General features: G+C 69.7%; 49 protein-coding genes and 1 riboswitch (1 of these 50 only partly in view). Of the genes, 20 read left to right on the top strand and 29 right to left on the bottom strand.

What is annotated here, in order from left to right; genetic code table 11:
* Window positions 1-454: the 3' portion of a succinate dehydrogenase/fumarate reductase iron-sulfur subunit gene (locus G5C66_RS15190; protein ID WP_165111806.1), read on the top strand. 287 nt of this gene lie to the left of the window's left edge; the window shows 454 of its 741 coding nt (coding positions 288-741); its start codon lies beyond the left edge, outside the window; it ends in the stop codon at window positions 452-454.
* Between the two features lie 118 nt (window positions 455-572).
* On the opposite strand, the gene G5C66_RS15185 is transcribed toward G5C66_RS15190, so the two are convergent.
* Window positions 573-989, bottom strand: coding sequence for an organic hydroperoxide resistance protein (locus G5C66_RS15185; protein ID WP_165111805.1), 417 nt, complete (start codon window positions 987-989; stop codon window positions 573-575).
* A 48-nt stretch (window positions 990-1,037) separates the two neighbouring features.
* On the opposite strand from G5C66_RS15185, the gene G5C66_RS15180 reads away from it, so the two are divergent.
* Window positions 1,038-1,499, top strand: coding sequence for a MarR family winged helix-turn-helix transcriptional regulator (locus G5C66_RS15180; protein WP_165111804.1), 462 nt, complete (start codon window positions 1,038-1,040; stop codon window positions 1,497-1,499).
* A gap of 4 nt (window positions 1,500-1,503) precedes the next feature.
* Here the strand turns inward: G5C66_RS15180 and G5C66_RS15175 are convergent, their stop codons facing one another.
* Genes G5C66_RS15175 through trpS form a run of 4 tightly spaced genes read right to left on the bottom strand, consistent with a single transcriptional unit; the run spans window position 1,504 to window position 4,274 of the window.
* Window positions 1,504-1,728: an SCO4848 family membrane protein gene (locus tag G5C66_RS15175; protein WP_045549997.1), complete on the bottom strand. Its 225-nt coding sequence runs from the start codon at window positions 1,726-1,728 to the stop codon at window positions 1,504-1,506.
* 13 nt (window positions 1,729-1,741) lie between these two features.
* Complete coding sequence (locus G5C66_RS15170) at window positions 1,742-2,656, bottom strand: YihY/virulence factor BrkB family protein (RefSeq protein ID WP_165111803.1); 915 nt, start codon at window positions 2,654-2,656, stop codon at window positions 1,742-1,744.
* 43 nt (window positions 2,657-2,699) lie between these two features.
* Window positions 2,700-3,224 (bottom strand): 2'-5' RNA ligase family protein, encoded by a 525-nt coding sequence (locus G5C66_RS15165; RefSeq protein WP_165111802.1) that lies wholly within the window; start codon window positions 3,222-3,224, stop codon window positions 2,700-2,702.
* A gap of 12 nt (window positions 3,225-3,236) precedes the next feature.
* Window positions 3,237-4,274, bottom strand: coding sequence for a tryptophan--tRNA ligase (trpS, locus tag G5C66_RS15160; RefSeq protein WP_165111801.1), 1,038 nt, complete (start codon window positions 4,272-4,274; stop codon window positions 3,237-3,239).
* Between the two features lie 403 nt (window positions 4,275-4,677).
* Here trpS and ggpS point away from each other — a divergent pair, with 403 nt between their 5' ends.
* Window positions 4,678-6,963, top strand: coding sequence for a glucosylglycerol-phosphate synthase (gene ggpS, locus G5C66_RS15155; RefSeq protein WP_338144185.1), 2,286 nt, complete (start codon window positions 4,678-4,680; stop codon window positions 6,961-6,963).
* Between the two features lie 78 nt (window positions 6,964-7,041).
* Here the strand turns inward: ggpS and G5C66_RS15150 are convergent, their stop codons facing one another.
* Window positions 7,042-8,244, bottom strand: coding sequence for an MFS transporter (locus G5C66_RS15150; protein ID WP_165111800.1), 1,203 nt, complete (start codon window positions 8,242-8,244; stop codon window positions 7,042-7,044).
* Window positions 8,245-8,366: 122 nt separating this feature from the next.
* Here G5C66_RS15150 and G5C66_RS15145 point away from each other — a divergent pair, with 122 nt between their 5' ends.
* Together G5C66_RS15145 and G5C66_RS15140 are read left to right on the top strand one after the other, a co-directional pair.
* Entirely contained in the window at window positions 8,367-8,579 is a 213-nt protein-coding gene (locus tag G5C66_RS15145) for a helix-turn-helix domain-containing protein (protein WP_141802873.1), read from the top strand.
* The gene (locus G5C66_RS15140; protein ID WP_165111799.1) at window positions 8,579-9,118 is read left to right on the top strand and encodes a Clp protease N-terminal domain-containing protein; all 540 of its coding nucleotides are present in this window, start codon (window positions 8,579-8,581) and stop codon (window positions 9,116-9,118) included. Before G5C66_RS15145 ends, G5C66_RS15140 begins: the two co-directional genes overlap by 1 nt.
* Window positions 9,119-9,151: 33 nt before the next feature.
* Here G5C66_RS15140 and G5C66_RS15135 read toward each other — a convergent pair whose 3' ends face one another.
* The 4 genes from G5C66_RS15135 to G5C66_RS15120 form a co-directional block, all read right to left on the bottom strand.
* A complete protein-coding gene (locus G5C66_RS15135; RefSeq protein WP_165111798.1) occupies window positions 9,152-12,712 on the bottom strand; it encodes an ATP-binding cassette domain-containing protein in 3,561 nt (1,186 codons plus the stop codon).
* A gap of 244 nt (window positions 12,713-12,956) precedes the next feature.
* Window positions 12,957-13,841: a hypothetical protein gene (locus tag G5C66_RS15130; protein WP_165111797.1), complete on the bottom strand. Its 885-nt coding sequence runs from the start codon at window positions 13,839-13,841 to the stop codon at window positions 12,957-12,959.
* Complete coding sequence (locus G5C66_RS15125) at window positions 13,838-14,404, bottom strand: RNA polymerase sigma factor (RefSeq protein WP_165111796.1); 567 nt, start codon at window positions 14,402-14,404, stop codon at window positions 13,838-13,840. The genes G5C66_RS15130 and G5C66_RS15125 overlap by 4 nt, the downstream gene beginning before the upstream one ends.
* 180 nt (window positions 14,405-14,584) lie before the next feature.
* Window positions 14,585-16,777 (bottom strand): NADP-dependent isocitrate dehydrogenase, encoded by a 2,193-nt coding sequence (locus tag G5C66_RS15120; protein ID WP_165111795.1) that lies wholly within the window; start codon window positions 16,775-16,777, stop codon window positions 14,585-14,587.
* 224 nt (window positions 16,778-17,001) lie between these two features.
* On the opposite strand from G5C66_RS15120, the gene G5C66_RS15115 reads away from it, so the two are divergent.
* Window positions 17,002-18,078: an MIP/aquaporin family protein gene (locus tag G5C66_RS15115; protein WP_206444150.1), complete on the top strand. Its 1,077-nt coding sequence runs from the start codon at window positions 17,002-17,004 to the stop codon at window positions 18,076-18,078.
* Window positions 18,079-18,155: 77 nt separating this feature from the next.
* On the opposite strand, the gene G5C66_RS26855 is transcribed toward G5C66_RS15115, so the two are convergent.
* The 6 genes from G5C66_RS26855 to G5C66_RS15085 all read right to left on the bottom strand — a co-directional run bounded on the left by G5C66_RS26855 (window position 18,156) and on the right by G5C66_RS15085 (window position 23,661).
* Window positions 18,156-18,524: a DUF3017 domain-containing protein gene (locus G5C66_RS26855; protein ID WP_338144184.1), complete on the bottom strand. Its 369-nt coding sequence runs from the start codon at window positions 18,522-18,524 to the stop codon at window positions 18,156-18,158.
* A gap of 3 nt (window positions 18,525-18,527) precedes the next feature.
* The gene (locus G5C66_RS15105) at window positions 18,528-19,379 is read right to left on the bottom strand and encodes a bifunctional methylenetetrahydrofolate dehydrogenase/methenyltetrahydrofolate cyclohydrolase (protein WP_165111794.1); all 852 of its coding nucleotides are present in this window, start codon (window positions 19,377-19,379) and stop codon (window positions 18,528-18,530) included.
* Between the two features lie 151 nt (window positions 19,380-19,530).
* On the bottom strand, window positions 19,531-21,111 hold the full coding sequence (gene purH / locus G5C66_RS15100) for a bifunctional phosphoribosylaminoimidazolecarboxamide formyltransferase/IMP cyclohydrolase (RefSeq protein WP_165111793.1): 1,581 nt from the start codon (window positions 21,109-21,111) through the stop codon (window positions 19,531-19,533).
* 52 nt (window positions 21,112-21,163) lie between these two features.
* Window positions 21,164-21,241: riboswitch (ZMP/ZTP riboswitch) on the bottom strand.
* Between the two features lie 10 nt (window positions 21,242-21,251).
* A complete protein-coding gene (purN, locus tag G5C66_RS15095; protein WP_165111792.1) occupies window positions 21,252-21,863 on the bottom strand; it encodes a phosphoribosylglycinamide formyltransferase in 612 nt (203 codons plus the stop codon).
* Window positions 21,864-22,026: 163 nt separating this feature from the next.
* Window positions 22,027-22,338, bottom strand: coding sequence for a hypothetical protein (locus tag G5C66_RS15090; RefSeq protein ID WP_165111791.1), 312 nt, complete (start codon window positions 22,336-22,338; stop codon window positions 22,027-22,029).
* 66 nt (window positions 22,339-22,404) lie between these two features.
* Window positions 22,405-23,661, bottom strand: a complete 1,257-nt coding sequence (locus tag G5C66_RS15085) for a cell division protein PerM (RefSeq protein WP_165111790.1) — start codon at window positions 23,659-23,661, stop codon at window positions 22,405-22,407.
* 150 nt (window positions 23,662-23,811) lie between these two features.
* Here G5C66_RS15085 and G5C66_RS15080 point away from each other — a divergent pair, with 150 nt between their 5' ends.
* The 6 genes from G5C66_RS15080 to G5C66_RS15055 all read left to right on the top strand — a co-directional run bounded on the left by G5C66_RS15080 (window position 23,812) and on the right by G5C66_RS15055 (window position 30,922).
* A complete protein-coding gene (locus G5C66_RS15080; protein WP_165111789.1) occupies window positions 23,812-25,650 on the top strand; it encodes a SigE family RNA polymerase sigma factor in 1,839 nt (612 codons plus the stop codon).
* 110 nt (window positions 25,651-25,760) lie between these two features.
* The gene (locus G5C66_RS15075) at window positions 25,761-26,264 is read left to right on the top strand and encodes a SigE family RNA polymerase sigma factor (protein ID WP_165111788.1); all 504 of its coding nucleotides are present in this window, start codon (window positions 25,761-25,763) and stop codon (window positions 26,262-26,264) included.
* Window position 26,265: 1 nt separating this feature from the next.
* Entirely contained in the window at window positions 26,266-27,792 is a 1,527-nt protein-coding gene (locus G5C66_RS15070; protein ID WP_165111787.1) for a hypothetical protein, read from the top strand.
* A 112-nt stretch (window positions 27,793-27,904) separates the two neighbouring features.
* The gene (locus G5C66_RS15065) at window positions 27,905-28,414 is read left to right on the top strand and encodes a SigE family RNA polymerase sigma factor (protein ID WP_165111786.1); all 510 of its coding nucleotides are present in this window, start codon (window positions 27,905-27,907) and stop codon (window positions 28,412-28,414) included.
* A gap of 1 nt (window position 28,415) precedes the next feature.
* On the top strand, window positions 28,416-29,387 hold the full coding sequence (locus tag G5C66_RS15060) for a hypothetical protein (protein WP_165111785.1): 972 nt from the start codon (window positions 28,416-28,418) through the stop codon (window positions 29,385-29,387).
* A gap of 155 nt (window positions 29,388-29,542) precedes the next feature.
* On the top strand, window positions 29,543-30,922 hold the full coding sequence (locus G5C66_RS15055; protein WP_165111784.1) for a cation:dicarboxylate symporter family transporter: 1,380 nt from the start codon (window positions 29,543-29,545) through the stop codon (window positions 30,920-30,922).
* Window positions 30,923-30,976: 54 nt separating this feature from the next.
* Here the strand turns inward: G5C66_RS15055 and G5C66_RS15050 are convergent, their stop codons facing one another.
* Window positions 30,977-31,573: an NADPH-dependent FMN reductase gene (locus G5C66_RS15050; RefSeq protein ID WP_165111783.1), complete on the bottom strand. Its 597-nt coding sequence runs from the start codon at window positions 31,571-31,573 to the stop codon at window positions 30,977-30,979.
* Between the two features lie 102 nt (window positions 31,574-31,675).
* On the opposite strand from G5C66_RS15050, the gene G5C66_RS15045 reads away from it, so the two are divergent.
* The gene (locus G5C66_RS15045; protein ID WP_165111782.1) at window positions 31,676-32,512 is read left to right on the top strand and encodes a helix-turn-helix domain-containing protein; all 837 of its coding nucleotides are present in this window, start codon (window positions 31,676-31,678) and stop codon (window positions 32,510-32,512) included.
* A 283-nt stretch (window positions 32,513-32,795) separates the two neighbouring features.
* Here the strand turns inward: G5C66_RS15045 and sucD are convergent, their stop codons facing one another.
* Complete coding sequence (gene sucD, locus G5C66_RS15040) at window positions 32,796-33,692, bottom strand: succinate--CoA ligase subunit alpha (protein ID WP_165111781.1); 897 nt, start codon at window positions 33,690-33,692, stop codon at window positions 32,796-32,798.
* A gap of 17 nt (window positions 33,693-33,709) precedes the next feature.
* On the bottom strand, window positions 33,710-34,873 hold the full coding sequence (sucC, locus tag G5C66_RS15035; RefSeq protein WP_165111780.1) for an ADP-forming succinate--CoA ligase subunit beta: 1,164 nt from the start codon (window positions 34,871-34,873) through the stop codon (window positions 33,710-33,712).
* A 514-nt stretch (window positions 34,874-35,387) separates the two neighbouring features.
* Between sucC and G5C66_RS25585 the strand changes: the two genes are divergently transcribed.
* Entirely contained in the window at window positions 35,388-37,451 is a 2,064-nt protein-coding gene (locus tag G5C66_RS25585; protein ID WP_206444149.1) for a M23 family metallopeptidase, read from the top strand.
* A gap of 51 nt (window positions 37,452-37,502) precedes the next feature.
* Here G5C66_RS25585 and pcrA read toward each other — a convergent pair whose 3' ends face one another.
* Window positions 37,503-39,962, bottom strand: coding sequence for a DNA helicase PcrA (gene pcrA, locus G5C66_RS15025; RefSeq protein WP_165111779.1), 2,460 nt, complete (start codon window positions 39,960-39,962; stop codon window positions 37,503-37,505).
* Window positions 39,963-40,022: 60 nt separating this feature from the next.
* On the bottom strand, window positions 40,023-40,385 hold the full coding sequence (locus tag G5C66_RS15020; RefSeq protein ID WP_008364067.1) for a hypothetical protein: 363 nt from the start codon (window positions 40,383-40,385) through the stop codon (window positions 40,023-40,025).
* Between the two features lie 171 nt (window positions 40,386-40,556).
* Between G5C66_RS15020 and G5C66_RS15015 the strand changes: the two genes are divergently transcribed.
* On the top strand, window positions 40,557-42,827 hold the full coding sequence (locus G5C66_RS15015; RefSeq protein WP_165111778.1) for a SulP family inorganic anion transporter: 2,271 nt from the start codon (window positions 40,557-40,559) through the stop codon (window positions 42,825-42,827).
* A gap of 2 nt (window positions 42,828-42,829) precedes the next feature.
* Here G5C66_RS15015 and G5C66_RS15010 read toward each other — a convergent pair whose 3' ends face one another.
* Entirely contained in the window at window positions 42,830-43,477 is a 648-nt protein-coding gene (locus G5C66_RS15010; protein ID WP_165111777.1) for a LuxR C-terminal-related transcriptional regulator, read from the bottom strand.
* Window positions 43,474-44,784, bottom strand: coding sequence for an ATP-binding protein (locus G5C66_RS15005; RefSeq protein WP_165111776.1), 1,311 nt, complete (start codon window positions 44,782-44,784; stop codon window positions 43,474-43,476). The genes G5C66_RS15010 and G5C66_RS15005 overlap by 4 nt, the downstream gene beginning before the upstream one ends.
* Window positions 44,785-44,908: 124 nt before the next feature.
* Between G5C66_RS15005 and G5C66_RS15000 the strand changes: the two genes are divergently transcribed.
* From G5C66_RS15000 to G5C66_RS14990, 3 genes are all read left to right on the top strand, one after another.
* Entirely contained in the window at window positions 44,909-46,243 is a 1,335-nt protein-coding gene (locus G5C66_RS15000; protein WP_165111775.1) for a PspC domain-containing protein, read from the top strand.
* A complete protein-coding gene (locus G5C66_RS14995; RefSeq protein WP_165111774.1) occupies window positions 46,240-46,485 on the top strand; it encodes a hypothetical protein in 246 nt (81 codons plus the stop codon). The genes G5C66_RS15000 and G5C66_RS14995 overlap by 4 nt, the downstream gene beginning before the upstream one ends.
* 321 nt (window positions 46,486-46,806) lie before the next feature.
* Window positions 46,807-48,069 carry an HNH endonuclease signature motif containing protein gene (locus G5C66_RS14990; RefSeq protein WP_165111773.1) on the top strand — a complete coding sequence of 421 codons (1,263 nt, stop codon included), beginning with the start codon at window positions 46,807-46,809 and terminating at the stop codon, window positions 48,067-48,069.
* A 219-nt stretch (window positions 48,070-48,288) separates the two neighbouring features.
* On the opposite strand, the gene G5C66_RS14985 is transcribed toward G5C66_RS14990, so the two are convergent.
* The 6 genes from G5C66_RS14985 to fgd form a co-directional block, all read right to left on the bottom strand.
* Entirely contained in the window at window positions 48,289-48,909 is a 621-nt protein-coding gene (locus tag G5C66_RS14985; RefSeq protein WP_165111772.1) for a TetR/AcrR family transcriptional regulator, read from the bottom strand.
* A 28-nt stretch (window positions 48,910-48,937) separates the two neighbouring features.
* Window positions 48,938-49,816: a glycerophosphodiester phosphodiesterase family protein gene (locus G5C66_RS14980; protein ID WP_165111771.1), complete on the bottom strand. Its 879-nt coding sequence runs from the start codon at window positions 49,814-49,816 to the stop codon at window positions 48,938-48,940.
* Between the two features lie 88 nt (window positions 49,817-49,904).
* Window positions 49,905-50,630 carry an acyltransferase gene (locus G5C66_RS14975; protein WP_241248554.1) on the bottom strand — a complete coding sequence of 242 codons (726 nt, stop codon included), beginning with the start codon at window positions 50,628-50,630 and terminating at the stop codon, window positions 49,905-49,907.
* Between the two features lie 19 nt (window positions 50,631-50,649).
* Window positions 50,650-51,432 carry an SDR family oxidoreductase gene (locus tag G5C66_RS14970; protein WP_165111769.1) on the bottom strand — a complete coding sequence of 261 codons (783 nt, stop codon included), beginning with the start codon at window positions 51,430-51,432 and terminating at the stop codon, window positions 50,650-50,652.
* Window positions 51,433-51,528: 96 nt separating this feature from the next.
* A complete protein-coding gene (locus G5C66_RS14965) occupies window positions 51,529-52,494 on the bottom strand; it encodes an RNA polymerase subunit sigma-70 (protein ID WP_165111909.1) in 966 nt (321 codons plus the stop codon).
* A 140-nt stretch (window positions 52,495-52,634) separates the two neighbouring features.
* A complete protein-coding gene (gene fgd, locus G5C66_RS14960; protein WP_165111768.1) occupies window positions 52,635-53,639 on the bottom strand; it encodes a glucose-6-phosphate dehydrogenase (coenzyme-F420) in 1,005 nt (334 codons plus the stop codon).
* A 23-nt stretch (window positions 53,640-53,662) separates the two neighbouring features.
* Here fgd and G5C66_RS14955 point away from each other — a divergent pair, with 23 nt between their 5' ends.
* Together G5C66_RS14955 and G5C66_RS14950 are read left to right on the top strand one after the other, a co-directional pair.
* Window positions 53,663-54,703: an LLM class F420-dependent oxidoreductase gene (locus G5C66_RS14955; RefSeq protein WP_165111767.1), complete on the top strand. Its 1,041-nt coding sequence runs from the start codon at window positions 53,663-53,665 to the stop codon at window positions 54,701-54,703.
* A gap of 92 nt (window positions 54,704-54,795) precedes the next feature.
* Window positions 54,796-57,120 (top strand): MMPL family transporter, encoded by a 2,325-nt coding sequence (locus tag G5C66_RS14950; RefSeq protein ID WP_241248553.1) that lies wholly within the window; start codon window positions 54,796-54,798, stop codon window positions 57,118-57,120.
* Window positions 57,121-57,354: the final 234 nt, after the last annotated feature.

Below are 57,354 nucleotides of genomic sequence, written 5' to 3'. Positions count from 1 at the left end.
CACCATCGAGCCGTGGCGCGCCGCGTCCTTCCCGATCGTCAAGGACCTGATCGTCGACCGCTCCGCGTTCGACCGGATCATCCAGAACGGTGGCTACATCTCGGCCAACACCGGCTCGGCCCCCGAGGCCAACTCGGTGCCGGCTCCGCGCGACAAGGCCATGCGGGCGTTCAACACGGCCACCTGCATCGGCTGCGGCGCCTGCGTCGCCGCCTGCCCCAACGGCTCCGCGTCGCTCTTCCTCGGCGCGAAGATCACCCACCTCGGTGAGCTGCCGCAGGGCCAGCCGGAGCGCTACTCCCGCGTGCAGACCATGCTCGCACAGCACGACGCCGAGGGCTTCGGCGGCTGCACCAACATCGGTGAGTGCGCCTCGGCCTGCCCCAAGGAGATCCCGCTCGACGTGATCTCCCAGCTCAACAAGGACCTGCGCAAGTCGCTGATCCTCGGCTGACCATCGGGTTCACGAAGGGCCGTCCTCCCACGGGAGGACGGCCCTTCTGATTTGCCGAGGCGTCACCGGCGTGCCCACTCGGCCGACGTGGCTGACGCCTCGGCGGGGTTGTTCCCGCTCAGGCGACGGTGAGGTCGACCTCGATGTTGCCGCGGGTGGCGTTGGAGTACGGGCAGACCTGGTGGGCCTGCTCGGCGAGCTGCTGAGCGGTCGCGGCGTCGGCGCCGGGGATGGTGACCTCGAGCTGGACGGCGAGGCCGAAGCCGCCCTGGCCGTTGTCGCCGATGCTCACGTCGGCGACGACCTCGGAGTCGGTCATGTCGACCTTGGCCTTGCCGGCGACCAGCTTGAGCGCCGAGTGGAAGCAGGCGGCATAGCCCGCGGCGAAGAGCTGCTCGGGGTTGGTGGCACCGCCGGCGCCACCCATCTCCTTGGGGATGCGGACGTCGGCGTCGATGAGGCCGTCGGAGGACTGGACGTGGCCGTTGCGGGCGTCGCCGGTGCTGACTGCGGTGGCTGTGTAGATCGGTGTCATGCGCACAACTATATTGCGCACAACTTAATAGCGCAAGGGAGTAGACTGATGGATGTGTCCGGACGTACCTATCCGCAGCTCGCGCTCGACCTGCAGCTCTGCTTCCCCTTGTACGCAGCGACCCGAGCCGTCACGAAGCGCTACGTGACGCTGCTCGAGGGGACCGGGCTGACCTATCCGCAGTATCTGGTGATGCTGGTGCTCTGGGAGGCCGACGAGCCGTTGACCGTGACCGCGCTCGGCCACCGCCTACGGCTCGACTCCGGCACCCTGACTCCCCTGCTCAAGCGACTCGAGGCTGCCGGCCACATCCGTCGCGAGCGGGACCCCGGCGACGAGCGCCGGGTGCTGGTCAGCCTGACCGAGGCGGGCCGGGCGCTGGAGGAGCAGGTCTCCGGGGTGCCGCAGCAGCTCGGTCAGTCGATGGGGATCAGCCGCGACGAGGCGCTCGCGCTGCGCGACCAGCTCACCGAGCTGGTCGACCACCTCGACGCGGCCGACTCCGCCTGAGGCCCTACCCCCTGGTCAGCAGCCGCTGCACGCCGAGCTTGATCAGCAGTCCACCGAGGAGGACGTCGACGACCACGAGCACCGCGTGGGCGACGTAATAGGGCTTGGGCCGGGTCTGCTCCGGGTCCTTCGCGGTCTTGACCAGGTTGCGGCCGAAGTTGGTCCAGATCGCGATCGTCCAGATCCCGATGACCAGGAGGAGCGCGCCGTCAGTCTTCTCGAGCTTCATGGGTACGACTCTCTCATCCACCGGTGTGGGTCCCTACGGGCGGCTCGGCCGAGTCGGCCGGAGTCGCCCTGACGTAGGCGTAGGAGGCGGCGTACAGGATCACCATCGAGGTGTAGTGGATCCAGACGACGAGGATGAGGGCGATGCCGAACGCCTGGAAGGCGGGCTGGCCCTGGGTGGCGTTCAACAACAGGGTCGAGGCCTGCTTGAGGATCTCGAAGCCGATCGCGCCCAGCAGCGCACCGGCCCACAGCGGCCCCTTCGGGGTGTCCTTCTGGGGGGCCAGGTGGAACATCGCGAAGAAGAGCACGGTGTTGGCCGCCAGGCCTAGCACCAGGGTGAGGGCGACGATCAGCCAGCCGAAGCCCTGGTCGAGACCGATCCAGTCCAGGACGTTGGCCGAGAAGGTGCGGATCAGGCCGGTGAACGCCACCGCGACCAGCATGATCAGGCCGAGCAGGATCAGCGCGGCCAGGTCGCGCAGCTTGGCCATCAGGAAGCCGGGCTGCTCCTCTTCGGGCACCATGAAGACGGCCTCGAGCGCCTTGCGCAGCCCATCGATGAAGCCGAGGCCGGCGTAGAGCAGGCCGAAGGCACCGACGATCCCGACCGCGCCCGCGGCGCGCTCGATGTCGGCGATCTTCAGCTGGCCGGCGCCGTCACCGACCAGGCCGGGCAGGACCTGGTCGATCGCCTCGACCAGGTCGCTCTCGGCACCGGCGTACACCTTGGCGATCTGGCCGACCGCGAAGAACGCGAGCGCGAGGATCGGGAAGGTGGACAGGAAGCCGAAGTAGGTGATCGCGCCGGCCTGCTGGCCAGCGCCCACGTCGCCGTAGTGCTCCTGCGTACGCACCGCCCGGTCCAGCGCCGGGAAGCGAGCACGCAGCTCGGCGATCTTCTCCTTGATCTTCTCCTTGTCGAGCATCCCGAGGTCCCATCCGTCGTGAGTGGGCGGACCTGAGCCCGCCTCAACCGGTCAGTGCTGCTCTCAGTGCGAACTCGCGGGTCGGCCGCCAGCCGTCCGTGTCGTCGTGCACGTAGAGGTAGAACTCCTCGACCGACCACTCGCACTCGAAGTCGGCCAGCTCACCGAAAGCCTTGTCGAGGCTAGCCTCGGGAAGGTCGTGGGCGATCGTGACATGCGGGTGATAGGGAAAAGTGAGCTTCTGGTCGAGCGGCCCCTGCCGGACCGTGTTGGCCAGCTGCTCGCAACCCGAGATGCCCTGCACCACGGCCACGAAGACCACCGGCGAGACCGGCCGGAAGGTGCCGGTGCCGCGGAGGTGCACGCCGAACGGAGCGACCCGCGAGGCCGCCGACTCGAGATGGCTCTCGACGTCGGGCAGCAGGTCCTCGTGGATCTCCGTCGGCGGCACGAGCGTGATGTGCGTCGGGATCATGGTCGCCGTCGCGTCCCCGAGAGACGTCCGGTAGTCCTGGAGCTGACTTGCCCACGGCTCCGGGATAGCGATGGCAACACCGATGGTGCGCATGGGCCGACCTTACTAGCCGAGAGGCGCGGCGGGGGCCACAAAGCCAACCCGCTCGTAGACGTCGGACAGAGTCTTGCGAGCCACCGCGCCCGCCTTCTCGGCGCCCTGCTCGAGAATGCCGTCGAGATAGGCCCGGTCATCGAGGACCTCGAAGGTCTTCTCCCGGAACGGCGTGACGTAGTCGACGACGACCTCGGCGAGATCCTTCTTCAGGTCGCCGTAGCCCTTGCCGGCGTACTTGCCGACCAGGGTGTCGATGTCGGAGCCGGTCAGCGCGGAGTAGATCCGCAGCAGGTTGGAGACGCCCGGCTTGGCCTCCTCGTCGAAGCGGATCTCCATCTCCGAGTCGGTGACCGCGGAGCGGATCTTCTTCGCCGAGACCTTCGGGTCGTCGAGCATGTCGATCAGGCCGCTCGGGCTCGAGGCCGACTTCGACATCTTGATCGTCGGGTCCTGGAGGTCGTAGATCTTCGCGACCTCCTTGAGGATGTAGGGCTCGGGAAGCCGGAACGTCTTCTTGTAACGGCTGTTGAACCGCTGCGCCAGGTCGCGCGTCAGCTCCAGGTGCTGCCGCTGGTCCTCGCCGACCGGGACGTACGCCGGGCGGTAGAGCAGGATGTCGGCGGCCATCAGCATCGGGTAGGAGAAGAGGCCGACCGAGGCCGCTCCCTCACCACCCTTGGCGGACTTGTCCTTGAACTGGGTCATCCGGCGGGCCTCACCGAAGGAGGTGATGCACTGCATCACCCAGCCGAGCTGGGCGTGCTCGGGAAGGTGGGACTGGACGAAGATCGCGGACCGCTCCGGGTCGACACCGGCAGCCAGCAGCTGGGCGGCGGCCCGCCGCGTACGCTCCCGCAGGACCTTCGGGTCCTGCTCGACGGTGATCGCGTGCAGGTCGGCGATGAAGAAGAAGGGCTCGTGCTCCTCCTGCAGGCTCACCCACTGCCGGACGGCGCCGAGATAGTTGCCGAGGTGGTAGGAGTCCGCGGTCGGCTGGATGCCGGAGAGGACCCGGGGCCGAGTCGTGGGAGCGGTGCTTCCGGTCATGTGCGCATTCTGTCAGCCAGTCGCCGAAAGGCTCGAAATGACAGTGGATCCTGCCCGCGGCGCTGATCTGCGTGCCGGCCATGGGCCTCGGCGCCCCCCGTGATCAACGTCGAGGACCATGGTCGCCCGCAGTCTGGAAGGCCGCGAGCAGGATCCGCATGACCCATCAACGACAGATCCTTCTGGGGGTTACCGGAGAAGTGCATCCAATTTCTTACGACTTTGTGGACCTCCTGAGAGGCTCTACTCAGTGTTGATTCGATGCTCGGTCGAATGCGCATTCCCTGCGGGACACATGCCCCTGTTAGCCTGTTTGGTCGACCCGCGGATCCTCCAAGGGGTCCGCAGCCTCGGGGCCAGCAGCCGAATCGGCCTCGAGGCCCGGCGACCCCCGAGGAGATCTGTGAATCACACGTCCGCTGCCAACGCGCGCATGCTGCTCGCGACCGATCTGGACGGAACCTTCCTGGCCGGCGACCCCGAGGCGAAGGTCAAGCTCTACCAGACGCTGAGCCGCCGCGAGGACGTACTGCTGTCCTTCGTCACCGGGCGTGGCCTGGAGTCGGTGCTGCCGCTGCTCGCGGACCCGACCATCCCGACGCCCGACTTCATCATCTGCGACGTCGGCGCCACCATCGTGACCGGACACGACCTGCTCGCCGTCGAGCCGATCCAGCAGGACATCGCCGCCAAGTGGCCCGGCGAGCTCACCGTGCTCGAGAAGATCGGCGAGCGGCCCGGACTGGTCCGTCAGAACGTGCCCCAGGACCGCCGCGTCTCCTACTTCTGCGACCCCGAGGCGGTGACCGACGACCTCGCCCCGCTGGTGGCGGAGATCGGCTGCGACCTGCTCTACTCCGCCAGCCACTATCTCGACGTGCTGCCCGCGGGGATCAACAAGGGCCACACCGTCACCAAGCTCGTCGAGCACCTCGGCATCCCGAAGGACCGGGTGCTGGTCGCCGGCGACACCCTCAACGACCTGTCGATGTACGACATCGGCTTCCCGGGCGTCTGCGTCGGTGAGTCCGAGGACCTGCTCCTGGACGCGACCCGCGACAAGGAGCGTACGTTCCACGCCACCTCCCCCGGCACGGGCGGGATCCTGCAGGCGATCAGGCACTTCAACCTGCTCGACGACGAGCACATCTACGACCCGGAGAACGACGCCGACGACCCGGGGAAGTCCGACCTCGTCATGGTCTACCACCGGCTCCCCTATGACGAGGTGATCGAGGAGGGAGAGGTCAAGCGCCGGCGCCCGAAGTCACCCAACGGCATCATCCCGACGCTGCTCTCCTTCTTCACGGAGCGCACCGGATCCTGGGTCGCGTGGTCGATCGACGATCCCAAACGCGGCAAGTTCGCGACCCACACGGTCGTCGACCCCAAGCTCTACCCCGGTCTGGTGGCCTCGCGGCTGCCACTGTCGAAGAAGGACGTCGACGTCTTCTACAAACGCTTCTCCAAGGAGGCGTTCTGGCCGCTGCTGCACACCTTCTGGGAACGTGCGAGGTTCAAGGAGGAGGACTGGCAGGTCTACTGCCGGGTCAACAAGGCCTTCGCCGAGCAGGCGGCGGCAGAGGTGGCGTACGAAGGCATCGTCTGGATCCACGACTACAACCTGTGGATGGTGCCTGCCTATCTGCGTGAGCTGCGTCCGGATGTGAAGATCGCGTTCCTGCACCACACCCACTTCCCCGGTGCGGACGTGTTCAACGTGGTGCCGTGGCGGCGCGAGATCATCGGGTCGCTTCTGCAGTGCGACTACATCTCGTTCCACATCCCCCGCCAGGTCGAGAACTTCGTCGACGTGGCGCGTGGCGTGGCACCGGTCGAGGTGATCGAGACCGAGGACTCCGCGCCGCGGTTCCGCACCTACGGCTTCGCCCTCGGCCTGGACACCATGCCCTCGGTGATCGACGTCGGCGGGCGCCGCGTCCACCTGGGCGCCAACCCGGTGAGTGTCGACACCAAGCGGATCGAGCAGACCCTGGCGTCAGCTGCGGTGCAGGAGTCCATCGCGCGAGTGAAGGACGAGTTCGAGGGTCAGCGGATCGCGCTGGCCGTCTCGCGGCTCGACTACACCAAGGGCGTGCTGCAGCAGCTCGAGGCCTTCGAGCGGGCTCTGCTCGAGGACCCGTCGCTGCTGGGCGAGCTGTCGCTGGTGCTGGTGTGCGTGCCCGCAGCCGGTGAGATGACCGTCTACAAGACGCTGCAGAACCAGATCGAGCAGGCTGTCGGGCGGATCAACGGCCGGTTCTCGCGGATGGGCTGGATGCCGGTCCACTTCTACTTCCGGCCGATCCCGTTCGAGGAGCTGCTGGCCTACTACGCCAACGCCGACGTCATGTGGATCACCCCGCTGCGTGATGGTCTCAACCTGGTCGCGAAGGAGTACGCCGCGGTCCACGGTCTTCGCGGCACGAGCGGCACGCTGGTGCTCTCCGAGTTCGCCGGGGCGGCCGCCGAGCTGCGCGGTGCGGTGCTGACCAACCCCCACGACGTCTCCGACATGGTGCGGGTCTTCCTGCAGGCCGTCGACATGGACGAGGCCGAGGCCAAGGACCGGATGCGTGGACTGTGGGACACCATCCGCCACCACGACTCCAAGGCTTGGGCCGACGGGTTCCTCGCGGCGGTCGAGGCGGCCACCTCCTCCGCCCCAGGGGATGAGGTGGAGCTCTAAGAGATTCGCCGAGTCGGCGCGTTCTAACGCGCCGACTCGGCGTGGTTCGGCGTCAGGATGAGCCGACTCGGCGGGCTTCTAGGCGCGGCGGCGGTGGATGCTGGTGCTCCACAGCAGCACGAGCATCCCGGCCGCGGCCAGCCCGGCGCCGACCAGCGGCGCCTCGCGGACGCTCCACACGTCCAGGGCCAGACCGCCGGCGAAGGCGCCGAGGGCGTTGGCGATGTTGAGGCTCGCGTGGTTCATCGCGGCGCCCAGCGTCACCGCGTCGTCGGCGACGTCCATCAGGCGCACCTGCAGGTTGATCACCAGCACCGACGCGATCGCGGTGGTCAGGAAGGCGACCGGTGCGAGCCACCATCCGGCCGGCGCGACCAGCCAGAAGAGGGTCAGCACTGCGACCATGCCGAGGCTGCTGGCGAGCAGCGAGCCCATCACCGACCAGCGCGCCAGCTCGCCCGCGATCCAGGTGCCGACGACCATGCCGGTGCCGAAGGCGAAGACGAACCACGGCACCGCGCCCCCGGCCAGGCCGGCCGTGTCGGTGACGATCGGGGCGATGTAGGAGTAGGCCGCGAACATGCCGCCGAACCCGATCGCGCCCGCGAGCATGGTCAGCCAGACCTGTTTGTTGGTGAAGAAGCGGCCGGCCTCGCTGCGGCCGGTCGCGTTGGGGTCGCCCGGGAAGTGGGGCACCGAGAGCTGCACCAGGAGCACGGTCAGCAGGGCGAGGCCTGCTGCGGCTGCGTACGGGGCTCGCCAGCCGGCGCTCTGACCGAGCCAGGTGGCGAACGGAACGCCGATCACGTTGGCCACCGAGAGCCCGAGCATGACCAGCGCTACGGCGCGTCCGCGGTGCTTCGGGGCCGCCATCGACGTGGCGACGATGCTCGCGACGCCGAAGTAGGCGCCGTGCGGCAGCCCGTCCAGGAACCTCGCCACCAGCAGCATGTGGTAGTCGACGGCGGCCGCGCTGAGCAGGTTGAACAGGGCGTACGCCGCCATCAGCGACAGCAGCAGCCCCTTGCGGGGAAGATGCGCGACGAAGAACGAAAGGATCGGTACGCCGACCACCACCCCGACCGCGTAGGCGCTGATCAGGTGCCCGGCCGTGGAGGTGCCGACACCGACGCCCTCGGCGATCTCGGGCAGCACGCCCATGGTGACGAACTCGGTCGTACCGATCGCGAAGCCACCCATCGCGAGGGCGATCATCGCGATCGCGAACCGGACGGGGGTGACCGGCCTCAGGGCGGTCTCGGAGCTGGCGGTGTCGGTCACTACTGCCTAACCTTCGGCGATTTCAGCGCTATTCCGCGAATCGGTGTGACGCGGGTCCCGCCTCGCGCCCGGCAGTGTCAACCTCAGTTGACAGGGTTCGGGCGTCAACCTATATTGACATCATGACGGATGCCAAGGATCTCGCCGAGTCGGCCGCGAGCGCCGACCCGAGCACCGGACTGCGAGCCGCGCTCGCACTGCGTCGTCTCGCCGACTCCCTGGAGCGGCTGCAGGTGGCGAACGCCCGCCGGCAGGGCTGGGCATGGCAGGAGATCGCCGACGCGCTGGAGGTTAGCCGGCAGGCGGTCCACAAGAAGTACGCGAAGGAGATGTGATGTTCGAGAGGTTCACCAAGCCGGCCCGCGATGCGGTGACCGCGGCCCAGACGTACGCCGCCGAGCTCGGCCACGAGCGCATCGGCGACGACCACCTCCTGCTGGCGATCGGCTCCGGCACCGAGTCGTCCGCCGCCCGCGCGCTCTCAGAGGCCGGGGTCGATGCCACCGCGCTGAAGGCGGAGGTCGAGCGGGCCCACGGGCGCCTGGGCGACGAGGACGCCGACGCGCTGTCGACGCTCGGGATCGACCTGGACGCGGTGCGCTCCAAGGTCGAGGAGGTCTTCGGCACCGGCGCGCTCGACAGTGGGAAGCCACGCCGTCGGCTCGGCGGGCACATCCCCTTCACCAAGGAGGCGAAGAAGGTCCTCGAGCTCTCGCTGCGTGAGGCGATCCGGCTCGAGGACCGGTCGATCGGCACCGAGCACATCCTGCTCGGCATCCTTCGAGCGGAGGGGGAAGGACATGCTGCACTACGGGCCCTCGGCGTGGATGTTGCTGCGCTGCGCGACGCACTGGAGCACGGCGAGGCCGCCTGACGCCGAGGTGCCAGGCGGCCTGTCGCGGACGGATCAGCCGGCCAGGTGGGACCAGGACGGGGCCAGCTCGGCCCACGGACCCACCGCCGCGACCTCGCCGTCGACCATGACGACGACTCGGTCGGCCTGAGCGAGCGCGGCTCGCTTCGAGGTGGCTCCGATGACCGTCGTGTGCCGGTCGCGGAGCGCCCGCCACAGCTCGATCTCGGTGGCCGCGTCCAGCGCACTGGAGACGTCGTCGGCCAGGAGCAGCTCGGTGTCGGCAGCCAGCGCCCTCGCCAGGGCGAGGCGCTGGACCTGTCCTCCCGAGAGGCGTACGCCCCGGTGTCCGACGATCGCGTCCGCGCCGCCCGCCTCCTTGACGTCGAGCTCGAGCCGCGCGTCGGCGACCGGGCTGTCGAACGGCCGGTCGTGACCCAGCCGGATGTTGTCGGAGAACGTTCCGGAGAGCACCCGAGGCACCTGGGCGACGTACGCGACCTGCCCCGGCCTCAGGAAGGCCTGCGGGTCCGTGACCAGCTCGTCGTTCCACCGGATCGTGCCGGTGTGCTCGATGAGGCCGGCCAGCGACGCCAGCAGGGACGACTTGCCGGAGCCGACCTGCCCGACGAGGAGGACCAGCTCGCCGCGCTCGATGGTGAGCGAGACGTCCGAGACACCGATCGTGCCGTCGTCGTGGACCGCCGACAGGGCCGAGAGCTCCAGTGACTCCAGCGGCACCCGGTCGACCGGACCCGGATCCGGCGCGTCGCCGGAGACCAGATCGACACCCGGCGGCAGGTCCATCAGGTCGCGACCACCGGCGAACCGGCTGGTCTCCTTCTGCCACGCCCGCGTGCCAGGGGCCTCAGTGACGACCATGCCGGCCACCCGGCCGAACCAGTCGAAGCCCGAGACCGCGTTGGCCACCAGCAGCGCCGTGGCCAGACCCCAGCCTCCACCGAAGTAGATGCCCCAGGCCGCCACGACACCGCACTGCACCATCAGCGCCGGCACTCCGTCGAGGAACGCCTGCACCCGGTGCTCCTTCACGGCTGCGTCCACCCGGCCCGAGTCCACATGCTGCAGGTGGGCGTGGACCTGCGGCGTCGCCGCGGCCAGCTTCACGGTGCGTACGGACTCCAGCGCGGAGACCACCGCACGCCCGAACCGGGCACGCGCGGCGGACGAGGCCGCGGCCGAGCGGCCCGCGATCGGTCGACCGATCGCAGAGGCCAGCGCCGAGGCGACCATGACGACCAGGAGCACGGCGCCCGCGAGCGCGGTGCCGGCGAGCAGCGCCGTGATCGTCGCGATCACCAGACCGTTGACGAAGTCGACCCAGCGGTCGGCGTAGCGGGCGTAGCGGTCCGCGTCCATCGACCTGGCGACGACCTCACCCGGCGGCGTACGCGTCAGGCGGTGCTGCCGGGTCTGGCCGTAGAGCACGGCCATCCGGGCGCGCAGCATGACCTCGATCCACCAGCGCGGGTAGCGGTAGAAGGCGTCGGCGAGCATCAGCGGCGCGGCCAGCAGGCTGACCACCAGCAGCACCGACAGCACCGTCGGCCGGCCGCCGTCCTGCAGCGACTCGACGATCCGGCCCCACAGGAGCCCGGTGAAGGCGCCCTGCGCACCGGTCATCGAGGCGAACAGGAAGAGCAGCGCACCCGCCACACCCCACTCGGGGCGCAGGAACAGGACGTGGAGCATCCCGCGCGCCAGCGACGGACCGGTGCCGACCTCCGGGAGCTCCGGCGGAGCACCGGCGCGACGCTTGCCGCCCACGTTGCCTTCGGCCACGTGGTCGAGGGTGGAGTGGTCGACAGGCTTGACATCCGGCGACGGTGAGTCGTGGTGGTCGGTGCGGCTGGCCTCGAGCAGGTCGCGGAACGGACCCGGCGCGGTCGCCAGCGAGGCCCGCAGGCCGTGCTGGATCACCCGGCCGTGGTCGAGCACGGCCACGTGAGGCGCCCGCTCGATCGTGGAGAGCCGGTGGGCGATCAGGATGCCCGTACGCCCGGTCAGCAGCCGATCGGCGGCCGCGACCACACGGCGCTCGGTGAGCGGATCCATCCGCGCGGTGGCCTCGTCGAGCACGACCACGCGTACGTCACGCACCAGCAGCCGCGCGAAGGCGACCAGCTGCTCCTCCCCCGCCGACAGCGAAGTGCCGCCGGGACCGAGCAGGGTGTCGAGGCCCTCGGGCAGGCCGGCGACCCACTCGGAGAGCCCGAGCCGGGCGACCGCCCGCTCGATGTCCTCGCGCGGACGCTCGTCGTCGAAGAGCGCGATGTTCTCCGCGAGCGTCCCGGCCAGGATCTCCGTACGCTGCGTCACCACGCCCACGGAGGCACGCAGCTGCTGCAGGTCGAGGTCGCGTACGTCCACACCACCGAGGAACACCGAGCCGCGCGGCGGCTCGACGGCCCGGGAGAGCAGAGAGGCGAGCGTCGACTTGCCCGAGCCGGTGCGACCGACGAGCGCGATGGTGTCGCCCGCGGGCACGGTGAGCGAGATGCCCTGGAGGGCGAAGGTGCCCTCGGCGTAGGAGAAGGTCAGGTCGCGCAGGTCGACCTCGAGCGCTCCCCCACCCGGCACGGGCTCGCCACCTTCGGGCTCGGGCTCGGCGGCCATCATCTGGCGCAGCCGGATGACCGCGCCCAGGCCCGCCTGGATGTCCGGCAGGTGGTTGGCGAGCATCGCGATCTGGCCGACGAAGGTGCTCGTGACCAGGAACAACGTGACCAGCGAGCTGATCCCGAGGCGGTCGGTCGAGGCGAGCGCGATCCCGGCGAGACCGATGCCGGCCAGCAGGGAGTGGAGCAGCACGCCGGCACGGCGGCCGACCTTCGCCTCGACCGTGACCACGGCGCGGAACTTCTCGTGGACCGTCGCCGACAGCCGCGCCACCCGGGCGACCACGTGGTCCTGCCCCAGGCTCGTGCGCAGGTCGTCGCGCCCGGCGATGCCTTCCTCGAGCACGGCGGCGTGGTCGGTCCAGGAGGCCTCCTCGATGACCTTGAGCTGGGAGATCTTGCCCAGCAGGCCGCGGATGACGAACCAGGTCACCGTCGCGAGGAGCGGGAACAGGATCGCCGCCGGCCACCAGGTGAAGCTGGCCACGATCCACATCGGCAGCGCCGCGAAGACCGAGCGGAACAGCATCCACAGCTGCCAGCGCAGCAGGTTGCCGACCTCGTGGGAGTCGTCGTCGACCCGGTCGAGGATCTCGCCGACGGCCTGCTCGCTCAGCTCCGAGAGCGGCTGTCGCATGGCGGCCTGGAGCACGTCCTCGCGCAGCTTGCCCTCGACCCGGTCGGAGACGCCGACCCAGGCGATCTTCGCCGTCGAGTCGACGAGCGAGGCACCGATCACGCACAGCGCGAGCCAGCCGACCAGGCTGGCGGTCGGGTTCTCGGCGAGCCGTCCCGCCACGACCGTGCCGATCGACTGGGCGACCATGGCCACGGCCAGCGCGACCAGCGCGGCGACCGTCACCGGCCCCTTGAGGCGTCGCCAGTCGACCTGCCGGCTCGGGTCGGCAGGTGTGGAGGGAACTCCGGGGGCCTTGCCTGCGGTGGGCACGGGCGGAGTCGAGAGCGTCGCAGTCATCAGAAGATCACGGTATGCGCGACCGCCGACACTCTCCTAAAGGTTTTCCGTCCGTCACCCCCACCAAACCCCGCGCTGACCTGGACTTATAGGAATCAGAAGAAGATCTGGAGAGCAAGATCACCTCCGCCCGGAAGGCATCCGGATGACGTACGACGGCCCGGCACGGACGATTCCGTGGCGGGCCGTCGCCGGTTGATCAGAAGGAGTCGAACGGCTCACGCGACGCCGACCCCGCGGGCCGTCACTCCTCGACGGAGCCACCTTCATCCGGAGTCGTCAGCGACTCCATGGAGATCCCGGTGAACTCGTCCACCCTCACCTGCCGAGTGCTGCCATCGCGTAGGGTGAGCGTGACGTGGCTGAACTCGGGCGTCGTGCGAGCGTTCTCCGAGGCCTCGGTGATCGGATCATCCGGCCACCAGGCGGCGTAGTGCCCGTCGTTGACGGTGGCAGTCACAGCGCCCTGAGCTTCTGTGTGCAGGACCAGGCCGACGACGTCCGCCCCGACGAGGCCCGTAGACGACCGCTGGCTCTCGGCGTCGTTGCCCATCACGCCACCGATGCTGCCGAATGCACCGTCGGCGTCGACCGTGACCGGCTCGGCGCCGGGACCGCCCGGCGTTTGGCCGTAGAGGCCGGCCGGCTCACCGTTGCGGAGCATGCACACCGCCTCCGTGAGCCCGTCGGGGGTGGCGAGATAGACAAGTGTCCACCCGCCGCGACGCTCCGCGACGTACGTCTTCATCTCCGGACCCTGGCGACCGGGCAGGAAGTCCCAGAATCCGCCGACGCACGCTTGTGCCGCGTCGTCGGTCTCGGCCGCGGTGAGCGGCGACGGGGCCGGTGTCCACGCCGCCGCGGGCGTCGGTCCACCGAGGACGCTGGGAGCCGCGATGGCGGCGGCCGCTGCCGCCGCGGTCGCGGCGAGCGCGAGCCCGACACGTCGCCGGGTGACTCGGGTACGCGGCGCGACAGGTTCCGCGGCCGACACTGCCGGCTTGGCGACCTGCGCGTCGTGAGCCGTGATCCGTGCCAACAGATTCTGGGCCGCCGGGTCACGGGCCACATCGAGTGCCTCTGGGGTGACAGCGGGATCGAGGGTGCGGAGCACACGGTCGGTGTTCATGAGGAACTCCTTGCGGTAGCGGTGGGAGTGACGGGTTGGGGGCACGCCGCGGCGAGGGCACGCAAGGCGCGTCGGGCGCGGCTCAGCCGCAGGCGGTAGGCCACCGGTGAGATACCCAGGACCTCGGCAGCCTGGCGGGTGGTCAGGCTGTCCCAGACGGTGAGCGCGATGGCCTCCTGGTGCACCGGACTGAGCCGTCGCCAGGCAGTGGCCAGATCGACACGTGCTGCCACCAGGTCCGGCTCGGACCCGACCGTTCCCGGGCCGACCAGCTGAGCGTCGGCGATCTGAAGCGTCAACTGCTGCCACCGTTCTGCCGCCCGATACTCGTTGCTCAGAGTGCGATGGGCGACGCCGAAGAGCCACGCCCGTTGTTCGTCGTACACCCCCGGGACCTCGGCGTACCGTCGCCAGGCGACCAGGTAGACCTGCGCGAGCACGTCCTCGGCGTGGGAGGGGTGCACACGACGCTCGATGAACCTGCGTAGGTCGGCGTACGTTGCTTCGTAGAGGCGCGTGAAGGCCGCCTCGTGACTCGGCGGGCCGTTCTCGTTGTGTCCCATACCCTTCACATGTCCGCTGACAGATGTATGTGTCACCGTACGGGCGGAGTCGCACGCCACCCGAACACGGCGTCTGCATCGTCGGCCACTCGACCGCAGCCATCGGCCTGTCGACAGCAGCTCGAAAACGCAGGGCGGCCCGGCACGGGTTCGTGCCGGGCCGCCCTCACGCGCAGCTGATCAGAGAGAGTCGATCGCCTCGTTGAGCGTCGCGGACGGACGCATCACGGCGGTGACCTTCTCGGGATCGGGCAGGTAGTAGCCGCCGATGTCGGCCGGCTTGCCCTGGACCGCGAGGAGCTCCTCGACGATCTTCTCCTCGTTGGCGGCGAGGGTCTCGGCGAGCCCCTTGAACGCCGCGGCGAGCTCGGCGTCCTCGGTCTGCGCGGCGAGCTCCTGGGCCCAGTAGAGACCCAGGTAGAAGTGGGAGCCGCGGTTGTCGGTGGTGCCGAGCTTGCGACCCGGGGAGCGGTCGTTCTCGAGGAAGGTCGCGGTCGCCCGGTCGAGCGCGGCAGCAAGCACCTTCGCGGAAGGAGCCGAGGCCTGCTCGGCGTACTTCTCGAACGACGGCACCAGCGCGAAGAACTCACCCAGCGAGTCCCAGCGGAGGTAGTCCTCCTCGACCAGCTGCTGCACGTGCTTCGGCGCCGAGCCGCCCGCACCGGTCTCGAACAGACCGCCGCCGGCGATCAGCGGGACGATGGAGAGCATCTTCGCCGACGTACCGACCTCGAGGATCGGGAACAGGTCGGTGTTGTAGTCGCGCAGCACGTTGCCGGTGACCGAGATGGTGTCCTCGCCGTTGCGCAGCCGCTCGAGCGAGTAGGCGGTGGCCAGGGCCGGCGCCAGGATCTTGATCTCCAGACCCTCGGTGTCGTGCTCGGTGAGGTAGGTGGTGACCTTCTTGATGAGCTCGGCGTCGTGCGCACGGGTCTCGTCGAGCCAGAAGACCGCCGGGGTCTTGGAGTCGCGGGCCCGGTTGACGGCCAGCTTCACCCAGTCGCGTACCGGGATGTCCTTGGTCTGGCAGGCACGCCAGATGTCACCGGCCTCGACGTCGTGCTCGATGAGCACGTCGCCGGCCTTGTTGAGAATCCGGACGGTGCCGGCGGCGGCGATCTCGAAGGTCTTGTCGTGCGAGCCGTACTCCTCGGCCTTCTGCGCCATCAGACCGACGTTGGGGACGGTGCCGATGGTGGCCGGGTCGAGCGGGCCGTTCTTCTTCACGTCGTCGATGACGGTCTGGTAGACGCCCGCGTAGGAGGAGTCCGGGATGACCGCGAGGGTGTCGGCCTCGCCGCCGTCGGCGCCCCACAGCTTGCCGCCGTTGCGGATCAGGGCCGGGATCGAGGCGTCGATGATGACGTCGGAGGGGACGTGCAGGTTGGTGATGCCCTTGTCGGAGTTGACGTAGGACAGCTTCGGGCCGTTCTGCAGGGCGGCCTCGAAGGCGGCCTTGATCTCGGCGCCGTTGGGCAGGGCGTCGAGGCCCGGCAGGATGGTGCCCAGGCCGTCGTTGGCCGACAGGCCGGCCATGGCGAGGTCCTCACCGTAGGTCGCGAAGACGTCCTTGAAGAACGCCTTGACGACGTGGCCGAAGATGATCGGGTCGGAGACCTTCATCATCGTCGCCTTGAGGTGCAGCGAGAAGAGCACGTCGTCGGCCTTCGCCTTCGTGATCGCGTTGGCGAGGAACGCGTGCAGGTGGGCGGCCTCCATCTTGGTGGCGTCGACGATCTCGCCGGCGAGCACGGGCAGCTCGGCCAGCAGCGTCTCGGTCGTGCCGTCGGCCTTCTCCAGAACGATGGAGAGGGTGTCGTCGGCCGCGAGGGTCACCGACTTCTCGTTGGACTTGAAGTCGTGCGCCCCCATGGTGGCGACGGTGGTCTTGGAGCCCTCGGCGAAGGGCTTGTTGGTGTGCGGGTGGGCCTTGGCGTACGCCTTGACCGAGCCCGGCGCGCGGCGGTCGGAGTTGCCCTCACGCAGGACCGGGTTGACCGCGGAGCCCTTGACCTTGTCGTACTTCGCCCGGATCTCCTCCTCCTCGGGCGTGCTGGGCGCCTCGGGGTAGTCGGGGATCTCGTAGCCCTTCTCCTGCAGCTCCTTGATCGCGGCCTTCAGCTGCGGGATGGAGGCGGAGATGTTGGGCAGCTTGACGATGTTGGCCTCCGGCGTCTTCGCCAGCTCGCCGAGCTCACCGAGGGCGTCGTCGGTCAGGCCGAACTGCGCCAGGATGCGCGCGGCCACCGAGATGTCACGCGTCTCCACCTCGACGCCCGCCTTGGCCGCGTAGGCCGAGACGATCGGAAGGAAGGAGTACGTCGCGAGCAGCGGCGCCTCGTCGGTGTGGGTGTAGATGATTCGTGCGGCCATTGCTGTGGCTACTCCTGACGAAACGAAAGTGTCTTGACATCAAGATAACAGAGAAGGTGGCGCAACGCCGCCCCGCCCCACCTAAGCACCACGAAGTGCCGTCGCAAAAGAGTTACTGTGTGTCAACACCTCCTTGTTGTTCAGGTGACTACTGATGCCTGAGTGGATCTCGGGTGTCGATGGGTCTGACCGACGTCAACAGACATTGAAGGGTTTTAGGGGACATGACTGAGGAATCACTGTCGGCGGCTGAGCCGACCTTCATCCAGAAACTGGCAGCCGAGGTCATCGGCACCTTCATCCTCGTGTTCATCGGATGTGGTTCGGTCGTCGCGGTCGTCACCGGTGCCAGCCACGCCGGGCAGCCGACCTGGGGGCTCGAGGTGGGCGCCGTCGGTCTGGCGTTCGGTATCGCGGTCGTGATCGGCGCCTACACCTTCGGTCGCATCTCCGGCGGCCACTTCAACCCGGCGGTGACCCTCGGCGTGGCCACGGCCGGCCGGATCAGCTGGAAGGACGCGGGCGCCTACATCGGCGCGCAGTTCGTCGGCGCGGTCATCGGCGCGGTCGCGCTGTTCGTCATCGCGATCTCCTCGGGCTACAACTCCTGGAACGAGGGCGGCCTCGGCGCCAACGGCTTCGGCGACGGAGCCGGCACCGGCATCGTCGGCGCGATCCTGGTCGAGCTGATCCTCACCTTCATCTTCGTCTTCGTCATCCTCGGTGTCACCGACGTCCGGGCCGGCACCAACGCCGCCATGGCCCCGCTCGCCATCGGTCTCGCTCTGGCCGCGATCCACTTCGTCGGCATCCCGCTGACCGGCACCTCGGTCAACCCCGCCCGCTCGTTCGGCCCCGCGCTCTTCTCGGGCACCGACGCGCTGATCCACCTCCCGGTCTTCCTGATCGTCCCGGCCATCGGCGGTGCCGTCGCCGGCTTCGTCTACCCGCTGCTCTTCGACAAGGACGGCTCCGAGATCGCGGGCGCGGGGCTCGCCTTCTCCGGCGACAACCTGCGGCCGGCCCCGGGCGTTCCGGCCTGGGACTCCCACGCCGCCGCTGCTCCCGCTGCTGCTCCGGCCGCGCCTGCCGCTCCCGCAGCACCTGCCGCGCCGGCCGCCACCCCGGCTCCCCCGGCTCCGGACGCCGGCGACCGCACCGTCGTCTCCGGCGGTGCCGGCGGCGGCCAGCCGGCCTGGCAGCAGCCGACCCAGACCGCCGAGGGCGAGCTGCCGGTCTACGAGCAGGACGGCTGGCGCTGGGACTACGCCAAGCAGGAGTGGGTCCCGATCGAGCAGTGACCCGCTGAGAGACAAGGAAGGCCGCCCCGATCCGGGGCGGCCTTCCTTGTGTCTGTATGTCCTTGTCTCTGTACGTCCTATTCGCCCGGCACGCTCACCGCGAGGATCCACAGCGCGCCCGCCGTCAGCGCCAGCAGCGCCACGTCGAACCAACGGTTGCGCACCGCCAGCATCCCGGCATTCTTCGTACGCAGCACCGCACGCCCCAGCGACGCGGCCCCCACCCCGGCGGCGAGGACGATGATCCCCACGCGCCAGTGGCCGAAGCCGACGAGCCCGAGACCGACGATCGCCGCCGTCAGCACACCGAGGTAGACGAACCCGCCGATGGTCGAGGGGAAGCTGCGTACGTCTTTCTGGTCCGTCTTCTCGTGCTCGGGCGCCGCCGCCACCGGAGCGGGAGCCGCCGGTGTGTGGCTGGGGGTGAGCGGAGGGTGGACGGACACGTGTCAGAGCCTTTCGAGAGCCTTCTCGGCGCTGAGGACGATATTGGAGAGCAACATGGCACGTGTCATCGGGCCCACCCCACCCGGGTTCGGCGACACCCAGCCAGCCACGTCCCACACGTCCTCGGCGAGGTCTCCTGCGATCTTACCGTCGACCCGGGAGACACCGACGTCGAGCAGCGCCGCGCCGGGCTTGACCATGTCCTTGGTGATGATGCCGGGCACGCCCGCGGCGGCCACCACGATGTCGGCGTTGCGGGTGTGGGCGGCCAGGTCGCGGGTGCCGGTGTGGCACAGGGTGACCGTGGCGTTCTCGGAGCGGCGGGTCAGCAGCAGCCCCAGCGGGCGCCCGACCGTCAGACCGCGGCCGACCACGACGACCTCGGCACCGTTGATCTCGACACCGTGACGACGCAGCAGCTCGATGCAGCCCACCGGCGTGCACGGCAGCGGCCCGTCCTCACCGAGGACCAGCTTGCCGAGGTTGTGCGGGTGGAGCCCGTCGACGTCCTTCTCCGGCGCGACCCGGGAGAGCAGCGCGAACTCGTCCAGGCCGGTCGGCTGCTGGATGAGGAAGCCGGTGACAGCCGGGTCCGCGTTGAGCTCGTCGATGACCTTCTCGACCTCGGCCTGGGTGGCGGTGGCGGGCAGGTCGACGCGGGTCGAGGCGACACCGATCTCGGCGGCGTCCTTGTGCTTGGCGTTGACGTACCAGTGCGAGCCGGGGTCGTCGCCGACCAGAACGGTGCCGATGCCCGGGGTGATGCCCTGGGCCTTCAGCTTCTCGACCCGCTCTGCGAGCTCGGCCTTGATCGCCTTCAGCGTCGCGGTGCCGTCCAGCTTCTGTGCTGTCACGATGTCAATCCTGTCACTCGAGTCTCTGTATTCCTTGTACGCGACGCCGACCCGGCCCATCTTGACCAGATCAAGACCCGAGTCGGCGCGTTCTGACACGATTTCCCGTCGAGTCGGCCCGTCAAGACGGGCCGACTCGGCGGGGGCTGGGTCAGTGTGCGAAATGCCGCGTGCCGGTGAAGTACATCGTCACGCCCGCTGCCTCGCACGCCTTGATGGTGAGCTCGTCGCGGATCGAGCCGCCGGGCTGGACGATCGCCTTGACGCCGGCGTCGATCAGGATCTGCGGGCCGTCCTCGAAGGGGAAGAAGGCGTCGGAGGCGGCGACGGAGCCGCGGGCGCGCTCGGTGCCCTCGGCGAGGGTGTTGGCCCGCTCGACCGCGAGCTTGCAGGAGTCGACGCGGTTGACCTGGCCCATGCCGATACCGACCGCAGCACCGTCGCGGGCCAGCAGGATCGCGTTGGACTTGGCGGAGCGTACGGCCTTCCAGGCGAACGCCAGGTCGGCCAGGGTCGCCTCGTCGGCGGCCTCGCCGGTGGCCAGGGTCCAGTTGGCCGGGTCGTCGCCCTCGGCCTGGAACGTGTCGGTGTGCTGCATCAGCAGGCCGCCGCTGATCGGGCGGGTCTCGACACCGGTGGTCGCGAGCGGCTCGGCGACGAGGATGCGGATGTTCTTCTTGCCCTGCAGGACCTCGACGGCCCCGTCCTCGTAACCGGGAGCGACGATCACCTCGGTGAAGACCTCGGCGACCTGCTCGGCCATCTGCTTCGAGACCGGTACGTTGGTGGCGATCACGCCGCCGAAGGCGGAGACCGGGTCGCACTCGTGGGCGCGGCGGTGGGCCTCGGCGACATCCGCGCCGACCGCGACACCGCACGGGTTGGCGTGCTTGATGATCGCGACGGTCGGCTGGTCACCCTGGTCGTACGCCGCGCGGCGAGCCGCGTCGGTGTCGACGTAGTTGTTGTAGGACATCTCCTTGCCGTGCAGCTGCTCGGCGGCAGCCAGCCCGCCCGGGCCGAAGCCGGAGCGGTAGAGCGCGGCCGGCTGGTGCGGGTTCTCGCCGTAGCGCAGCACCGCCTGGCGGTCCCAGGTCGCGCCGACCCACGCCGGGAAGCCCGAGCCGTCGGAGGTGTCGGTGAGCACGTTGCCCATCCAGGAGGCGACCTGCACGTCGTACGTCGCGGTGTGCACGAACGCCTTGGCGGCGAGCTGCTGGCGCTCGGCCAGCGTGAAGCCACCGGTCTTGGCGGCCTCGAGCGCGCGGGCGTAGTCGGCGCCGTCGGTGACGATGGCGACCGAGGCGTGGTTCTTGGCGGCGGCACGGACCATCGACGGGCCACCGATGTCGATCTTCTCGATGCAATCCTGCTCACCGGCGCCGGAGGCGACCGTGTCGGCGAACGGGTAGAGGTTGACGACCACCAGGTCGAACGGCTCGACCTCGAGCTCCTCGAGCTGGGCGACGTGCTCCGGAAGACGGCGGTCGGCGAGGATGCCGGCGTGCACGCGCGGGTGCAGCGTCTTCACGCGGCCGTCGAGGCACTCGGGGAAGCCGGTCAGGTCCTCGACCTTGGTCACCGGCAGTCCGAGCTTCTCGATCAGCGCCGCCGAGCCACCGGTCGAGACGAGCTCGACGCCGGCGTCGTGGAGCCCGCGGACCAGGTCTTCGAGACCGGTCTTGTCGTAGACGGACACCAGGGCCCGCTTGATCCCAATCTTGTCCGGCACTGCCTGGTCCTGCACAGCCACAGCAAACTCCCCATCGGTCGATGAATTCGATGAGGGGCACCCAGGCGGTCGATGCCGTCTCTTTACACTCCCCGGTGGTCCCCCACCTGCGCCAGTCGTGTGCTCGTCACTCTAACCGTTCAGGCGCGCCCGAACCGAACCCGCCGGCCGTCCACGTTGTAGCCCTCGCGGGCGATCCGCCCGACGGACTCGACGAGCATCGAGCGCTCGACCACCTTGATCCGCTCGTGGAGCGTCTCCTCGGTGTCGTCGTCCTCCACCGGCACCGTCACCTGGGCCATGATCATCCCGGTGTCGACCCCGGCGTCGACGATGAACAGCGTCGCCCCGGTCACCTTCACGCCGTACTCCAGCGCGTCCCGCGCCCCGTGCATCCCCGGGAAGCTCGGCAGCAGCGCCGGATGCGTGTTGAGCGTCTTCCCCCCGAACCGGTCGAGGAAGGCAGCTCCGACGAGCTTCATGAACCCCGCGGAAACCACCAGATCAGGCTCGTACGCAGCCACCGACGCGGCCAGCGCAGCGTCCCACTCCTCGCGCGACCCGAAGTCCTTGACCCGGTGCACGAACGTCGGGATCCCCGCATCGGTCGCCCGGGTCAGCCCCTGGATCCCGTCGCGGTCGGCCCCGACCGCGACGACCTCAGCGCCATACTCCGGGGACGCGCACGCGTCGAGCAGTGCCTGGAGGTTGGTGCCAGAACCGGACACGAGAACGACGAGACGAAGAGCCACGCCGACACTCTAGAGCAGCGCGAGCCTCGTGACGGCGCCGCCCAGATCGCGCCGACCGACCTGCACAAACACCGACCAGATCACCGATCTCAGTTCAGATGGCACGGGTCCAGACCACAACCGGGATAGCCGTCGGCTGATCGAGGCTGCGAAAGTCCCGTTCTCAGCCCGACTCCACGTCCAACAACTCAAAGTGAATGCTCCAACTCTCGATGATGGCGTCGACGCGTTCGGGCACGTTCCCATACGCGCGTATCGCGACGTCGTACGTCTCCGGGAGGTCGTACAAAGGCTCGCCATCGGGCAGAATCCAGTCGCAGATCTGCAGCTCGCCGCCACCCAGAGCCACGGTCCAGTACGAGCCCAGGTAAGAACTTCGACGCGGTGACGGCGCCAGCCCAGCGGAGCGCTCAACAAAGCCCGCAACGTCCCTGGCCGATGCGCCCCTGACTCCGAAAACCTTGTCAACGAACATCGTTGTCCTCTTGCGGCTCGTCATCGAGTGGCACACGGACTCCTTCATGAGCGGCCCCGCACAGGTTCACCCGTCGCCGGCGAGCGTACGCCGGTGCCACCAGGTCATCGCGAGCCCGGCGAGGAGACCGGCGAGACCGAAGAAGGCGATGGCGTTGACGAGCACCTGCCCGGCGTACGGCCCGACGTCGGCCATCCGGCCGGGGCCGACGGCACCACCGGCGACGCCGGAGGCGATCGCGACGAGCAGGCCGGCGACGACTCCGGCGCTGACCCCGCGCAGAGCGCCCTCTGACCAGCGCAGGGTCGGCCGGACGCGGCTGACCCTGCAGACGGCCCAGAAGGCGGTCAGCGGTCCGAGCGCCATCACGGCGGCGACCCAGGCTGGCGGGGCGCCGTTGTCGGGGAGCGCGGCGAGCATGGGGAACATCGGCAGCGGGCCGAGGGTCACCGCCGTCGGGGTCACCGTGGTGCCGACGCCGACGGTGAACCCCGGGCCCAGGACGTACGCGCTGGAGAAGAGCACGGCGTTGGGGAGCACCAGGACGGCGAGCAGGGAGTAGAGGATGATCCCGCCGACGTCGAGGTGGAGCTGGGAGACGACGTTGATCGAGGTGGTGAAGTCGGCGAAGAGCGCCGCGAAGAACACCAGGGTGCTGACGGCGAACCACCAGAGCAGGATCGACCGGACCGTCACCAGTACGTCCACGGCGGCCCTGGGCAGCAGGGTGATCCACAGCGCCGCACGCCCGGAGCCGACCGCGATCGCGGGCAGCGCCACCACCACGCAGAGCCCGACCGACCAGGCGAAGACACCGGCGATGCTCGGCGCGGTGGCCGGCGTGCCGGCGACGGCCGCGGTCCCCACGGCCACCCCCGTGTAGCCGAGGGCGAAGAGGCCGGCCACCACCGGGACGGTGAGGTCACGCTCGCCGTCAACGAGGGCGTTGGCGTCGGGGCCGTGCAGGGAGACCGCGTCGCCGACGCGGACGGCGACCTGCCACATCACCCAGGCGAGGACGAGGGTGAGCCCGAGCGGGACGGCGGTGATTCCGACACCGGAGACGACGACGCCGGACCCGTGGCCCAGCAGCCACCCGAGGGCGGCGACACGCAGGGCGTCGGAAGGCTCTCCGTGGGCTCCCATGTCGCTGACGAACCAGCCGAGGATGCCGATCGCCAGGCACACGACCAGGGTGGAGGCGGCCGTGCCGATGCCACCCAGCAGCGCGGCCGCGACCAGTGGGCGGCGGTGGCGGAGATCATGGAGATCATCCGCGGCGAGCCCGCGGTCAGGGGTGCGAGGAGGCAGCAGCGAGGACATCGCGACTCATCCTCCCAACCCCGGCAGCCTCGATCTCGGCGACGCGCCGCCGGGACACGTCCCCGGCTTGGTCACAGTGGTTGATACCCGCCTGTGCATCTGCGGGTATTGCCGATCATTCGACCGAATCACCTACAGTTGACCGCTGACATGGGCATGACCGCGGCAGACCACGAGACCTTCGAGGCGTTCTATCAGGACGTCCGTGGACGCCTCCTCCTCCAAACCTGGTCGCTGACCGGCGACCTGGAGGCCGCCAAGGCCGCCGTCCGCGGGGCGCTCGTCATCACCTGGCACCACTGGCGCAAGGTGAAGCCGATGGACGACTTCGAGCGCGAGGACTGGGTCCGCCCGATCGCCTGGTCGAAGGCGATCCGCAACCACTCGGTGCCGCTGCTCCACCGCGACCAGACGATCGCGCCGGAGGCCCGGAGCACCCTCTCCGCGCTGCGCAGCCTGCCGCTCCACGACCGCAAGGTCTTCCTGCTCGGCCACCTCACCAGCGTCGACCTGGCCCAGCTGGCCCGCGAGGTCGGCACCCCGATCAGCCGCACCGAGACCGACCTGCAGGGCGCCAACGCCGCCATCTGCGCCGAGCTCGGCATCGCTCCCGAGCAGCTCCAGTCCATCTTCGACCCGCTCGTCGACGTGCTCACCGAGCAGCCGTGGCCGAAGACCTCCACCATCACCACCGCCGGTGCCGTACGCCGCAGGGTGCACACCGCCATCGGCGCCGCCGCGGCCATCGCCGCCCTGGTCGGCACCGGCTTCTTCGTCACCCAGGACGCCGAGACCGAGCCCCGGCTCAACACCCTCTCGATGCAGTCGGCGGCCGAGGAGTTCGAGGTCGAGCCGAGCCAGATCCCCGGCAAGAAGCTGACCGCCAAGGACCTGATGACCGAGGAGGAGGTGGCGAAGATCTACGGCGGCAGCTGGGCCGTCGACATCTCCTCCGACAACCTCGAGGGCACCGGCCTCACCATCCCCTGCCAGGCCGACACCTCGGCCGACAAGCGGCCGGTGGCGAGCCTGGCCCGCACCTTCACCGCCCAGGCGAAGGCGACCACCGCCGGCACCACGATCGAGTCGTCCGTCGACGCGAAGGCGGCGGCTGCTGCGTACAAGAAGATGCAGGGCTGGTACGCAGCGTGCGCCGAGCCCCGCTACCAGCTGATGTTCACCGAGACGGTCCAGGGCATCGGCGACGAGGCGACCCTGTTCACCTACCGCGACTGGGAGAACAACCGGGCGGTGACCTACGGCGTCGCGCGCACCGGCAACCACACCGCCGCGGTCACCGTGAAGGTCGACGGCAAGTCCAGCACGACCGCGGCCAAGACCTCGACCATGCTCGGCACCGCCGTCCACAACCTCTGCTCGATGCCCGGCGCGGGCGCGTGCGTGGAGACCAAGCGACCACGCGCGACCGTGGTCCCGCTCGCCACCGGCAAGGCGCCCGGGCTGATCAACGAGACCGATCTGCCCCCGGTCGGCACCATCGGTGACCCGTGGGAGGGCACCGAGGCGAAGCCGGCCAAGACCAACCCCGCCCAGACCCGCTGCGACGAGACCCAGTTCAACGCGAAGGGCATGTCCGGCGCCCAGACCCGCTCCTTCGTCATCCCCGACACGAAGAAGAAGCTGGCCCCCACCTTCGGGCTCACCGAGACGGTCGGCAAGTTCGGCTCCGCCAAGGAGGCGCAGGCGTTCAACGTCGCCATCAAGAGCCGACTGGACAAGTGCGGCGACAAGCAGCTCGGCAGCCACGTCACCCAGGTCGCGAGCGAGTCCATCAAGGACGGCGCGATCACGGCGTGGTACATCCGGGTCGAGCTCGAGAACTCCTCCATCTACTACCGGATGGCCGCGATCCGCCGAGGCGCCAACGTCGCCCAGATGAGCTTCGTGCCCGACGGCAACGCCGACATCAGCGACGCCGACTTCGTCGCGCTCGCCAAGCGCGCTGCGTACCGCCTCGACTACCTCTGAGCAGTTCTCGGTATTTCTCGTCCGGATGCAACCGGACCTGCTTCTCATGCATCTGACTGGGTGAGGCTGGCGCAGCGCCAGGCAGGGACGGTCAGTCTGGGAGGCGAGCGATGGACGAGGACGAGTTCGACGCGTTCTACAACGCGTCCTACCGCCGCGTGTGCGCGCAGGTGTACGCCATGATCGGCGACTCCGACGAGGCCGCCGAGTGCGTGCAGGAAGCCTTCGCCCGGGCGTGGGCTCACCGACGCAAGCTGTCCTCGGTCGACTACCCCGAGGCCTGGGTCCGCACCACCGCCTACCGCCTCGCCGTGGGCCGCTGGCGCCGGAAGAAGTACGCAGGCCGGGCCGCCGACAGAGCCGTCGGTGTCCGGATGGAGATGCCGGCCGTCGACGAGACGCACGTCGCCCTCGTCGCGGCGCTCAAGAAGCTCCCCGAGGCCCAGCGCCAAGCCATCGTCCTGCACCACATCGCCGACCTGCCGGTCCACCAGGTCGCCGCCGAGGTCGGCGCCCCGACCGGCACCATCAAAGCCCGCCTGGCCCGGGGACGAGCCACGCTGGCCGAGCTACTCGCCGAAGAGACACCCGGCGCCGTCTGGAAGGAGGCCTGAGATGAGTGATCCGATCTCGCGTCTGGACCAGTTCCGTGCCGACACCCCTGGAGCACCGATGAAGTCCGCAGCCGAGGTACGCCGACGGGGTGATCAGATCCGACGCCGCCGGCGTGCCGCCGCCACCGCCGGCGCGGTGGCGCTGGCCGCGGTCGTCGCCGGACCGATCATCTTCCTCTCCGCCGGGTTCGGCGAACGCGCCACCGAGCCCGACCCCGCCCCGGCACCGAGCCAGACCCCGAGCACGGGGCCGAGCCCGTCGGCCTCGACCCCGGCCGCGGACCTCACCCGCGCCCATCTTCCGGTCGAGGACGACCTGGTCGCCGACGAGTCCTATCCGGCGTGGGTCGAGGACCAGACGTACGACGACGAGGGCACGGGCGACCACAACGAGTGCCTGCCCGAGTCGCTCACCGACATGGGGGCGACCGCTGCGGTACGCCGCGACTTCGTCCCGCGGTCCGGCGAGGATCTCTCCGGCGCCGCCGGGACGCTGAAGGCCGTCGTCGCCGAGTTCGCCTCCGCCAAGGAGGCCGAAGCGGCCCGCGCCGCGCTCTCGAAGGCGGCGGCCGGCTGCTCTGCCGTCGACGCCGAGACCGCCGGCTCGCTGCCGGTCGAGGGCGGCGTCGCGTCGGCCGGAGACATCAACGTGGTGACGTACCAGCCCGACGACCCGGACATGAACGCGGTCTGGGAGGTCGCGACGGCCGTCGTGTCCGTCGAGGACCGGGTGCTGGTGATGACCAGGAAGCGCGGCGTCCAGGACTACGTCCCGCCGACCGACCTACGGACCTCCGCCGTCAACGCCACCTACCGGATGGTCGGTGCCCGGCCCCCGGCATCCACGACGTCGCCGCCGGCATCCGACCCGGCGACGGACCCGCCGTCCTCGACCCCGCCTGCCGACATCCTGGGCGACGCCAACCTCGTCTCGGCCGGGTCGCTGCCGGGGCTGCCGCTGGAGGGCGAGTCGACGGCGACATGGCAGCAGGTCCCGGCGCAGCCGACCCCGACCCTCTACTGCCAGGGCGCGTGGCTCTCCTCGCTGAAGGCCGCCGAGTCGGTCAGCCGGGAGTTCCGGCTCCAGAACCCGGGCGAGATCGGCAAGGTCAACGTGACGGTGCTCGAGTTCTCGACCAAGCCGGCGGCCGACGCGGCGTACGAGACGGTCCACGGCTGGCTCGGCGACTGCCCGGCGCCGATGTCCGACGAGAAGCTCTTCATCGCCAGGCCGGTCGAGTCCGTCGAGATCGGCACCAGCCCCGCGATCGACCGAGCGGCGCAGATGCTCGCCGAGTACGCCGGTGACTGCGGCGGCCAGGACTGCGACGCCACCTGGTACGACCACCAGACCGTCGCCCAGATCGGAACGCGGCTGGTGCTGGTCACCCACGCCGAGGCCGGTGGCCCCTGCCCGCCGACCAGGGCCTGCCCGCCGGAGGAGGCCTCCGACTACACCGAGTGGGACAACCGCGTCGCCCAGACCGTCGAGGCCACCGTGGGCCAGGCCACCGTGGACCTGCGCTGAGCAGGGGACCCAGGTGCTATTGAACTTTACGGTCACGCCCGTCAGCGCCGACACTGACGCTCTGGCAGGCGTCAGGGGACGCGCCGGGGAGAGCCAGCCGGGGAGGCGAACGATGGACGAGGACGAGTTCGACGCGCTCTACAACGCGTCCTACCGCCGGCTGTGTGCTCAGCTGTACGCCATGATCGGCGACTTCGACGAGGCGGCCGAGTGCGTGCAGGAGGCGTTCGCCCGCGCCTGGGCGCACCGGCGCAAGCTCTCCTCGGTCGACTACCCCGAGGCCTGGGTCCGCACCACCGCCTACCGCCTCGCGGTCGGCCGCTGGCGCCGCAAGAGGTACGCAGGCCGGGCCGCCGACCGGGCCGTCGGTGCGCGCACCGAGATGCCCGCCGTCGACGAGGCCCACGTGGCTCTCGTCGCGGCCCTGAAGAAGCTCCCCGAGGCGCAGAGGCAGGCCATCGTCCTGCACCACATCGCCGACCTGCCGGTCCACCAGGTCGCCATCGAGGTCGGCACTCCGACCGGCACCGTCAAGGCCCGCCTGGCCCGAGGGCGAGCCGCCCTCGCGGAGCTGCTCGCCGAGGACAATCCCGGCGCCGGAGCCGTCTGGACGGAGGCCTGAGATGAGTGATCCGATCTCACGCCTGGACCAGTTCCGCGCCGACGCCCCCGGAGCGCCGATGCGCTCCGCAGCCGAAGCCCGGAGGCGAGGCGACCAGATCCGCCGACGCACCCGTGCCGTCGTCACCACCGGAGCGGCGGCCGTGGCCGCGCTCGTCGCCGGACCGGTCATCTTCCTCACCTCGGGAGTCGGCGACCAGGGCATCGACACCGCGACATCGCCGAGCGAGACCCCCAGCACCGCGGTATCCAGCCCGTCGGCCTCCGCACCGGCGTCCGCGCCCACCCGCGCCGAACAGTCGACCGAGCAGTACGCCGACCCGACCGCTACCGGTTCGCCGGCGGCGGAGGGGCTCGGCGACGCCAACCTGGTCGCTGCCGGCGACCTCCCGCCTCTCGACCGCTTCGAGAGCGCCCTCGGCTGGAACCGCTACGCGCCGACCCCGGACGTACCGACCCTGGCGTGCCAGAAGGAGTGGCTCTCCGCCCTCGGCGCCACCGAGAAGGTGACGGCCGACTACCGCTGGGACACCGACAGCGCCATGGTGGGCCAGGTCCATGTGGCCGTGCTGGAGTTCCCGGACGTGAACGAGGCGGGCGCGGCGTACAACGAGGTCATGGAGTGGATGGAGGTCTGCCCGGCCAACAAGCTCGGCGTCGACCCGACCGTCACGTCGCTGCCTCGGGATGTCAGCGCCGACCTCGATGCCGGGCCGAAGCGCGCGGCGCGCTCGCAGGCGACCTACCCGGGGGCGGACGGCAACGACGGCATCTGGTTCGAGACCGAGCTGGTCGCCGAGTACGAGACCCGGCTGGTCCTGGTCGGCTACGGCGAGCTCGCCGGTCCCTGCCCGCCGAGCACCGGCGACAAGGACGACCCGTGCTACCAGCCCGACCAGCCCGACTCCTGGCCCGGGCGGATCCTCTCGATCGAGAAGGCGGCGGTCACGGCTGGGATCAGCGACCTGCGCTGACGAACCCCACCCAAACACGATATGGTTGATTGTCTTTCATGACTTAGCGCGGAGAGACTCCTGTCACAACGCGCTCACCTCAGGAAGACACGTACTGGTCATGGCGTTCGGGTCCAACAGAGCCCCGACCCGCATCAACCTTGGAGAACCCTCTCGTGTCCACCGCCCCCACTGCACCCGCCAAGCGACGGCTGCCGCTGCCGTCCTTCTCGGTCCAGATCATTCTCGGCCTCGCCCTCGGCGTCGCCCTCGGTGCCGTCGCGCGAGCGATCGGGCCCGGGGCCGGCGACGAGGCCAACTGGCTGACGACGACCCTGGCCACGATCGGCGACTCGTTCGTCGCGCTGCTCAAGGCCGTCGTCGTACCGCTGATCTTCACCGCCATCATCGCCTCGATCGCCAACCTGCGTACGGTCAGCAACGCGGCCCGGCTCGCGGGTCAGACGCTGCTGTGGTTCGCCGTCACCGCGGCGATCTCGGTCGTCATCGGCATCGGCCTGGGACTCGTCTTCCGGCCGGGCAGCAACACCGCGGTCAGCGCTGCCGACGCCGCCGAGACCGGCGCCTCCGCGTCGTGGCTCGACTTCCTGCAGGGCCTGATCCCCGGCAACTTCCTCGGTCTCCAGGCATCGACCAGCGTCGAGCAGGTCGGCGGCAGCCCGCTGGCGGAGACCGCGCTGAGCTTCAACGTCCTCCAGGTGCTCGTGGTGGCGCTCGCGATCGGCATCGCGGCGCTCAAGACCGGCGAGAAGGCCGAGCCGTTCCTCGCCTTCAACCGCTCCTTCCTCGCCATCGTGCAGAAGGTGCTGTGGTGGATCATCCGGCTGGCGCCGATCGGCACCCTCGGCCTGATCGGCAACGCGGTCGCGTCCTACGGCTGGGACTCGCTGAGTTCCCTGGCGTGGTTCGCGGTGGCGGTCTACGTCGGCCTGGCCCTGGTCCTGTTCGTGGTCTACCCGGTGCTGCTGCGTGTCCACGGCCTCAACCCGATCGCCTACTTCCGCGGCGCATGGCCGGCCATCCAGCTCGCCTTCGTCTCGCGCTCCTCGGTCGGCACCATGCCGGTGACCGAGCAGGTGACGGTCAAGAACCTCGGCGTCCCGCAGGAGTACGCCTCGTTCGCCGTCCCGCTGGGCTCCACCACCAAGATGGACGGCTGCGCCTCGATCTACCCGGCGATCTCGGCGATCTTCGTCGCCCAGATCTTCGGCATCGACCTGAGCATCACCGACTACCTGCTGATCGCCTTCGTCTCGGTCGTCGGCTCGGCCGCGACCGCGGGTCTCACCGGCGCCGTGGTGATGCTGACCCTCACGCTCTCGACGCTCGGCCTGCCGCTGGCCGGTGTCGGTCTGCTGCTCGCGATCGACCCGATCCTCGACATGGGCCGCACCGCCGTCAACGTCGCCGGCCAGGCCCTGGTGCCGACGATCGTCGCCAAGCGGGAGGGCATCCTCGACGTCGACCGCTACCGCTCGGCCTCCGCTGAGGGGCTGCTCGCGGACGAGGAGCCGGCGGGCGCCGTCGCCGCCTGATCGTTCAGGGTTCCAGCGCCCCGGCAGCCATCCGGCTGCCGGGGCGCTGTCGTCTCAGCCGGGGTAGGAGGCAGCGGCGCGGGCGGTCCGCAGGGCGTCGGCCCACCAGGCGAGCTGGTCGAGCATCGCCTTGGCGTAGACCGGCGAGTCGGGGTCGTTGGGCCGGCCGTTCTCGTCGAGTCGCTCCCAGTAGCGCGGGAAGGCGAGGCGGGCCTGGAGGGGGTGGGCGTGCAGCTCGGTGAGGACGTTCTCCAGGTGCAGGGTCGCGTGCCGGCCGCCGCCGTCGCCGCCGTAGGAGACGAGCGCGACCGGCTTGGCCTGCCACTGGGTGAAGTGCCAGTCCAGGGCGGACTTCAACGACGCCGGGAAGCTGTGGTTGTACTCCGGCGTGACGATGACGAAGCCGTCGGCCGCCTCGAGCGCGGCGGTCAGGGCGCTCTGGCCGTCGGGCCGCGGATAGTCGGCGCCGGCCATCTTGGGTGACTCGGCGGGCAGCGACAACGGGATCTCATGGTCGGCCAGATCGATCAGGTCGACGTCGAGACCGCCGTACGCCTCGGCCTGCTCGGCCATCCAGGAGCCGAAGATCGGGCCGCCGCGACCTTCGCGGACGCTGGCGAGAATGACTGCGATACGTAGTGGTTCGTTCATGTCATCCAGACTCACGCGGATCGACAGGCGCCGGGAGACCGAGCCGAAGCTGGCCCCGGCAGGGCCACCCTGAACGCCCGGCAGCGCCGTAGGCTTGGCGCCATGCCTGCCAACGCGGGAGCCCTCGGCTCGTTCATCAGAGACCGCCGGGACCAGACCACGCCCGAGAGCGTCGGTCTCCCGGTCGGCGTACGTCGCCGGGCCCCCGGCCTGCGGCGCTCCGAGCTGGCCACGCTGGCCGGGATCAGCGTCGAATACCTGGTCCGGATCGAGCAGGGCCGCGACCGTCACCCCTCACCCCAGGTCCTGCGGGCCATCGGTGACGCGCTCCGCCTCGACGCCGCCGCCCACGAGCACCTGCGCACCCTGGCGATGGCCTCCAGCGGGCAGTGCGTCGGCCCCTACTCCTCCGGCCGCGACGTACGTCCCGGCGCACGCGCCCTCGTCGAGCAGTTCGAGCCCGGGGTCGCCGTGCTCACCAACCGGCTCGGCGACCTGCTCGCCCACACGTCCACGTTCGACATGCTCGCCCGCCCCCTCGGGATGCTGGACCACGCGGAACCCAACCTGACCGCGTACGCCTTCCTCCACCCGCGCGCCCGGGAGGCGTTCCCCGACTGGGCGCGGTTGGCCGACGACCTGGTGGCAAACCTCTACCGTGGCCCCAACCCCGCGGCCGCGCGGATGATGATCGAGGCGATGTCGGACCAGGCGGGGCCGGAGTTCACCGACCGGCTGAGCCGCCACGACCCGCCCCACGGTGGCGTCTGGCGCTGGCGCCACCCCGATGCCGGCGAGCTGCGCTTCGACGTCGAGGAGCTCGAGCTGCCGGCGGCCGACAACCAGCAGATCCAGGTGCTGATGCCGGCCGACGACGCCACCGCCGAGTCGCTCGACGCGATGCGGCGCCGCCGGTCGGGCGCTCTGCGCGCGGTCTGACCGGCGCGGTTCCGCCAGCGATCAGCTCGGCGGGATGTAGAGCTTGAAACCGGCCGGCAGCTTGTCGGGCGCCCGGTGGCCGTTGTAGATCCGCAGCTCCTCCTCGGTGACGTGGAGCTCCTTGCTAAACGCTGAAGAACGTGCCGCCCTCGACGACCTTGTGTCCCTTCAGCTTCGGCTTGTCCGCGCACGGACGCTCTCGGGCGCCCATTCGAACCGATCCCCGAAAACACGACCGCCCCGCGACCATGTCGGTCGCGGGGCGGTCAGGATCTGACGTACGTCAGAGGGACTGCAGGATCTCGCGAGCGAGGGCAGCGGTCTCCGACGGGGTCTTGCCGACCTTCACGCCGGCGGCCTCGAGGGCCTCCTTCTTGGCCTGCGCGGTGCCGGCGGAGCCGGACACGATCGCGCCGGCGTGACCCATGGTCTTACCCTCCGGCGCGGTGAAGCCGGCGACGTAGCCGACGACAGGCTTGGAGATGTTCTCCTTGATGTAGGCCGCGGCACGCTCCTCGGCGTCGCCACCGATCTCACCGATCATGACGATGAGCTTGGTCTCGTCATCCTTCTCGAACGCCTCGAGGGCGTCGATGTGGGTGGTGCCGATGATGGGGTCACCGCCGATGCCGATGGCGGTGGAGAAGCCGAAGTCCTTCAGCTCGTACATCATCTGGTAGGTCAGCGTGCCCGACTTGGAGACGAGACCGACCGGGCCCTTGCCCGTGATGGTGTGCGGGGTGATGCCGGCCAGCGACTCGCCCGGGGTGATGATGCCGGGGCAGTTCGGGCCGATCATCCGGGTGGCCTTGCCCTGCAGGTAGGACCACACCTCGGCGGTGTCCTGGACCGGGACGCCCTCGGTGATGACGACGATCAGCGGCATCTCGGCGTCGATGGCCTCGATCGCGGCGTCCTTGGTGAACGCCGGCGGCACGAAGAGAACCGACACGTTCGCGCCGGTCTCCTTCATCGCCTCCGCGACCGTGCCGAACACGGGGAGCTCCACGTCGGCGCCGTTGGCGTCCTTGTGGGTGACCGTGGTGCCGGCCTTGCGGGCGTTGACACCGCCGACGATCTGGGCGCCCGAGTCGAGCATCAGGGCGGTGTGCTTCGCACCCATGCCGCCGGTGATGCCCTGGACGATGATCTTGCTGTCCTTGTTGAGGTAGATGCTCATGTTTCTCTCTCCTGACCTCAGGCGTTGGCCAGCTCGGCGGCCTTGTCGGCGCCGCCGTCCATGGTGTCGACGATGGTGACCAGCGGGTGGTTGGCCTCGCTGAGGATCTGGCGGCCCAGCTCCACGTTGTTGCCGTCGAGGCGCACGACGAGCGGCTTGGTCGCCTCGTTGCCGAGGATGTCCAGCGCGCCGACGATGCCCTTGGCGACCTCGTCACAGGCGGTGATGCCACCGAAGACGTTCACGAACACGGACTTGACCTGCTCGTCGTTCAGGATGACGTCGAGACCGTCGGCCATGACCTGCGCGTTGGCGCCGCCACCGATGTCGAGGAAGTTGGCGGGCTTCACGCCGCCGTGGGCCTCGCCGGCGTAGGCGACGACGTCGAGGGTCGACATGACCAGACCCGCGCCGTTGCCGATGATGCCCACCTGGCCGTCGAGCTTCACGTAGTTGAGGCCCTTGTCCTTGGCCTTGGCCTCGAGCGGGTCCTCTTCGTCACGGATGACGAACTGCTCGTGGTCCTCGTGACGCACCTCGGAGGCGTTGTCGTCGAGCGACACCTTGCCGTCCAGGGCCTCCAGCTTGTCGCCCTCGAGGCGAGCCAGCGGGTTGACCTCGACGAGGGTCGCGTCCTCCTCGGTGAACACCGTGTAGAGGCTCTGGATCATCGAGACGGCCTGCTCGAACACGGGCTCCGGGAAGCCGCACTCGGTCGCGATCTCGCGCGCCTTGGCCTCGTCGACGCCCTTGCCGGGGTCGATGCCGATCTTCTTCACGGCGTCGGGGTTGGTCTTGGCGACCTCCTCGATCTCCACACCACCCTCGACGGACGCGATGCAGAGGTACTGCCGGTTCGAACGGTCCAGCAGGAAGGAGAAGTAGTACTCCTCCACCGGCGGGGTCGCCGGGGTGATCAGCACCCGGTTGACCTTGAGGCCCTTGATCTCCATGCCGAGGATGTTCGACGCGTGCTCGAACGCCTCATCCGCGGTCTTGGCCAGCTTGACGCCGCCTGCCTTGCCTCGGCCGCCGGCCTTGACCTGCGCCTTGACGACGCAGAAGCCGATCTCCTCGGCGGCCTTCCTGGCTTCCTCAGCCGTCTCGACGACGACACCTTCGGTCACGGCGACGCCGTGCTTGGCGAAGAGCTTCTTCGCCTGGTACTCCATGAGATCCACTGATCCACCTGGTCTGTGTATTGCGGTACGAGGCGACGTACCGCAGGGATCAGCGGTCGACGTCCTCGTCTTCAGATGTGTCCGTCCTGCACCTTAGACCCCGTCACGGCCCGGTTACGAGCCCAGGGGCCGCGACGTGACGTACGCCACTAGCGGGGGGAGAGGCGGGACACACCGGACATATACCAACAAATCTGCAACGTTGAGTAACAGTCCGTATCCCTACGCGGCGACCTCCGTTTGGCCCCGGTACGGCGTGACCCGTCGGCCGGGATCGGGCGGGTTTCGATACCTTATGGGGGCTCAAAAGGGGCCGTAGACACGCGTTTCGGGCGACACGAGGACATCGCAATCGAGTTTCGAATCTGACGGAAATACGCAGATCAGCGACGGATTCGGCCGTCGCCGTTGGTGAAATCAGCGAAACGGGCGTGCCACATTTCTTGACCGCGCCCTCCGGTCCGTTACAGTCGTGGCTCGCCGTCTGAACCCCGAACAGCGGAGATATGAACTGATGGGCAACCACCGAGCCGACGTCACAAGTGACAGTCCGCGTTCGGTCACCCCTTCCCCCGGAGCAACCACGAGCAGCAGCTACGTCGGGAAGCGGCGCGCAGCGCCGGCGACCGACAGCCCTGCTTCACGGCCTGCCCCGCGAGCGACCGGATCGACCTCCTACGTCGGGAAACGCCGCGCCGCGCCGTCCCCCGCCGTCGGGACCGCGACACCGTCCCCCGCCCCTGAGACTCCTGAAGAGCCGGTCGCCAAGGCCCGGCCCAACCGGGTGGTTCTCGAGCAGACCGGCAAGATGCCGGTCGTCGGGTCCCCCCGTGACGACGAGGCCACCGACGGCCGGATCTCGACGGGTGAGCTGCGCGCCCTCGTCGAGGGCGACGGCGGCCCCACCTTCCCGGCCTCGTTCCCGACGACGCCGCCCCCGGCCCAGCCCGCGCCCCGGCCGATCGTGCCGACGCAGCGCCGGGCGGCCCAGATCGACCCGGTCCTGGCCGACCTGCTCTCCTCGATGGGCATCGACCCGGACAAGGTGACGCCCGAGGTGCTCGAGGACCTCGGTATAGGGGGCATGACGACCTCCGAGCTCACCAAGTTCCTGACGCAGCCGACCAAGCCCACGCCCACGAAGGCCGCGTCGAGCGATGTCTCGACCAAGACGCCGCCCCGCGGTGTCCCGGCGGCTCCTGCGGCTGCGGCGCCGGTCCGTCCCGAGCCCGTCGCCCCTGTCGCTCCCGTTGCGCCTCCCGCCCCTGCGGCGCCGGCCGCTCCGGTTGCCCCGGAGCCGGCCTTCCAGGCACCCGAGCCGACCCACACCCCGAAGCCGCTGCGAATGGCCAACACCTTCGCGCCGCTGACCGGCAAGGTCCGTGCCGTACGCCAGGCCCGGCAGATCCCGGCTCCTCCGGTGACCCCGGTGACCCCGCCGCCCGCGCCGGTCTACGAGCCCGAGGTCATGGAGCCCCGCGGGTTCCAGGAGGCCTACGACGCGCCGCCGACCTCGTTCAAGATCGACACCACCTCGTTCCCGGCCCCGCCGGTGGCGCTGCCGCAGCAGATCGACTTCGACTCGATGGCGATCGACCTTCCGGCCGAGACCTACACCGTCGACCCGCCCTACTACGAGGCGCCGCAGGCCGCCGAGCCGTTCTACCGGGACGACTACACCAGCGCCTACGACCACGAAGCCCACCAGGCCGAGGCCTACTTCCGCGCCGAGACGGGCAGCATCGACCTGCCCAGCATCAGCGAGATCGCCACCCACCGCCCCGAGATCAACGACCTGCCGGCGGTCGAGACCACCGGCACGATGGTCGGCATCGGTGGTCCCACCCGGCCCCGCACCCGACGCGCCGCTGCTGCGGCCGCCGGTGGCCGCCCGACGGTCCCGCTGACCGCTGGTGCCGCCGCCCTCGCCGCCGCCATCGGTGGCATCGCGATGACCGGCGGTCCGACGATGGTCGCCGCCGATGACGTACGCCTCGTCGGCGCCACCGCGCTCGGTGGCGACAGCGACATGGTCGTCGTCGGTGACCGGTCCGCGACCGTGACCCGTAACGACGAGCGCTCCGACGCCGACACCGCGGCCAGCGACCGGGAGAAGGCGCTCCAGGGCGTCGACGTGCAGGCGGACAAGCAGGACAAGTTCCTCAAGTCCAACCTGTGGGAGCTCCCGATCCCCGCGGGCGTCTACCGCATCACCGGCACCTTCGGGTCCTCGGGCGCCAACTGGTCCAGCACCCACACCGGTCTGGACTTCGCAGCGCCCTACGGCACGCCGATCCACGCCATCGCCCGCGGCACGGTCACCGAGACCGCCTGGGGCGGGGCGTACGGGAACCGGACGATCATCACCCTCGACGACGGCACCGAGATCTGGTACTGCCACCAGAGCGACTACGGCGTCTCCGTCGGCCAGACGGTCTCCCCCGGCGAGGTCATCGGCTACGTCGGCTCGACCGGTAACTCCACCGGCAACCACCTCCACATCGAGGTCCGCCCCGGTGGTGGTGACGCTGTCGACCCGGATGCCGCGCTCAACGAGCACGGTGTGGACCCGAGCTGATCAAGACATCACGACAAGAGCCGCCCGATCACGGGCGGCTCTTGTCGTTTCTCAGAGCTTCTCGACCGGGGCGTAGCGAAGCAGCAACCGCTTGACCCCGGTATCCCCGAAGTCGATGCTCGCGACCTGCTTGTCGCCCGAGCCCTCGATGGTGACGACGGTGCCGAGACCGAAGGAGTCGTGGGTGACGCGGTCGCCCGGGTCGAGCGACGGGACCGCACGGGCCGGCTTCGACTTCGAGGCGGCATCCGCGCGCAGCGCGGCCGAGGAGAAGTTGCGTCGCCCGGCGGCGGTGGGCTGGCCGAGCCGCTGGCCACCGCCCCAGCTGTCGCCGGCGAAGCTGGGCCGGTCCCACGACGACATCTCCTTCTCCGTACGCCGCCAGTCGACCAGGTCGACCGGGAGCTCGTCGAGGAAACGGCTGCCAGGGTTGTGAGAGGGAGCGCCCCAGGCGGACCGGACGACGGCGCGCGAGATGAAGAGCCGCTTCTCGGCGCGGGTGATGCCGACGTAGGCGAGCCGGCGCTCCTCCTCGAGCTCGGTGCCGTCGCCGAGGGCCCGGGAGTGCGGGAAGACGCCGTCCTCCATGCCGGTGAGGAAGACCGCGGGGAACTCCAGGCCCTTGGCGGTGTGGAGCGTCATCAGGGTGACCACGCCGTCCTCGTCGTCGGGGATCTGGTCGGTGTCGGCAACCAGCGCGACCCGCTCCAGGAAGTCGGCGAGGCCGGGCTCGACCGTGCCGGCGTCGACGTCGGCCGGGTCGGCGCTCGGGGCGGCGACGGGGTCGTCGGAGAACTCGCGGGCCACCGCGACGAGCTCGGCGAGGTTCTCCACGCGGGTCTCGTCCTGCGGGTCGTCGGACTCCTCGAGCGCGGCGAGGTAGCCCGACCGGTCGAGCACGGTCTCCAGGATGACGTCGGCGCGCTCGCCGGCGTCGACCATCTGCAGCAGCTCCTCGACCATCGCGACGAAGGCCTTGATGTTGGTCAGGCTGCGGGTGGCCATGCCGGGGGCGTCCTCGGCCTTCTGCAGCGCCTCCCAGAAGGTCAGCCCGTCGCGCTCGGCGAGCGCGTTGACGCAGGCCACCGCACGGTCACCGATGCCACGCTTGGGGGTGTTGAGGATGCGTCGCAGCGAGACCTGGTCGTCGGGGTTGGCCAGGGTGCGGAGATAGGCCAGGGCGTCGCGCACCTCCTTGCGCTCGTAGAAGCGCACCCCCCCGACGACCTTGTAGGGCTGGCCGGTGCGGATGAACACCTCCTCGAAGACGCGCGACTGGGCGTTGGTGCGGTAGAAGACGGCGATGTCGGCGGCCTTGAGCCCGCCGTCGACGAGCTTGTCGATCTCGTCGGAGACGAACCGGGCCTCGTCGCGCTCGTCGTCGGCGACGTAGCCGACGATGCGTTCACCGTTGCCGGCGTCGCTCCACAGAGCCTTCTCCTTGCGACCCTTGTTGTGCTTGATGACCGCGTTGGCGGCGGTGAGGATCGTCTGCGTGGAGCGGTAGTTCTGCTCCAGCAGGATCGTGGTCGCGTCGGGGAAGTCCTGCTCGAAGTCGAGGATGTTGCGGATGTTGGCGCCGCGGAAGGCGTAGATCGACTGGTCGGCGTCGCCGACCACCATCAGCTCGGCCGGCTCGGCGCGCGGGGTGTCGTCGGCGTAGGAGTCGGTCAGCGCGGTGTCGTCCATCTGGTCGGCGCAGAGCTCGTGGACCAGGGCGTACTGGGCGTGGTTGGTGTCCTGGTATTCGTCGACCAGGACGTGACGGAACCGGCGCCGGTAGACCTCCCGCACCTCCGGGTAGGCCCGGAACAGCTCGACCGTCGACATGATCAGGTCGTCGAAGTCGAGGGCGTTCGCCTGGCGCAGCCGCTTCTGGTACTCCTTGTAGGCCGCGGCGTAGGTCTGCTCGAGGTGGTTGCGGGCGTCCTTCTCGGCCGCCTCGACGTCGCGCAGCTCGTTCTTCTGGTCGCTGACCCAGTTGAGCACCTGGCCCGGCTGGTAGTGGCGCGGGTCCAGGTCGAGGTCGCTGAGCACCAGCTGCATCAGCCGCTTCTGGTCCTGGGCGTCGTAGATCGAGAAGTTGGACTTCAGCCCGACCTTGTCGACTTCCTTGCGGAGGATCCGCACGCAGGCGCTGTGGAACGTGGAGACCCACATGATCCGGGCACGCTTGCCGACCAGCGCCTCGACGCGCTCCTTCATCTCGGCGGCGGCCTTGTTGGTGAAGGTGATCGCCAGGATGCTGCCGGGGTGGGCACCGCGCTGGGAGATCAGCCACGCGATCCGCCGGGTCAGCACCCGGGTCTTGCCCGACCCCGCACCGGCGACGACCAGCAGCGGCGCGCCCTGGTGCTGAACCGCAGCCTTCTGGGGCTCGTTGAGGCCGCCGAGGAGCTCCTCGGCGCTCGGCCCACGCCGTTGCGTACGCGGCTCGTCGGCCGGCTGCGCCGAGGCGAAGGCCTCGAGGCCCGGGATGGTGGCGACAGGGGTCTGGTCAGGCGTACTCATGCTGTCTCCAGCCTAGAGTGCGCCACCGACAAGTCGCGGGTCGGCGGGCCCTCGAAAGGGTCAGGAAGCGACGTGCACGGAGGACCAGAAGACCGCCACGCAGACGTTGATGACCGTCAGCGCGAAGATCGTCCAGTAGAGGCCGTTGGAGATCTTGGGCTTGCGGAGCTGGGACATCACCAGGCCGAGGACGACCAGGCCGATCACGAGCTTCACGCCGACCTTGGCGTGGTCGACCGGACCGTCGCCCATCTCGAGGACGCCGACGAGCAGCAGACCGGCGAGGAACGCGGTGCCGGAGCCGTCCCGCATGAGTCCGTTGGCCACCTTGTCCGGGGCCTTGATCTGCACGAGCAGGCCGCCGAAGAGAGCGGCGAAGCCGAGCAGGTGAATGACGAGCAGAATGTGCCGCACGATCTCCATGCGCTCAGCGTAGAGCCACCGTCTCGACACGCACCAAGTGGCACCGGTTTCCGCCCGTATTCGAACGATCTCGCGATTTCAGTCACATTCACCTTGGGTAATTCGGCGACGTCTGCCTACGCTCACCGTGACCGCCACCATCGCTCTCGGCTCCGCAAGGAGGATTCTGACGTGTCATCACCTCACCCGACCCCGCCCACCGGCAGGTCCAGACCGCTCGACCAGCTCCGCCAGACCATCCGTTTCGACGTACCCGCCTCGCTGGTTGTCTTCCTCGTCGCGGTGCCGCTCTCGCTCGGCATCGCCGTCGCCTCCGGTGCTCCTGTCGCTGCGGGCCTGATCGCCGCCGCAGCGGGCGGCATTGTCGCCGGCCTGTTCGGCGGCTCACCCCTGCAGGTCAGCGGCCCGGCCGCCGGCATGACCGTCGTCGTGGCCGAGACGGTCGCCGAGTTCGGATGGGAGGCCACCTGCGCGATCACCGTGATGGCCGGGCTGCTCCAGGTCGTGCTCGGTGCCACCCGGCTGGGACGCTACGCGCTGGCGATCTCGCCCACCGTCGTCAGCGCGATGCTCGCCGCGATCGGCATCTCGATCGTGCTCGGACAGCTCAACGTCGCCCTCGGCGGCCGGTCGCAGTCCAGCGCTTTCGAGAACGTCAAGCACATCATCGGCAACGCGCAGGAGCCCAACATCCACGCCATCCTGGCCGGGCTCGGGGTGATCGGCATCCTGCTGGTCTGGCCGCGGCTCCCGCAGCGGGTCCGGGCGGTGCCGGGTCAGCTGGTCGCCGTCGTCGCGCTCACCCTCCTCGCGGCCGCCTGGCTGCCCGGCGCGGAGCGGGTCGAGCTCGGCGGTGACCTCCTCGACGAGATCGGCTCGGTCGCGCTGCCGGAGGGCACGCCCCTCGCCGTGGCCGGCGCGGTGCTGACCGTCGCCCTCGTCGCGAGCGTCGAGAGCCTGCTCTCGGCGGTCGCCGTCGACAAGCTGCACGGCGGCCCGCGCAGCAACCTCAACCGCGAGCTCGTCGGCCAGGGGCTGGCCAACACCGCCTCCGGCGCCCTGGGCGGGCTCCCGGTCACCGGTGTCATCGTGCGCAGCTCGACCAACGTCGCCGCCGGGGCCCGTACCCGTGCGTCCGCGATCCTGCACGGCGTCTGGGTGCTCCTCTTCGCCCTCGTCCTGGTCGGGCTCGTCGAGCAGATCCCACTCGCGGCCCTGGCCGGCCTGCTGATCATGATGGGCACCGGCCTGGTCAGGCCCGCCGACATCTCCCAGGCGCACGCCCGCGGTGAGCTCTGGATCTACGCGCTGACCATCACCGGTGTGCTCGCGCTCAACCTCATCGAGGGCGTCATGATCGGCCTGGTCGCCGCTCTGGTCCTGGTGCTGTGGCGGCTGGTCCACGTGCGGATCGACGTACGCTCCGCCGGCCGGGCCGCCGACGGCCGGGAGAAGTGGCTTGTCGAGGTGCACGGCAGCCTGTCGTTCCTGGCGACGCCGACGCTGGTCAGCCGGCTCGACGCGATCCCGGAGGGCCAGCTCGTCGAGCTCGACCTCCTCGTCGACTACCTCGACCCGGCCGGGCGCGACCAGCTCGACCACTGGCGCGCCCGCTACGAGGCCGCCGGCGGCACGGTGGTCGTGGAGCACTCCGGGCCGCACGGCTCCGAGGCGCCGCGTCAGGAGCGAGCGCTGAAGGCACCGCCGATCAGCCCGCGGGCGCTGCTGCCGTGGGGCGCCTGGCAGGACGTACGCGGCGACCGCACCGACCGCCATCACCCGCTCGCCCTCGGCGTCCGTGAGTACCACCGCCGGCACGCGGCACCGCTGCGGCCGGTCTACGAGGGCCTCGCCGACGGGCAGGAGCCGCACGCGGTGTTCCTGACCTGCGTCGACTCGCGGGTCGTGCCCAACCTGATCACCTCCAGCGGCCCCGGCGACCTGCTGACGGTGCGCACGATGGGCAATCTCGTCCCCGAGCCCGGCAGCACAGACAGCTCGGTGGCGGCGCCGATGCTGTTCGGCGTCGACGACCTCGGCATCAACACCGTCGTCGTCTGCGGCCACTCGCGCTGCGGCGCGATCACCTCGGCGCTGGAGAGCACCCGGGCCGGCGAGGTGCCCCCGGGGCCGGTCGGCGACTGGCTGCGGCACGCGGCGCCGGCGATCCAGGAGTGGCAGGCCGGGCATCCGGTCGGGCTCGCCGCTGCCGCGGCCGGGCGGAGCGAGGTCGACCAGGTCTCCCAGGTCAACGTCGCGGTGATGATCGACCGTCTCGGTGAGGTCCTGGCAGGCCGGGACGTACGTCTCGTGGGTCTGTTCCTGGACATCTCCGACGGCACGCTGCAGATCCTGCGCGCCGACGGGTTCACGACGCTGACCGACGCGGAGACCGACGAGCTCGCCCACCTGATGGAGGCCCGGCCACCCGAGCCCGCCTGAGGTCAGAGCAGGCGGCGGTCGTTGGCCCAGCGGGTGAGCTCGTGACGGCTCGACAGCTGCAGCTTGCGCAGCACGTTGGACATGTGGGTCTCGACCGTCTTGATCGAGATGAAGAGCTCCCCGGCGACCTCCTTGTAGGAGTAGCCGCGGGCGATGAGGCGCATCACCTCACGCTCTCGCTCGGTCAGACGGTCGAGGTCCTCGTCGATGTCGGCGATCGCGATGGTGCCGGCGAAGGCGTCGAGCACGAAGCCCGCCAGCCGCGGGGAGAAGACCGCGTCTCCCCCGGACACCCGCTGGATCGCGGCGACCAGCTCGGAGCCGGTGATGGTCTTGGTGACGTAGCCGCGGGCGCCGCCGCGGATGGTGCCGATGACGTCCTCGGCGGCATCGGAGACCGAGAGCGCGAGATAGCGCGGCGAGCCGTCGACGGCCGGCGCCTTGCGCATCACCTCGACACCGCCTCCGCCGGGGAGGTGCACGTCGAGGAGCACCACGTCGGGCTTGCCCTCGGCGATCGCCTTGACCGCGGAGTCGACATCCTCGGCCTCCCCGACGATCCGGATCACCGGCGACCGGTTCAGCTCGGCGCGTACGCCGGTGCGGAACATCGCGTGGTCGTCGACGATGACGACCTTGACCTCACTCATGTCCGTTCTCCTTCATAGCCGGCCTCCTTCGAGCGAGGCTGCTTCAGCCGCACCTCGGTGCCTTCTCCCGGAGACGATCTCACCACAGCGCTGCCGCCGTGGCGCGACATCCGGTCGATGATGCTGTCGCGTACGCCGTGCCGGTCCGCGGAGACCTCGTCCAGGACGAAGCCGGCGCCGCGGTCGCGGACGAACACCTCGAAGGCCTCCTCGGTCGCCTCGGCGTAGACGTCGACCCGTCCCGTGCCGGCGTGCTTGGCGGAGTTGGTGACGGCCTCGCGGGCGGCAGCGACGATCGGCCTCACCGTCTCGTCGAAGGGCCCGTCGCCGACGACCACCACGTCGACCGTCACGCCGTGGGCGTCCTCGACCTCGGCGGCGGCCGCCTTGAGCGCGACCGCGAACGTCTCGTCGGCCTCGGCCGGGGTCGAGAAGAGCCACTCCCGCAGGTCGCGCTCCTGGGCGCGGGCGAGCTTCTGCACCATCGCGGGGTCGCCCGAGTTGCGCTGGATCAGGGCGAGGGTCTGCAGGACGGAGTCGTGCAGGTGGGCGGCCATGTCAGCGCGCTCCTGGCTCCGGATCCGCTCCTCGCGCTCGCTGCCGAGGTCGCTGGCGAGCTGACGCACCCACGGCCCGGCGACCAGGAAGCCCGCGCCGAGCACGATCAGCCCGGCGATGACCAGCGCGGTGGCGTTGCCGAGGTTGAGCTGGCCGCCGGCGAGGATCACCGCGAAGAGCATGAGCCCGACGCCGACGCCGACCCGGACGTACGCCCGCCAGCCGCCCTTGCCGAAGACCATCCGCACCAGGTCGAGACGGCCGGTGCCGTCGACCCAGCGCTCGCGCTGGGCGGCGTCGGCCTGACGCCACAGCAACGCGACGCCGGCGACACCGAGCATCGCGGGCCAGATCAGCGCACCGGCGCCGAGGACCGCGTCGAACAGGACGACCGCACCGAAGCCGAGCGCGAGCAGCGCGATCGCCGGGCCCTTGTCGACGCCTCCGGGGCGCGAGGACGGGCGGCGGCCGCCGCGGGTCGCGCTCTCGCCGCCCGGGGTGGACTGCTCGATGTGGGGCGCGGCCGGAATGAAGATCCACAGCGCGGCGTAGAGGACCACGCCGAAGCCACTGAACACCGCGGTGACCACGAAGAACGCGCGCACGGCCAGCACCGGCAGGTTCAGGTGCTCGGCCAGGCCGGCGGCCACGCCGCCGATCACCGACGCGTCGGTGTCGCGGTAGGCGCGGCGTACCACCGGCTCCGGGGGCGGTGCCGGCAGCTCGGCCGTCGCATGGGTTGTCGTCATGATGACAACCATCGTCACACCAACCACGGGCGCGTGCCATGAGGATTCACCCTGATCCTGGCTCGCCGAGAACTCAGGGCCGTCCCTGATGGTCTGTGGGGTGCGGAGGGGCCAGAGTAGGGGTGTGACGATCCCGCCCGAGGCGCCACTGCCTCCCAACCCGGAGCCGCCGTCGCCTGTCTCCGAGCCGCGCACCCGCCCCAGTGGCGAGCAGCTGCGCAACCTCAGTGGGCTGCGGCGTACGACCCATGCCTCGCCGGAGGGCCGGCACGTCGCGGGTGTCGCGGGTGGGATCGCACGCCACTTCGACATCGACCCGCTCCTGGTGCGGGTGGTCCTGGTGGTGTCGGTGTTCTTCGGCGGCGCAGGCGGGATCGTGTACGTCGCGGCCTGGCTGCTCGTGCCCGAGGAGAGTGCCGAGGACGGGATGGTCCCGGTCGGGCCGCCCGCCCGCAACCTGCTGCTCTGGATCGCCGGCGGCATCGCAGCGATCTCGCTGCTCGGGGACGCGTTCGGCGACACCAGCGTGCCGTGGTTCTGGCTCGCCGTGCTCGCCGTCGTCGCGCTCTGGTACGCCAACCGCGACAAGCTGGGCCGCAAGCGGGGCGGGCCACATCCGCCGCCCCCGGCCGCGTCTGCGGGGTCTGCCGAGACCGCTGCGTCGGACGCGCCGACGGCGACCGCGCGCATCGACGCTGCCCCGGTGCCGACGCGCCATCTTCCGGCGCCGTGGGCGCCCGGCTCCTACGACCCGAGCGCGCCGATCCGGCCTGCTGGCCCGCGGCGCCCGCCGCTGCTCTTCGGCCGCGCGATCGCGGTCGCAGCGCTGGTGGTGGGGGTCCTGGGGCTCGTCGACGTCGCCGACTGGATGCCGGTGCCGACCAGCGCCTACCCGGCTGCGCTGCTGGCCGTGTTCGGCGCCTTCCTCGTGCTCGGCGCCTTCTGGGGCCGGGCCGGCGGGCTGATCTTCCTGGGGTTGCTGGCGCTGGTCGCACTGCCGATCACCATGATCGACTTCTCGAACTTCGATGCCGGCAGGAGCGTCGAGATCCACCCACGCACGGTCGCCGCTCTGGAGAGCAACTACGTGGTCGACGTCGGCGAGATCGTCGTGGACCTGAGCGCCATCGACCCAGCCACGCTCGACGGCCGGGAGCTCGAGATCGTCAGCGAGCTCGGTGAGATCACCGTGATCGTCCCCGACGACGCCACCGTCGCCGTGGAGGCCAAGATCGGGGCCATGGGCGAGGCGCAGGTCTTCGACGAGACCCGCGGCGACTTCGGCGGATTCACCATGGAGCGCACTCACGTCGCGGGCAAGAAAGGCAGCGAGAACGGCCTCGACGAGGACGCAGACCTGCTGCTGACCACGACCGCAGACGCCGGTGCGATCAACATCTACGCCGAGAGCGATCCCAGAGCCGCTCGCTTCCTCGAGTCGACCGGAGGCACCCGATGAGCTACGACGCCGCCCCACCACGGTTCGAAGACCGGCCCGAGAAGCCGACCGGACGGCATCCGGTCAACATCGGCCACCTCGTCATGGGCCTCGTCTTCCTGGTCTTCGTCGGTGTCTGGGCCCTGGTCGAGACCGGCACCGTCGTCGTACGCAGCATCGAGGACCTCCGCTGGCTCCTGCCGCTCCCGTGGATCGTGGGCGGGTCCATTGGGCTTGTTGCGGCGTTGCTTCGGAAGAACTGACGATCATCGGTCGGGGGCTGCCTCTTCGTGGTTGATGTGGGCCGCCGACCCGTTCACGAGGGTGTTCTCGATCTGGACCGGCGTCAAGGACGCCCTTCGGGCGCCGGCTTCGCCGGCCGCCTTCGGCGGTCCTGGACTCCGGACCAGATCGAGAAAAAACTTGGCTGGCTATCGGGGCGGCGGCCCGGGTGTGGCGCAGCAGAAGAGGTTGGTTCGCTGACCGCGAAAATGGGGGTTGACCTGGGAAAATAGGTTCTCGCAGGGGTGGTTCCGGAGTAGAATAGGGACCATCACAGCACCACCCTTGAAGGCGGGAAAGCGATGAGTCTCGGGAGCGGGATCGACCACTGGGGAACCAACCCCAGCGACTCGATCGACGCTGCCCTGGGAGCTATCGAATCCGCCGTCCAGGACCTGCTGGCCAGCGATCCGGCGTATTGGCGGACCGGGCAGAAGAAGGACCTCCTCGAGCGGCTCGAGAAGCTCCAGGCCCAACAGGCCGCGTTGAAGCTTCGAGTGCTCGCGTCGGCGGGTGATATCGCTGAGGAGACCGGGGCGAAGGACGCGTCCGGGTGGATGCGTGCTGAGCTGTTGGTCGACAAGACGGTCGCGCGGTCGCAGGTCAAGCTGGCTGCCGGGGTCGCGAAGTACGACCTCGTCGCTGCCGGCATGGCCGAGGGTGTGGTCTCGCAGGACAAGGCACGAGTGATCACCAAGGCCCTGGATGCGATCGAGGCCGACCCTGCCGCCAGCAGCGACGACCTGGTCCTCGCGGAGAAGCTGCTGGTCGACTATGCCACCAGACTGACCGCCAACGAGCTCATGATCGTCGGACGACGGATCCTCGCCGAGATCGACCCCGGACGGTTCGAACAGGCCGAAGCCAAGGCTCTTCAGCGGGAGGAGGAGCGAGCGCAGCGACGCACCTTCTTCCAATCGCGGGACAACGGCGACGGGACCATCGACATCCACGCCCGGGTCTCCCGTGCCGTCGGGGCCCGGTTGCGGACGATCCTGGACTCGCTGGCCCAGCCACGGAAGCTCTCGGCCGAGGACAAGGGCGTCAAGGCACCGTATGAGCGGCTCCTGGGGCAGGCGTTCGCCCGGGTGGTCGAGACCTACGACGTCGACCAGCTTCCGCGGCATGGTGGTCATGGCACCACGGTGTTCATCACCATGACCCTCGATCAGCTGCGTGCCGACCTCGGCACCGCCGCCCTCGGGTTCGACGGCGACCAGATCACCGCCGCCGAAGCCCGCCGGATGGCCTGCAACGCCGACCTCGTCCCGGTCGTCCTCGGCACCGACTCCGAGATCCTCGACTTCGGCAGGACCGCGCGGTTGGCGCATCCGATCCAACACCGAGCACTCCGGTTACGTGACAAGTGTTGCCAGGCCGAGGAGTGCGATGCACCAGCGGCCTGGACCGAGGCGCATCACTTGAAACCGTGGTCCGAAGGCGGAAGAACCGACCTCGAAAACATGGTGCTGTTGTGCTGGCGTGATCATCGCCGGATCCATGACCCCAACTACGGATATGAGCGGCTCCCGGACGGGCGGATCCGGTTCACTCGGCGTACCTGAGGGCACTGATTGGCCCCTTGTGAATCCTTCACAAGGGGCCATCGTCTAGTAAAAGCCCGAGGAGACACGTCTCTGTCCGGAGCGCTGTCCGGGTCCCCAAGCCCGTACCGAAGCCGAATCTCGCTGCGCCAAACTGCCGCCGCCGACCCGATAGCCAGCCAGGATTTCTCCGTAACGGGTCGGCGGCCACCAGCCACCGCGGACGACTGACCCAACGGCCTAAGAAACGCTGGAAATCTCCCCGGACCAACGCCCGATGAGCTCAGCCTCGTGCGGCGGCGGCCCAGGAAGCCTCCGGCTCGCAGCCTCGGCCCGAAGCCCGTCGCAGACGAGGGACAGGTAGCGACGACGCAGGGAGGCGCTGCGTACGTCATCTCCTACGTCGATCCGGCCGATCTGCTCGAGGATGACGACGATGTCGGCGCGGGTGACGTCGGGGCGGAGAATGCCGCTGCCGCGGGCGCCGCGCAGGAGGCGGTTGGTGGTGTCGACGGCGAGCTTGTCCAGGTCGAGCAGGCCCTGGTCGAGGTCGACCTCGCCGCGCAGGGCGAGGGTGAGGCGCGGGAGGCCGTCGTCGAGCACCTGGCTCAGGAAGCCCGTGAACGCGTGCCAGGGGTCGTCGGTGTCGCTCAGCGCCGCCTCGGCGAAGGCGATGTAGCGGCGGTAGTTGTCGGCGGCGACGGCGCGCAGCAGCGCCTGCTTGTTGGCGTAGCGGCGGTAGAGGCCCGCCACACCCATACCGGCCTCCTCGGCGACCGCGGCCATCGTCGCGCGGGGGTCGCGCAGCAGCACTTCGCGCGCGGCGATCAGGACCGCGCGGTCGGCGTTCAGGGGCGGCATGCCCTGAAGGTTACGACGTGAAGGTGGCCTATGCGGTCTGCGACGCTGTGATGTCGGCCAAAGCGGCGATCGGCCGGTTCGGGTAGTCGGCGAACACCCCGTCGACCCCCGCCTCGAACAGCCGATTTGCCTGGTCGCGGCCTGCTTTCAGGGTCCAGACGAAGACCTTCAGGCCGTGCCGGTGGGCCTCGTCGGCCAGGCCGGTCGGCGGCTGCCCCTTCTTGCGGACCATCGACTTCTTGGGGCCGATGGCCTGGGCGTACGTCGCGATCTCCCTGCAGTCGACGACACCCCACTTCTTGTCGACCAGCTGCACCAGCGGGATGTCGGTGCGGGTGCTCATCTCGCGTACCCACGCCTCGTCGAAGCTCTGCAGCCACAGCCGCTGCGTCGGCAGGCCGGGGAGGGTGTTCCAGGCGTCGACGCCGTGGTCGGCGAGGGTCTGCAGGAGGGTCTCGGTGACGGGGAGGCCGATGGAGGCGAAGTACGTCGGGTGCTTGACCTCGACGTGCAGCCCGACCCGCCGCCCGCGGCGCTTCGACTCGTCGGCGACGAGCAGGAGCAGCGTGTCGAGGGTGATGATCGGCTGGCTGTTCGTCGGTGCGCCGAGGGTGAGCAGCTCGGAGAAGGTGAAGTCTTCGGTGAACCAGCCCGTCCACTTCTTGCCGCTGACGACCTTGGTCGTACGCCGCTCCGCGAACTCCGGGCGTGAGGCCACGTCCGTGGTGCGGGTGAGCTCGTTCTCGTGCCGGAGCACCATCACCCCGTCGCGGGTCATCACCACGTCGGTCTCGAGCGCGTCGACGCCTTGGCGCAGGGCCAGACGGTAGGACTCCAAGGAGTGCTCCGGCAGGTAGCCGGGCGCTCCGCGATGGCCGATCACAAGGGGGCGGGAGGCCGATGCCATGGCGTCAAGCGTGCGGCCCGGCAGCGACGCCGCGGCGGGCGCAACGTGAATGGGACGTTACGAGCGGCGGGCCGTTCAGTACGGCACCCTACGGGGTGTCCTCCCCGGACCAGACGACGTTCTCCCGGATCAGCCGCGCCGGCACGCCGGCCACGGCCGTACGTGGCTCCACCTTCTGGTTGCGGACCATGCTCCGCATGCCGACGACGGCGCCGTCGCCGATCTCGACGTGGCCGGTGACGATGGCGTCGCGGCCGAGCCAGACGTGCTCGCCGAGGCGGATGTGGGCGCCGTACGGATTGATCCGCTGCCCCGTCTCGCCGTCTTCCAGCCGATGCATGTCGTCGGTGGCGACGTAGACGTTCGCGGCCCAGAGCTGGTCGGGAGCGGTGACGATCGAGCCGCCGTTGCGGGCGTCGATCTGCGCGCGCGAGGTGGCGACCAGGCCGCCGGAGAGGATCACGGAGGAGTCGCCGCCGCAGTAGATCTCGCCCCAGACCATGCTGGTGTCCGGGCCGATGAAGATCGTCGGGCGGTCACCTCCGACCAGTAGCGCCTGCATCGAGGTGATGTCGGTCGCGACCACGATCAGCGCGTCCGAGAACGGGTAGAACCCGAGCAGGTCGATCAGCCGCTCGTCGAGCCGGAACCCGTCGCGCAGATAGAGCGCGTTGCCGCCCTCGTGCCACCACTCCGGCAACGGGCCGGTGATCTCGCGCAGCTCCAGCCCGACGAGCACCTCCGGCTCCAACCCGGCGGCGATGAGCCGCTCCCGATGTACGTCGGTGAGCGGCTCACCCCTGGTCCAAGACATGCCGGGAACCATAACCCGCTCAGCTCGGATACATGCCACTGCTCACGTTGAGCCAGGTGCCGGTGATCGCACCGGCGCCGTCGGAGGCGAGGAAGGTCGCGGTGTCGGCGACCTCCTTCAGCCGCGGTGACTGCTTGGTCATCCGCATCCCGTCGAGGTTCGCCTTGATCCCGTCGAGCGCCTCGTCCGGGAGCCGCGTGCCGAGAACCCGCTCGAACTTCTCGGTGGTGAAGGTCTCGGTGATCCCGGCCGTCCAGATCCCCACGACGCGTACGCCGGAGGGCCCGACCTCCGCGGCCAGATCCCGGACCAGGGCGTCGAGGGCACCGTCGGCAGCGCTGGTGCCGCCCATGCCCGGCGCCGAGCCGCGCGCGGAGCCGGAGTCGAGCGCGAGCACGACCCCATGTCCCTGGGCCACCATCTGCCGGGCCGCGGCGCGAGCGGTGTGGAAGGAGCCGGTGATGCCGCGTACGACCGGCTGGGTGTAGTCGGCGGCCGAGATCTCCAGCAGCGCCTGCCCCTGGATGTCGCCACGGTCGGCGACGTTGAACGAGATGTCGAGCGAGCCGGTCTCGGCGACGACCCGGTCCACGAAGGCGACGACGGCCTCCTCGTCGAGGATGTCGACCACCCCGTAGCCGGCGGCGCCGACCTCCTCGGCCTTGGCTGCGAGGGTCGCCTCGGTGCGGCCGGCGAGGTAGACCGTGGCACCCGCCTCGGCGAAGGCCTTCGCGGTGGTCGAGCCGATGTCGCCCGCGCCGCCCCAGACGATGGCGGTGCGGTCCTGAAGCTGTGCGTTCACGATGTCTCCTGAGCTGTCCTCACGCACCCGGTGTGCGTGATCTGCCCCTAGGACGTACGCCGCCTCATCCACTCATCGGGTGAGCCGAAACTTTTTTCAGGTGAGTGCCTGAGGGAGCCCGAAGGCCGGGAAGAGATGCGGCTCGAACGTGGTGATCTGGGCGAGCTTTCCGTCGGCGACCCGGAGCACGTCGAGCACCTGCGGTCGGTAGATCGTCGTCCCCGGGCGGCGTACGTAGCCCGCGACCGCCGGCATCCGGTTGGCGCTCGCCGGGATGAACCGCCATTCGCCGAGGTAGGTCGGCGAGGACGGGTCGAGGTTGGGCAGCACGAAGTCCATGAGCGCCTGGCGGGTGGAGAACCAGAACGGGTTCGGTGGCATCGTCAGCACGGCATCGCTGGTCAGCAGGTCGGCGATCCCCTCGCGCCAGTTGCTCTCCCCCGCCGCGATGTAGGCGTCGATGACCTTGCGCTCCTCCTCGGTCGGCCCCTCGGTGCGCCAGGTCGACCGGTCCTCGGGCAGGTGGCGGCGCAGCGCCGGCTTGGCCCGCTGGAGCAGCGAGTTGACCGTGGCGACGGAGACGTCGAGGGCGGCCGCGGTGTCGGCCGCCGACCAGCCGAGCACCTCACGGAAGACGAACACCGCCCGCTGCTGCGGGGTCAGGTGCTGGATCGCGGTCAGGAAGACCAGCTCGATCGTCTCCCGCGCGACCGCCTCCTCCTCGGGGCGCTCGGGCTCGAGCAGGGAGTCCGGGAACGGCTGGAGCCACTCCAGCAGCTCCGGCGGCTCACCGGTGCCGTGGTCGAACCCCGGCAGCGGGGCGTATGTCCTCGGGCGCCGCTCGTTGCGGCGCAGGAAGTCGAGACAGGTGTTGGTCGCGATCCGGTAGAGCCACGCCCGCATCGCCTCGGGGTCGGTCAGCTGGTCGCGACGCTCCCACGCCTTGACCAGGGTGTCCTGCACCAGGTCCTCGGCCTCGTCGAAGCTCGCCACCATCCGGTAGCAGTGCACCCTCAGCTCCCGCCGGTGCTTCTCGGCGGCGTCCACGAACGGGTCGACCATCACGCTCACAACCGATCTCAAACAGGTGCAACGCCACTCATTCGCATGGCGTATGACGTATGTGGGGCGGTCCTCCCAGGGCCCCGGCCTCTGATTCCCGGGCCGGGGCCCTGGCCTTGCCCAGACTCAGGCTCAGGGGCTCAGACGAGAGCCCGGAGCTTGGGGAGGATCTCCTCACCGTAGAGCTTGAGGAACTTCGCCTGGTCCGGCCCCGGGGCGTGGAAGACCAGGTGGGTGAAACCCATGTCGAGGTATTCCTTGATCCGGGCGACGTGCTCGTCGGGGTCGGTCGACACGATGAACCGCTTGGCGGTGGCCTCGGTCGGCAGCGCGTCCGCGAGACGCTGCATCTCGACCGGGTCCTCGACGGAGTGCTTCTGCTCGGGGCTGAGTCCGAGGGCTCCCCAGAACCGGGTCGCCTCCATCGCCTGCTCCAGGTCGTGGTCGAAGGAGACCTTGACCTCGATCATCATGTCGACGTCCTCCGGCTTGCGGCCAGAGAGCTCGATGCCGGTGCGTACCGCCGGGAGCAGGGTGTCGGTGTAGAGCTCCGCGCCCTTCCCGGAGGTGGTGATGTAGCCGTCACCGGCGCGGCCGGCGTACTTGGTCGCGGCCGGACCCGAACCCGCCAGGTAGATCGGCACCGGCGAGGAGGGCTTGTCGTAGATGGTCGCCCGGTCGAGCTGGTAGTAGTCGCCCTCGAAGGTGACCCGGTCCTCGGACCAGAGCTTCTTGATCACCCGCACCGCCTCGCGGAAGCGGGCGAAGCGCACCTTGCCCTCGGGCCACTCCACACCCAACGGCGCCTCGTTCATCGCCTCGCCGGTGCCCATGCCGAGCACGACACGGTCGGGGAAGAGCGAGCCGAGGGTCGCGAAGGACTGCGCCACGATCGCCGGGTGGTAGCGGAACGTCGGGGTGAGCACCGAGGTGCCCATCACGATCCGCTCCGTGCGCGCGCCGAGCGCACCCAGCCAGGTCATCGCGAACGGCGCGTGCCCGCCGTCGTGCCGCCAGGGCTGGAGATGGTCGGAGATGAAGACCGAGTCGAAACCCTGCTCCTCCGCCATCACGCCGTAGTTCAGCAGCTCCGTCGGTGCGAACTGCTCGTTGGACGCCTTGTATCCGAACCTGATCTCCGTCACGCGCCCACGGTAGCCTCCCCCTCATGAAGCTTGCGATGCCCTTGACGTACTTCGGCAACCCCCGCGAGACCGCAGACCAGGTCGTCGACCTGGAGAAGGCCGGGCTCGACCAGCTCTGGGTCGCCGAGCCGTACGGCTTCGACGCGGTCTCGCTGCTCGGCTATCTGGCCGCGAAGACCGAGAGAGTGGAGCTCGGCGCGGGCATCCTCAACATCTACAGCCGTACGCCGGGAGCACTGCTCCAGACCGCGGCCGGCCTCGACAACGTCTCCGGCGGGCGCGCGATCCTCGGCCTCGGCGCGAGCGGACCACAGGTCATCGAGGGCTTCCACGGGGTGGCGTACGACAAGCCGCTGGCTCGCACCCGCGAGATCATCGGCCTGCTGCGCGCCGGGCTGCGTGGTGAGCGGCTGCAGAGCGACGGGCTCTACAAGATCCCGCTGCCGGCCGACCAGGGCACCGGCCTCGGCAAGCCGCTCAAGCTCCTCAACCGGCCCGAGCGCGCCGACACCCCGATCTGGGTGGCCGCGCTGGGTGACAACAACGTCGCGATGACCGCCGAGGTCGCCGACGGCTGGCTGCCGTTCCAGTTCCTGCCCGACAAAGCCCGCGACGTGTGGGGCGAGGCGATCGACAAGGGTCTGGCCAAGCGCTCCCCCAGCCTGAAGCCCCTCGAGATCTCCGCCGGCGGCCTGCTCGCGATCACCGACGACCCCGACGAGGCCAAGCGCCACCGCGACACGATGCGCGGCCTGCTGGCGCTGTACGTCGGCGGCATGGGGGCGCGCGGCAAGAACTTCTACAACGACATGGCCGTGAAGTACGGCTTCGGCGACGCGGCCAAGAAGATCCAGGACCTCTACCTCGACGGCCACAAGCGCGACGCCGAGGCCGAGGTGCCCGAGGCCTGGCTCGAGGCGGGCAACCTGGTCGGACCGGAGTCGTTCGTGAAGGAGCGGATCGCGGCGTTCAAGGAGGCCGGCGTGACCAGCCTCCAGGTGACGCCCGCCGCCGGCACCGACGGCCTGGCGTCCATCGCCCAGGTCAAGGAGTGGCTGGCCTGATCCTCCGGCCGGCTGTGAACTCGCTTACACCCACAGCCGGCCCGGCCGTCCCCCGGTGACCGTGCCCCCGCGGGCATTGGTTGCATGGACGCATGTCTGAGCGGATCGTCAGCGCCATCACCGGGCCCGTCACGAAGTGGGTCGTGCTCGGCTTCTGGCTGGTGATGCTGGTGCTGATGGGGCCGCTGACCGGCAAGCTCGGCGACGTCGAGTCCCACGACAACTCCGACTGGCTGCCCGCGAACGCCGAGTCGACCCAGGCGATCGACGAGCTCGCCAAGGTGCAGGACCCCGACGACCTGACCACGACGATCGTCTACCACCGCGAGGGTGGTCTGACGAAGGCCGACTACACCGCGATCGTGCTGCAGATCCCGGAGATCGCATCGCTCGACGGAGTCACCAGCCAAGCGACTCCCCAGTCGAAAGAGAATGGATCTCGACAGGATCGATCACCGATCATGCCCGCGATCGCGTACCCGACCGGCGAGAAAAACGGTCAGAAGCACGGCCTGGTCTCCGCCGACGGCGAGGTCGCCACGGTCTCGCTCGTCGTCAACTACGCCGACGAGGACCCCACCGCGCTGCTCGACCTGCGCGACGACCTGGTCGATCTGACCGAGATCGAGGGGGTCGACGTCTACATCGGCGGCGCCGGAGGCTCCACCGCCGACCAGATGGAGGCCGGCTCGGGGATCAGCGGCGCTCTGCTCTACGCGGCCGCCGGCGTGGTCGTCGTGATCCTGCTGATCACCTACCGGAGCCCGATCCTGTGGGCGTTGCCGCTGATCTCGGTGCTGGTCGCGCTGGTCGTGTCGATGGGCGTCGTCTACCTCTGCGCGATGTACGCCGGGCTGACCCTCAACCAGATGAACCGCGCCATCCTCGACGTGCTCGTCTTCGGCGCCGGCACCGACTACGCGCTGCTGCTCATCGCCCGATATCGCGAGGAGCTCGGCCGGCACGAGGACCGGCACCGTGCGATGGCCGCGGCGCTGCGCGGCTCGGCGCCCGCCATCATCGCCTCGGCCGGCACCGTCACCGTCGGCATGCTCGGCCTGATGGTCGCCACCATGGGGTCGACCGCCAGCCTCGGCCCGGTCTGCGCGATCGGCATCGTCGCCGGGCTGATCGTGATGCTGACCCTGCTCCCGGCGCTGCTGGTGATCACCGGTCGCTGGGTGTTCTGGCCGGTCAAGCCGGCGTACGGCACCACCGGCGAGAAGCACGGCGGCGCCTGGACGCGGCTCGGCGCCTGGATCCGGAAGCGGCCGCGGGCGGTCTGGATCGGCACCGCCGCGGTCCTGCTGGCCTGCTGCGGCGGGCTCTCGATGCTCAACATCACCACGCTGGACAGCTCCGAGACCTACACCAAGGACTTTCCCTCGCTGATCGGCGACCGGGTGCTCGAGGAGCACGACCTCGGCGACCCGTCCAACCCGATCCAGGTCGTCTCGGCCCAGGGCACCGAGAAGGACGTCGTCGAGGCGCTCACGAAGGCAGGCTACGACGGGGTCACGCCGGTCACCGACGGCACCCACGAGGTCGCGCTGACCGCGGTTCCGCTGTCGACCGACCCGATGTCGAAGGCGTCGTTCGACACCGTCGAGGACGTACGCAGCGTCGTCCACTCCGTCGAGGGGGCCGATGCACTGGCCACCGGCACCGCCGCGATCCAGCTCGACATGGCCGCGGCGACCGACCGGGACACCAGGGTCGTGATGCCGCTGGTGCTGGGCCTGGTGCTGATCATCCTGATGATCCTGCTGCGCTCGGTGCTCTCCCCGCTGCTGCTGATGGCCACGGTCGTGCTCAGCTTCGGCGCCGCCCTCGGACTCTCGGCGATCATCTTCGACGCGATGGGCTTCGCCGGTCAGGGTCGCGAGTTCCCGCTGTTCGTCTTCGTGTTCCTGGTCGCGCTGGGCATCGACTACAACATCTTTTTGATGCACCGGGTGCGCGAAGAGGTCGTTGCTCACGGTGACACCCGGCGTGCCTCCCTGGTCGCACTCTCGGCGACCGGCGGGGTCATCACCAGCGCCGGCATCGTCCTGGCCGCGACATTCGCGGTGCTCACCACGCTGCCGCACGTCAGCTTCATCGAGATAGGGCTGGCGATCGCCCTCGGCGTGCTCCTCGACACCCTGGTCGTCCGCTCGATCCTGGTCACCGCCATCAACCTCGACCTCGGCGACGTCATCTGGTGGCCGAGCAGGCTCGCCCGCGGGCGAACGAATCTTCGTTCACCGGCAGACCCGCGAACGAACGTTCATTCACGGGTAGACGTGCGAACGAACGTTCATTCACCTGCGGGCCCGCGAACGAACATTCGTTCGCGGGCGGGCGCGGGTGGTCCGAGACCGGCACGACCCGCGCCGATGCGCGACCCTCGGCCCCGAGATCCGCGCCGGTACTGACCGCTCGGCTGCGAATTCTGCAAAGTGTCTTTACGATGTGCCCTACGACTCGGGTCGCTCGGCCCGGTCGCTCCACTTCACTGACATGCGGGGCGTGCGACATGGGGCCAGAAGACCAGGACAAGACGAGACCCGGTACGCCGCGTCCCACCCCTCCTCCGACGCCTGAGCCTGCGAACCCGGTCGACCCGGACGCGACCCGGATCTCCCCGGCGCGGCCCACCCCGCCTCCTC

Source organism: Nocardioides turkmenicus (assembly GCF_011045035.1).
In the GTDB taxonomy this organism is placed as follows: domain Bacteria; phylum Actinomycetota; class Actinomycetes; order Propionibacteriales; family Nocardioidaceae; genus Nocardioides; species Nocardioides turkmenicus.
The sequence above is the reverse complement of the archived record's forward strand: the minus strand, read 5'-3'. Positions and strand labels throughout refer to the sequence as shown.

Coding starts and splice junctions, on each gene's coding strand:
- G5C66_RS15185 (WP_165111805.1), bottom strand. CDS start 989: ATGACACCGATCTACACAGCCACCGCAGTCAGCACCGGCGACGCCCGC.
- G5C66_RS15180 (WP_165111804.1), top strand. CDS start 1,038: ATGGATGTGTCCGGACGTACCTATCCGCAGCTCGCGCTCGACCTGCAG.
- G5C66_RS15175 (WP_045549997.1), bottom strand. CDS start 1,728: ATGAAGCTCGAGAAGACTGACGGCGCGCTCCTCCTGGTCATCGGGATC.
- G5C66_RS15170 (WP_165111803.1), bottom strand. CDS start 2,656: ATGCTCGACAAGGAGAAGATCAAGGAGAAGATCGCCGAGCTGCGTGCT.
- G5C66_RS15165 (WP_165111802.1), bottom strand. CDS start 3,224: ATGCGCACCATCGGTGTTGCCATCGCTATCCCGGAGCCGTGGGCAAGT.
- trpS (WP_165111801.1), bottom strand. CDS start 4,274: ATGACCGGAAGCACCGCTCCCACGACTCGGCCCCGGGTCCTCTCCGGC.
- G5C66_RS15145 (WP_141802873.1), top strand. CDS start 8,367: ATGACGGATGCCAAGGATCTCGCCGAGTCGGCCGCGAGCGCCGACCCG.
- G5C66_RS15140 (WP_165111799.1), top strand. CDS start 8,579: ATGTTCGAGAGGTTCACCAAGCCGGCCCGCGATGCGGTGACCGCGGCC.
- G5C66_RS15135 (WP_165111798.1), bottom strand. CDS start 12,712: ATGACTGCGACGCTCTCGACTCCGCCCGTGCCCACCGCAGGCAAGGCC.
- G5C66_RS15130 (WP_165111797.1), bottom strand. CDS start 13,841: ATGAACACCGACCGTGTGCTCCGCACCCTCGATCCCGCTGTCACCCCA.
- G5C66_RS15125 (WP_165111796.1), bottom strand. CDS start 14,404: ATGGGACACAACGAGAACGGCCCGCCGAGTCACGAGGCGGCCTTCACG.
- G5C66_RS15120 (WP_165111795.1), bottom strand. CDS start 16,777: ATGGCCGCACGAATCATCTACACCCACACCGACGAGGCGCCGCTGCTC.
- G5C66_RS15115 (WP_206444150.1), top strand. CDS start 17,002: ATGACTGAGGAATCACTGTCGGCGGCTGAGCCGACCTTCATCCAGAAA.
- G5C66_RS15090 (WP_165111791.1), bottom strand. CDS start 22,338: ATGTTCGTTGACAAGGTTTTCGGAGTCAGGGGCGCATCGGCCAGGGAC.
- G5C66_RS15085 (WP_165111790.1), bottom strand. CDS start 23,661: ATGTCCTCGCTGCTGCCTCCTCGCACCCCTGACCGCGGGCTCGCCGCG.
- G5C66_RS15080 (WP_165111789.1), top strand. CDS start 23,812: ATGGGCATGACCGCGGCAGACCACGAGACCTTCGAGGCGTTCTATCAG.
- G5C66_RS15075 (WP_165111788.1), top strand. CDS start 25,761: ATGGACGAGGACGAGTTCGACGCGTTCTACAACGCGTCCTACCGCCGC.
- G5C66_RS15070 (WP_165111787.1), top strand. CDS start 26,266: ATGAGTGATCCGATCTCGCGTCTGGACCAGTTCCGTGCCGACACCCCT.
- G5C66_RS15065 (WP_165111786.1), top strand. CDS start 27,905: ATGGACGAGGACGAGTTCGACGCGCTCTACAACGCGTCCTACCGCCGG.
- G5C66_RS15060 (WP_165111785.1), top strand. CDS start 28,416: ATGAGTGATCCGATCTCACGCCTGGACCAGTTCCGCGCCGACGCCCCC.
- G5C66_RS15050 (WP_165111783.1), bottom strand. CDS start 31,573: ATGAACGAACCACTACGTATCGCAGTCATTCTCGCCAGCGTCCGCGAA.
- G5C66_RS15045 (WP_165111782.1), top strand. CDS start 31,676: ATGCCTGCCAACGCGGGAGCCCTCGGCTCGTTCATCAGAGACCGCCGG.
- sucD (WP_165111781.1), bottom strand. CDS start 33,692: ATGAGCATCTACCTCAACAAGGACAGCAAGATCATCGTCCAGGGCATC.
- G5C66_RS25585 (WP_206444149.1), top strand. CDS start 35,388: ATGGGCAACCACCGAGCCGACGTCACAAGTGACAGTCCGCGTTCGGTC.
- pcrA (WP_165111779.1), bottom strand. CDS start 39,962: ATGAGTACGCCTGACCAGACCCCTGTCGCCACCATCCCGGGCCTCGAG.
- G5C66_RS15020 (WP_008364067.1), bottom strand. CDS start 40,385: ATGGAGATCGTGCGGCACATTCTGCTCGTCATTCACCTGCTCGGCTTC.
- G5C66_RS15010 (WP_165111777.1), bottom strand. CDS start 43,477: ATGAGTGAGGTCAAGGTCGTCATCGTCGACGACCACGCGATGTTCCGC.
- G5C66_RS15005 (WP_165111776.1), bottom strand. CDS start 44,784: ATGACGACAACCCATGCGACGGCCGAGCTGCCGGCACCGCCCCCGGAG.
- G5C66_RS14995 (WP_165111774.1), top strand. CDS start 46,240: ATGAGCTACGACGCCGCCCCACCACGGTTCGAAGACCGGCCCGAGAAG.
- G5C66_RS14990 (WP_165111773.1), top strand. CDS start 46,807: ATGAGTCTCGGGAGCGGGATCGACCACTGGGGAACCAACCCCAGCGAC.
- G5C66_RS14985 (WP_165111772.1), bottom strand. CDS start 48,909: ATGCCGCCCCTGAACGCCGACCGCGCGGTCCTGATCGCCGCGCGCGAA.
- G5C66_RS14980 (WP_165111771.1), bottom strand. CDS start 49,816: ATGGCATCGGCCTCCCGCCCCCTTGTGATCGGCCATCGCGGAGCGCCC.
- G5C66_RS14975 (WP_241248554.1), bottom strand. CDS start 50,630: ATGTCTTGGACCAGGGGTGAGCCGCTCACCGACGTACATCGGGAGCGG.
- G5C66_RS14965 (WP_165111909.1), bottom strand. CDS start 52,494: ATGGTCGACCCGTTCGTGGACGCCGCCGAGAAGCACCGGCGGGAGCTG.
- G5C66_RS14955 (WP_165111767.1), top strand. CDS start 53,663: ATGAAGCTTGCGATGCCCTTGACGTACTTCGGCAACCCCCGCGAGACC.
- G5C66_RS14950 (WP_241248553.1), top strand. CDS start 54,796: ATGTCTGAGCGGATCGTCAGCGCCATCACCGGGCCCGTCACGAAGTGG.